This window comes from Phreatobacter sp. (genome assembly GCF_052440005.1).
GTDB lineage: Bacteria > Pseudomonadota > Alphaproteobacteria > Rhizobiales > Phreatobacteraceae > Phreatobacter.
In genome coordinates, this window is sequence record NZ_JBQVQL010000035.1 from 1 (window position 1) to 42,758 (window position 42,758).

Here is a 42,758-nt window from a genome sequence, read left to right on the forward strand (position 1 = left end):
GCTCGGCCTCGGGGAAGAGGCCGATGACGGGCTGGGGGGGAAGCGGCGCCGCCGGCACGGAGGCGGCGAAGCGCGGCTCGGCGCGCACGGCCGGGGCGGCCGCGCGCTCGGCGAAATAGCGCCGCTCCGCCTCGTCCTGCGAGCCGGCGACGATCACCGCGACCTCGCGCCAGCCGCGGCGGCGGAGCGTCCAGCGCTTGAGGTTGGTCGCCTCGAGGCCGATGAGCAGGCTGAGCGCCGTGGTGATCATGGTGCGCAGGAGAGGCGACAGGCCGAGGAGGGTGAGGGCGAGGACGGTGAGGCCCATCAGCACGAGATAGGCGAGCGTCACCAGCCAAAGGCGCTGCAGCGGGAACCAGGCCCAGGGAAACAGGAAGGCGAGCGGCGAGAAGGAATCGGGGACGAACTGGACCGCCTCGTCGTCGCCCCGCCCGGCGGGAGGCAGGTGCACGGTGTAGCTGGTCTGCCGCGCCATCAGAGCACCCCCTTGGTGGAGGGAATCTCGTTGGCGCGCCTCGGATCGATGGCGAAGGCAGCCCGCAGCGCCCGCGCCAGGCCCTTGAAGCAGCTCTCGGCGACGTGGTGGGCGTTGTCGCCGTAGAGCGTCTCGACATGCAGGGTGATGCCGGCGTTCATGGCGAAGGCCTGGAAGAACTCGCGCACCAGCTCGGTGTCGAAGGTGCCGATCTTGTGGCGCAGGAACTCGGTGCGGAAGACGAGGAAGGGCCGGCCGGAAACGTCCACCGCGACGCGGGTCAGCGTCTCGTCCATGGGCAGGTGGACGTCGGCATAGCGGGTGATGCCCTTCATGTCGCCGAGGGCCTGACGCACCGCCTGCCCCAGCGCGATGCCGACATCCTCCACCGTGTGGTGGTCGTCGATGTGCAGGTCGCCCTTCGCGCGGATGGAGATGTCCATCATCCCATGACGCGCGATCTGGTCGACCATGTGGTCGAAGAAGCCGACACCGGTCGAGACCTCGGCCCGGCCCGAGCCGTCGAGATCGACGGACACCGTGATGTCCGTTTCCTTGGTGGTGCGGGTGATCTGGCCCTTGCGCATGGCTTTCTCCGGCGGATGGCCGGACTTCTATCGCCCCGCACCCCTTTTGGAAAGGCGACGCGCGATATCCGCGTCCGGCATGGTGACTAGCCCGCGGGATCGGGCGCGTAGGGGGCGTCGGGATCGTATTTCCGCACGAAGGGCACGCCGTTGAAGGTGTGGGTGCAGCAGGCGCAGCCGGGCCGCATGTCCTCGTTGGCGAGGTTGGGCGCGACGCGCGCGAGGCGGTTGTCCTCGTCGACATAGAGGCCGCTGTAGTAGCTGCTCTCGCCGATGAGGACGAAGGGCTTGCGGTCGTCCCCGGTGCGGGCGACGAGCCAGAAGATCGGCTCAGGCCTGTCGAGGCGCGAGACAGCCTCGCTGTACACGGCGTCGAAGTCCTGCCCGACCTTCGACAGCAGGAAGCGGAACAGCGGCGTGTAGTCGAGGCCGCGCTGCTTGCCCCTCGCCATGGCGCCGCGGCCGGCGCGGTCGTCCTTCGCCCGCGAGTCGCGAAAATCGCCGCCGCGGTTGTGGCGGACGCCGTGGGCCGTGGTGTTGACGCGGCGGTAGAGGGGTTCCTTGCGGTGCATGGCCATGGGTCGACCCGGTCCGGCAGAAAGTTCAGAAGGGGCGGAAGCTTGCACCGGCGCGGCCGAAGCGCCAAGGGTGGCCGCCTTGCGCCGCGCCGCGTTCGGCCTACATCTCGTGCTTTCCGGAGGTCCCATGTCTTCGCAGAACGACGCCTTTCCCGGCTGGCACGCCACGACCATCTGCACCGTCCGCAAGGGCGGCAAGGTGGTGATCGGCGGCGACGGCCAGGTCAGCCTCGGCCAGACCGTCATCAAGGCGAATGCCCGCAAGGTGCGCCGTCTCGGCCGCGGCGACGTGATCAGCGGCTTTGCCGGCGCCACGGCCGACGCCTTCACCCTGTTCGAGCGGCTGGAGGCCAAGCTCGAGCAGTTTCCCGGCCAGCTTACCCGCGCTGCAGTGGAGCTTGCCAAGGACTGGCGCACCGACCGCTATCTCCGGCGGCTGGAGGCGATGATGATCGTCGCCGACAAGGACGTGTCTCTCATTTTGACCGGCACCGGCGACGTGCTGGAGCCCGAGAACGGCATCGCCGCCATCGGGTCTGGCGGCAACTACGCGCTCGCCGCCGCGCGGGCGCTGGCCGACACCGACCAGGACGCCGAGGCCATCGTGCGCAAGGCGATGACCATCGCCTCGGAGATCTGCGTCTACACCAATGGCAACCTGGTGATCGAGAGCATCGGCTGAGGCGGCGGCGTCCGGGGACGTGCCGCATTTCGGGCGGACCCGTTCATGACTTGCGACGCGCCGGCGGCTAAAGTCGCGCCATGACCATGACCTCCTCCCCCTTCCAGCGCATCTCACCCCTGACAGGCCCGGCCGCCCGCGACGGCGGGCCGGCGGGCGGATTTCCGTGGTGGCAGGCGCTGCCGCTGATCCTGCTGCTCCTCGCCGTCCAGGCGGGCGTGCTCTACGCCATGGGCCGGCTGCCGATCTGCGCCTGCGGGACCGTCAAGTTCTGGCACGGCATCGTCAACAGCGCGGAGAACTCGCAGCACCTGGCGGACTGGTACACGTTCAGCCACATCGTCCACGGGTTCCTGTTCTACTTCATCGCCTGGCTCGTCCTGCCGCGGAGTTCGATCTGGACGCGGCTGGTGCTCGCCGTCGTGGTGGAGGGCGCCTGGGAGATCGCCGAGAACACGCCGATGATCATCGAGCGCTACCGCGCCGCCACCATATCGCTCGGCTACAACGGCGACACCATCGTCAACTCGCTCGCCGACACGGCTGCGATGATCGTCGGCTTCCTCCTCGCCGCGCTGCTGCCGGCCTGGGCGACGCTCGGCCTCGCCATCGCGCTGGAGGTGGGCCTGGCGGCCGTCATCCGCGACAATCTCATCCTCAACATCATCATGCTGGTCCATCCGATCGAGGCGATCCGGATCTGGCAGCAGGGTGGCGGCTAGCGCCGGTCCTTGATCGGCGGGCGACAATCGCCATCTCTCCGCTCTTCCGATCCGCACCGATCCCAGGGTCCCGATGACCGACTTCTCTCCCCGCGAAATCGTTTCCGAACTCGACCGCCACATCATCGGCCAGAAGGACGCCAAGCGCGCCGTGGCCATCGCCCTGCGCAACCGCTGGCGGCGGCTGCAGCTCGACGAGAGCCTGCGCGAGGAGGTGCTGCCGAAGAACATCCTGATGATCGGCCCGACGGGCGTCGGCAAGACGGAGATCTCGCGCCGCCTCGCCAAGCTCGCCAACGCGCCCTTCCTCAAGGTGGAGGCCACCAAGTTCACCGAGGTCGGCTATGTCGGCCGCGACGTCGAGCAGATCGTCCGCGACCTCGTGGAGGTCGGCATCGGGCTCGTCCGCGAGGGCAAGCGCAAGGACGTCCAGGCCAAGGCGCATCTGGGCGCCGAGGAGCGCGTGCTCGACGCCCTCGTCGGCAAGACCGCCTCCCCCGCCACCCGCGAGAGCTTCCGCAAGAAGCTGCGCGACGGCGAGATGGACGACAAGGAGATCGACATCGAGGTGGCGGCGGGCAATCCGCAGGGCATGCCGATGATGGACATTCCCGGCATGCCGGGCGGCCAGATCGGCATCGCCAACCTCAACGACATGCTCGGCAAGATGATGGGCGGGCGCACCAAGCAGCGCCGCACCACCGTGAAGGAGGCCTACGAGCCGCTGGTGCAGGAGGAGGCGGACAAGCTGGTCGACCAGGACAACCTGGTGCAGGAGGCCATCCACCTCGTCGAGAACAACGGCATCGTCTTCCTCGACGAGATCGACAAGATCTGCGCCCGCGAAGGCGCGCGCGGCGGTGAGGTGTCGCGCGAGGGCGTGCAGCGCGACCTGCTGCCGCTGATCGAGGGTACGACGGTGGCGACCAAGCACGGGCCGGTGAAGTCCGACCACATCCTGTTCATCGCGTCCGGCGCGTTCCACGTGGCGAAGCCCTCGGACCTCCTGCCGGAGTTGCAGGGCCGCCTGCCGATCCGCGTCGAGCTCAAACCCCTGACGCGGGAGGACCTGCGTTCGATCCTCACCGAGACGGAGGCGAGCCTGACGCGGCAGTCGATCGCCATGATGAAGACGGAGGGCGTCGACCTCGTGCTCACCGACGACGCCGTCGACGCCATCGCCGATCTCGCTGTGGAGGTGAACGCCTCGGTTGAGAACATCGGCGCGCGGCGGCTGCAGACGATCATCGAGCGGGTGCTCGACGACATCTCCTTCACCGCCGCCGACCGGGCCGGCGAGACGGTGACGATCGACGGCGCCTATGTGCGCCAGACGGTGGGCGACCTCGCAAGGAACGCCGACCTCAGCCGCTTCATCCTCTGAGCGGCGGCCTCGCGCGCCTCAGAGCGCGAAGCCGTTCTCGGCGGCGAGCGCCTTGAGGTTCGCCTCGGGGCGGGCGCCCATGTGGCTGATGATCTCGGCGGCGCAGAGCGCGCCGAGGCGCAGCGAGGTCTCGTGCGGCATGCCGCGGGCGAGGCCCGACAGGAAGCCGGCGGCGAAGAGGTCGCCGGCGCCCGTCGTGTCCACCACCTTGTCGACCGGGAAGGCCGGGGCCGAGACGAGGGTTGTGCCCTCGACGGCGATGGCGCCCTGCTCGGAGCGGGTAACGACGGCGAGGGCGGCATCGGCGCGCAGCGCGTCGAGCGCCGTGGCGAAATCGGCGGTCTGGTAGAGCGACTTCAGCTCGCTCTCGTTGGCGAAGACGATGTCGACGGTCTTGCCCTTGATCAGGCCGAGGAACTCGTCGCGGTAGCGGTCGACGCAGAAGCTGTCGGACAGGGTGAGGGCGACCTTGCGGCCGGCGCCGTGGGCGATCTCCGAGGCCTTGACGAAGGCCTTCTTGGCCTCCGGCGGATCCCAGAGATAGCCCTCGAGATAGGTGATGCCGGAGGCGGCGATGGTTTCGGCGTCCACGTCGGCGGGCGACAGGTTCTGCGCCGCGCCGAGATAGGTGTTCATGGTGCGCTCGCCGTCCGGCGTCACCAGGATGAAGGACCGGGCGGTGGCCGGACCGTCCGTCGCATCGGCAGTCGGGAAATGGATACCGGCGGCCTTCATGCCGTGGCGGAACGAGGCGCCGAGCTTGTCGTCGCGCACCTTGCCGAGGAAGGCGGGCTTGAGGCCCAGCATGCCGATGCCCGCGATGGTGTTGGCGGCCGAGCCGCCGGACATCTCGATCGTCTGGGCCATGGCGGCGTAGATCGCCTCGGCGCGGGGCTCGTCGATGAGCATCATGCCGCCCTTGGGCACGCCGAGGCGGGCGAGCACGTCGTCCTCGGTGCGGGCGAGCACGTCGACGATGGCGTTGCCGATGCCGGCAACGTCGTAGCGGGACTGGGACATGGAGGCTCTCTCGGGCGGAAACGTTGGCGCCCTCTACACGCTGGGGCGTCGTCCGGCAACGGCGTGCCATTGACTTCTCGGCGAAGTTCGGTTGCTTCGAGGGGAAGAAAAAGACTGGCGCGGAGGACGTCCATGCAGATCGGCGTGGTGGGGCTCGGGCGGATGGGCGCGAACATCGCGCGCCGCCTGATGCGGGCGGGCCATGCCTGCGTGGTGCATGACGCCAGTGCGGCGACCACCGGGGCGCTGGCGTCCGAGGGGGCGACCGGCGCCGCCTCGCTGGCGGATATCGTCGCGGCGCTCGCCACCCCGCGCACCGTCTGGGTCATGCTGCCGGCGGGCGACGTCACCGAAACCGCGATCGCGGAACTGGCCGGTCTGCTCGCCCCCGGCGACACGGTGATCGACGGCGGCAACACCTTCTGGAAGGACGACATCCGCCGCGCCAAGGCACTCGCTGAGCGGGGCATCTCCTATCTCGACATCGGCACGTCGGGCGGCGTCTGGGGCCTCGAGCGCGGCTATTGCCTGATGATCGGCGGCGAGAAGGCCGTCGTGGACAGGCTCGATCCCATCTTCCGGGCGCTCGCCCCCGGCCGCGGCGACATCGCCGCGACGCGCCACCGCGAGGACCGCACCGGCACCGCCGAGGAGGGCTATCTCCACTGCGGACCGAACGGCGCCGGCCACTACGTCAAGATGATCCACAACGGCATCGAATACGGAATGATGCAGGCGTTCGCGGAAGGCTTCGATATCCTGCGCAACGCGTCCTCGCCGCGCCTTTCCGAAGACCTGCGCCTCGACCTCGACGTCGCCGACATCGCCGAGGTCTGGCGGCGCGGCTCGGTCGTCACCTCCTGGCTGCTCGACCTGACCGCCGAGGCGCTCGCCGCCGATCCGGCCCTTGCGCGCTATTCCGGCCATGTCGCGGACTCGGGCGAAGGGCGCTGGACGGTGGAGGCGGCCATCGAACAGGCGACGCCGGCGGAGGTGCTGACCTCGGCGCTCTACACGCGGTTCCGCTCGCGGCAGGACCACACCTTCGCGGAGAAGGTGCTCTCGGCCATGCGCGCCGGCTTCGGCGGCCACCAGGAGCCGAAGTGAGCACCGGGCGGGCGGCGGCCGCAGCCGCGCAGCAGGCGCTGCCGACGGCGCTCGTCGTCATGGGCGTCTCGGGCTCGGGAAAGTCGACGGTGGGCCTGGGGCTCGCCGAAGCGCTCGGCTGGGACTTCCGCGACGGCGACAGTTTCCACCCGCCCGCCAATGTCGCCAAGATGCGCTCCGGCGCGCCGTTGACCGATGAGGACCGCTGGCCCTGGCTCGACGCCATCGGCGCGCATGTGGCGGCGCTGGAAGCCGGTGGCGGCCATGTGGTCATCGCCTGCTCGGCGCTGAAGCGGGTCTATCGCGACCGTCTCAGGGCCTCCGGCGCCCGCCTGCGCTTCGTGCACCTCGACGGGTCCTTCGAACTGGTCGGCGCGCGGATGCGGGCGCGGCGGGACCATTTCATGCCGCCGAGCCTGCTCGAGAGCCAGTTCGCGACGCTCGAGCCGCCGGCTGCCGACGAGAACGCCCTGACCGTGCCGATCGAGGAGGATCCCGGCGCCATCGTCGCCGCGATCCTCGCCCGCCTCGCCACCTGAGATCAGCGCCGGCCGGGGAACTTCGCCCTGTTGCGCGCGAGGTCGGCGAGGGCGCCGGCCCTGACCGCCGCCATGTCGCATTCGCCGATGACGATGCCGTAGCCGCGCTCGGCGAGGGCGAGCGGGTCGCGGCCCGGTATCGGAATGGTGCCGAGCACCTTGCCGGCCTTGAGCGTCGCCTCCGCCGCGCGGTCGATGCTCGCCAGCACGTCCGGCTCGGTGAGGCGGCCGAGCTTGCCGAGAGAACCGGCGAGGTCGTTGGCACCGATGAACAGGCAGTCGGCGCCGGGCAATGCAGCCATGGCCGCGGCGTTCTGCGAGGCAAGGTCGCTCTCCACCTGGAGGGCGAGGAAGGTGTCCTCGTGGGCGGTGTCGATATAGTCCTCGTCGAAGCCGTAGAGGCCGGAGCGGGCGACGGAGGCCGAATAGCCGCGGCGGCCGCGCGGCGGATAGAGGCAGGAGGCGATGATGCCCTTCGCCTGGTCCACGGTGTCGATCATCGGCACCATGAGCGAATGGATGCCCGCGTCCAGCATCCGCTTGAACATGCCGAAGTCGTGGCTCGGCACGCGCACCATGGCATCGCCGCCGCCCGCCTCGACCGCGCGCACGCAGGCGAGCGTCTCAGCCATATCGATCGGCGTGTGCTCGGCGTCGATCAGCACGATGTCGTAGCCGGCCAGCGCATAGGTTTCGCAGACCGCGGGCGCGCCGGAGAACACCCAGGCGCCGAGGAGCCTCTCGCCCGCCAGGGCGCGGCGCTTGATGCGGTTGCGGGTCATGGGGTCGTCCTCCGGTGTGGCGGGTTTCTCTGCTCCGCCAGGATGGCTGCCGCCGCGTCGATGGCGGCAAGGTCGGGAATGCTGGTCTGGGCGCCGTGCCGGCCGCAGGCGAGGGAGCCGGCGGCGGCGGCGAACTCGAGCGCGGTCTCGAGGCCGCGGCGGCGGTCGAGGGCCGCGGCGAGCGCGCCGCAGAAGGTGTCGCCGGCCGCTGTCGTGTCGACCACGTCGACCGGATAAGCCGGCGATTCGTGACGGATGCCGTCGGCCCAGCAGATGGCGCCCTCCGCCCCGAGCGTGACGGCGACGGCGAGACCGTGGCGCTGCGAGATCGCGGCGGCGACGGCGTCGGGGTCGCTGCCTACGAGGTCGAGACCGGCGCCGAGCGCCAGCACCTCGTGTTCATTGACGACGACGACGTCCAGCAGCGCCGCGAGGTCCGGCGAGACGGGCCCGGCCGGCGCGCGGTTGAGCATGATCCTGAGGCCGCGATCGCGCGCCCAGCGGGCTGCGGCGACAATCTCGGCTTCGGGAACCTCCCACTGCATCAGCAGCGTGTCGCGGGGGCCGGGCGCGAGACTGTCGAGGGCGGCGGCGCGCGCAGCGGCATTGGCACCGGCGGCGACGACGATCTGGTTCTCGCCGCGCTCGTCGACAGCGATGAAGGCGACGCCGGTCGGCGCATCCACGGGCGCGACCCCGGCGAGGTCGACGCCAGCCTCCCCCAGCAGCGCGAGGGCGGGGCCCGCGAAGCCGTCACGGCCCACCGCCCCCACCATGGCGACCTCGGCCCCGGCGCGCCGCGCGGCCAGCGCCTGGTTCGCCCCCTTGCCGCCGGGAATGACCTCGTAGCCCGGTCCGGCGACGGTCTCGCCGGCGCGCGGCAGGACGGCGACGCGCGCGACCAGGTCGATGTTGATGGAGCCGAAGACGATGATCATGAGGCGCGGCGGAGAACGGGACGCAACGCTTGCGCGCCGGGCGGGGGAGGGTCAAGCCGGCGGGCGACAGGGCGGCCTTGCGCGCGACGGTGTTTTTCATCAGCGCTTTTGATTTGCCCTGGGCCGGCAACCGCCCCATGTGATCGGCCATGACCCCTCCCGCCGCCATCGCAGTGAAGGACCTGGTGAAGGACTACGGACCCGTCCGGGCCGTGGACGGGCTGAGCTTTGCCGTTGCGCCGGGATCGACCACTGCCCTGCTGGGCGGCAACGGGGCCGGCAAGTCGACCACCATCGGCATGATCATGGGGCTGGTGCTGCCGACGGCGGGAACCGTCACCGTGCTCGGCACCGACATGGTGCGGCGGCGCCACGACGTGCTGCACCGGATGAATTTCGAGAGCCCCTATGTGGACATGCCGCACCGCCTCACCGTCCGGCAGAACCTCAAGGTCTTCGGCATGCTCTACGGCGTCGAGGACCTGACCCGCCGGATTGCAACGCTCGCCGCCGACCTCGACCTCGACGCCCTGCTCGACCGGCCCTCGGGCAAGCTCTCGGCAGGGCAGAAGACCCGGGTGGCGCTGGCCAAGGCGCTGCTCAACGAGCCGGAGGTGATGCTGCTGGACGAGCCGACCGCCTCGCTCGACCCGGACACCGCCGACTGGATCCGCGGCCATCTGGAGCGCTATCGCGACCGCCGCGGCGCGGCGATCCTGCTCGCCTCCCACAACATGGGCGAGGTCGAGCGCCTGTGCGACCGCGTCATCATGCTCAAGCAGGGCCGCATCGAGGACGATGCGCCGCCCGCCGAACTCGTCCGCCGCTACGGGCGAAGCAGCCTCGAGGAGGTCTTCCTCGACGTGGCGCGGGGCCGCCGGGAGGCCGTGTCGTGACCCAGCGCACCCGCATCAAGATCTGCTGCATCTCCTCGCTCGCGGAGGCGGAGATGGCGATCGCCGCCGGCGCCGACGCGCTCGGCATGGTCGCGGCCGCGCCGCCCGGCTCCGGCCAGGTGGACGATGCGACGATCCGGGCAATCACCGCGGAGGTCCCGCCGCCCATCGCCACCTTCCTGCTCAGCTCGCACCTGACGGGCCTCGCCATCGCCGACCACCTGCGCCATTGCGGCGCCAGCACGATCCAGATCGTCGACCATATCGACCCCTCGGAGATCGCGGTCCTGGCGGTGGCGCTGCCGGCGGTGCGGCGCGTGCAGGTCATCCATGTCGAGGGCCCCTCGGCGCTGGAGCTGATCCCGCGCTACGAGCCCTATGTGCACGCCTTCCTGCTCGATTCCGGCAAGCCGGGCGGCACCATGCGCGAGCTCGGCGGCACCGGCCGCACCCACGACTGGGACGTCAGCCGCGCCTTCGTGAAGGCGACGCGCCGTCCGGTGTTCCTCGCCGGCGGCCTGACGCCGCTCAACGTCGGCGAGGCCATCGCGCGGGTGCGCCCGTTCGGCGTCGACCTCTGCTCGGGTGTGCGGACCGGGGGACGCCTGGACCCGGTGAAGCTGGACGCCTTCGTCGCGGCGGTGAGGGCCGCATGAGCTTTTCCCTCCGGCGCGTCGGCGCGCTCTGCCTGCGCTACCTCTATCTCCTGGCCTCGTCCTGGCCGCGGCTGCTCGAACTGATCTACTGGCCCGTCCTCAATCTGCTGACCTGGGGCTTCCTGCAAACCTATGCCATGAGCTCCGCCAACAACACGCTCTTCGTCGGCGGGGCGCTGGTGTCGGGCCTGCTGCTCTGGGAGGTTCTGTTCCGCGGCCAGATCGGCTTCTCGGTATCGTTCCTCGAGGAGGTCTGGTCGCGCAACCTCGGCAACCTGCTGATGAGTCCGCTGCGGCCGGCGGAGTTCGTCGCGGCGCTGATGGGGATGAGCCTTGCCCGCCTCGCGGTCGGCATGATCCCCGCGACGATCCTCGCCATCGCCTTCTTCGGCTTCGACCTCGCGCGGCTCGGCATCGGTTTCGCCGCCTTCTTCGCGCTCCTGGTCGTCACGGGCTGGGCGGTCGGGCTGGTCGTCTGCGGCCTGATCCTGCGCCACGGGCTCGGGGCCGAGAGCCTCGCCTGGACCATCATGTTCGTGTTCTGGCCGCTGTGCTGCGTCTACTATCCCTTGAGCGTGCTCCCGGCCTGGATGAAGCCGATCGCCCTCGCCCTGCCGCCGACCCACGTGTTCGAGGGCATGCGCGCGGTCCTCTCCGAGGGCGTCCTCAGGCTCGACCACCTGGCCGCCGCCGCCGCGCTGAACGTCCTGTGGATCGTGGCGGCGGCCTTCGCCTTCGCGGCGCTGCTGGACAAGGCCCGCGAGGCGGGCTCGCTGCTCTCCAGCGGCGAGTAAGGCCCCTTCGCCTTTCGTCTGATGTCACTGCAACAGCACGTTCACGCCGGGTTAACGGCTTGTGCCACAGGCTTCCGCTTGCACAATATGTCGCAGGTCCGCTACAAATTTCGGCAGTGCAGCAATCTGATTGGAACTTTGCGGGCTCGCGCGGCATTTCCGATGCCATGACCCCGACAGGTCGCCGGACCGGACAGAGGCGAACTGGACCAATCCTCCCGTCCCCGGAGGCCTTTGCGTGCTTTACCACTGGTATGAAGCCACCCACGCCATGCTGTCGCCCTATCGGGCCATGGCGGACGCCACCAAGCTGGCGCTGAACAACCCCGTCAATCCCTTCTCCCACATGCCCATGGCCCGCCAGATGGCGGCCGGCGCCGAGCTTTTCGAGCGGGCGACGCGGCGCTACGGCAAGCCGGGCTTCGACCTGCCGACCACGCTGGTCGGCGGCGAGCGCGTCGCCGTCACCGAGGCGACGGTCTGGCAGCGGCCCTTCTGCAACCTCGTCCACTTCCAGCGCGCCCTGCCCGCGCGCCACAAGCCGGACCCGAAGGTGCTGATCGTCGCGCCGATGTCCGGCCACTACGCCACGCTGCTGCGCGGCACGGTGGAGAGCTTCCTGCCGAACCACGAGGTGTTCATCACCGACTGGCTCGACGCGCGCATGGTGCCGCTGGCCGACGGCCGCTTCGACCTCGACGACTATGTCGACTACGTCATTTCCATGCTGCACTTCCTCGGCCCCGACACCCACGTGATGGCGGTCTGCCAGCCGGCGGTGCCGGTCTTCATGGCGGTGTCGCGCATGGAGGCCGAGGACGATCCCTACGTGCCGACGACCCTGACGCTGATGGGCGGGCCGATCGATACGCGCTCCAACCCCACCGCCGTCAACAAGCTCGCCGAGGAGCGCGGCACCGAGTGGTTCCGCCGGAACGTCATCACCACCGTGCCCTTCCCGCATCCGGGGATGATGCGGCCGGTCTATCCCGGCTTCCTGCAGATCAACGGCTTCATGTCGATGAACCTCGACCGCCACGTCGACGCCCATCGCGAACTGTTCCGCAACCTCGTGAAGGGCGACGGCGACGGCGCGCAGAAGCACCGCGAGTTCTACGACGAATATCTCGCCGTCATGGACCTCACCGCCGAGTTCTACCTGCAGACCATCGAGCGGGTCTTCGTCGAGCATCACCTGCCGCGCGGGATCATGATGCACCGCGACCGCCCGGTGGACCCCAAGGCGATCCGCCGCGTCGCGCTGCTCACCGTCGAGGGCGAGAAGGACGACATCACCGGCGGCGGCCAGACGCTGGCCGCCCACGGCCTGGCCACCTCGATTCCCGAGGACATGCGCCACCATCACCTGCAGCCGGCGGTGGGGCACTACGGCGTGTTCAACGGCTCGCGCTTCCGCGCCGACATCGCGCCGCGCGTCATGGACTTCATGCGCACTCACGCCTACCGCAAGACGCAGGCCGCCAAGCCGGCCGCGAAGGAGAAAGCCTCTTCCGCCTCCACGGTGCTCAAGATGATCCGCGGCGGCCGGGGCGAGGCGGCCAAGGGACACTGATCCACAGCGACCCGGCGGCAGCGTCGCCGGGTCACTGAATCCCGCTTGGCAGCAGGCGTCGCAGCGGCCCCGCCGGCGCTGGCCTGAGGCCCGCCGACTCGGATAAAGTCGTCGCCATGTCCATCATCCGCAGGCTGTTCCAGCGCGAGCCCGACCCGTCGGCGATCACCGTGTCGCACGAGGGCGTGCCCTATGCCGTGGAGTTGCGCCGGCTGCCGCAGGCGCGGCGCTTCACGCTGAGGGTGCGCGCCGCCACCCGGGACGCCGTGCTGTCCATGCCGGCGCGGGCGAAGCTGTCGGATGCCGTCGGCTTCGCGGAGCGGCACGGCGCCTGGATCGCCACGCGCCTGAACCGCATCCCAGAGGCTCTCGGCTTCTCCGAGGGCACGGTGCTGCCGTTGCGCGGCGTGCCGCATACGGTGGTGCACAGCCCGGGGCGGCGCGGCACCTGCTGGGTCGAGGACGGCGCCATCATGGTGGCCGGCGACGCGGCCTTCCTGTCGCGGCGCGTGCAGGACTTCCTCAAGCGCGAAGCACGCAAGGATCTCGAGGCGGCGACGCGGCTCTATGCCGAGAGGCTGGGGGTCAAGGTGACGCGCATCGGCATCCGCGACCAGGCGAGCCGCTGGGGCTCGGCCTCATCCTCGGGTGCCATCAACTATTCCTGGCGGCTGATCCTCGCCCCGCCCTTCGTGCTCGACTATCTCGCCGCCCACGAGGTGGCGCATCTGCGCGAGATGAACCACTCGCCGCGGTTCTGGCGCATCGTCCGCGACCTGTGCCCCGGCATGGAGGCGGCCAAGGCCTGGCTGCGCGCCAACGGCGCCAACCTGCACCGCTACGGTGCCGCCTAGACGATCTGCTTCTGCACGAAGACGAGGTCGAGCTTGCGGCCGAACTTCTCGCCGATGCCGGGCATGCGGCCGACCTCGATGAAGCCGGCGCGGCGGTGCAGCCGGAGCGATGCGGTGTTGCGGCCCTCGATGCCACCGATCATCACCTGCTTGCCGTCGGCCCGCGCCCGCCCCAGCAGGGCCCCGATGAGGAGGGAGCCGACGCCGGAGCCGCGGCGGTCGTCCCGCACATAGACCGAATGCTCCACCGCGTGCCGGTATCCGGACCAGGCGCGGAACTGCAGGTAGGAGCCGAAGCCGACCACCTCACCGCCGTCCTCGGCGACCAGGACGGGGCTGCCCGCGGCGCGGCGGTCTTGCAGCCAGGCGTGGCGGCTGGCGAGGTCGACCGGCTCGTCCGACCAGATGGCCGTGCTGGTGACGATGGCGTGATTGACGATGTCGAGGATGGCCGGCATGTCGGCCTCGCCAGCGTCGCGCACCGTGGCCGTCGAGACCGGCGTGCCGCGCGGCGGCGAAAGGTCCTTCATGTAATAGGTCGTGTCGCAGAGGCCGCCGTCCGGCAGCAGGGCGAAATCGGGAACGAAGCCGAAGCGCGACCAGCCGCCACGCTCATAGACGCGTTTCGCCTCCTCGCTCGCCGTGTCGAGGATGAGGAGCGTGCGGCCCCGCTTCAGCGATTCCTCCTCGATCCGCCGCAGCATGGAGCCGGCGATGCCCTGGCGGCGCCCGTCGGAATGGACGAGCATCTTCTTCACCTCGGCCCGGTGGGGCTGGTTCGGCGGCATGTCGAGGCCGAGCTGGGCTGTGCCGATGACGCGGTCGCCGAGGAAGGCGGCGACGAGCACCGTGTCGCCCGCGGCGACGCTGTCGGCGACCCTGGCGAAGAAGGCTTCCCCGTCCGCCTGGCCGAAGGGCTTCATGAAGCTGACGGAGGCGCCGTGGGTGACGCAGTCGACGAGCACCTCGGCGAGGGCGGGGATGTGGCGCCGGGCCGCCGCGGCGTCGAGTGTCTCGATCATGATCATCGGCGCAGACCCGCAGGCAGGGCGTGAGGCACCAGCACCACGCAGTAGCGCGCGGGCGCATCGGTGCGGTTCTCGAAGACGAGAGGCGTGTCGAGCCGCATGACCCGGCAGTCGCCGGGCCCGAGATCCGTCGTCAGACCGCCATAGGTGAGCGTGAGCGTGCCCTCAAAGACCCAGACGAACTGCTCGACGGGAATGACGACGATGTTGTCGTAGGCGACGCGCTTGCCGGGCGGCAGCATGACCTCGACGATGTCGGTGGCGGAGGCGTTGGGCGGGGCAACGTTGCGGCGGGTGTAGCCCGTCTCGGGGTCGGTGCGCACGGCCGTCGCCGCGGCGCGACGCACCGGGTCGGGCTGGGGCTGCGGCTTCTCGAAGAGCGCGCCGAGGGTGACGCCGAGGGCGGCGCCGAGCTTGACCAGCAGCACGGCGGTTGCGCTCGCCTCGGCCCGCTCGATACGCGAGATCATGGCGCGGGAGACGCCGGAGAGCGCGGCGAGCTGATCGAGGGTGAGGCCCTTGGCCGCCCTGAGTTCGCGGACGCGCTGGGCGACGATCTGGTCGAGCTGGTCCGTAGAATCGGCGGCACTATCCATGATTGGAGAGTATCATTCTCAGATAATGGAATCAACCGCGTCAACCGGCGAAGGCCGCGACGGCCTCCTCGAGCCGCGCGATATCCTCCTCCCGCGACAGGCGGTGATCGCCGTCCTTGACCAGCGTCACGACGACGTCGTCGCGGGCGATCTTCTCGGCGAGCAGCATGGCGTGGCGCCAGGGCACGTCGGGGTCCTCCATGCCCTGGAGGATGTGCACGGGGCAGCCGGTCTCCACCAGCCCGGTGAGAACCAGGTTCTGGCGGCCGTCCTCGATCAGGGCGCGGGTGATGGGATAGCCGCCCTCGTCATAGGCGGAGGGACGGACCCAGCGGCCCTCCGTCATGATGGTCTGCCGGATATCCTCGGAGAAGGCCAGCCACATCAGCGCTTCGGTGAAGTCCGGCGCGGGCGCGATCAGCACCATGGCGGTCGGCGGCGCCGCCATGACGCGGGCGACGAGAAGGGCGATCCAGCCGCCCATGGAGGAGCCGACCAGGATCGGCCGGGGGCCGGCGAGGGCTACGACGGCGGCCGCCTCCTCGGCCCAGCGGGAGATGGTTCCGTCCTCGAAACCACCGTCCGATTCCCCGTGGCCGGAATAGTCGAACCGCCAGAAGGCCCGGCCGGTGCGCGCCGCGAAGGCGGAGAGAGCCTCGGCCTTGGTGCCCTTCATGTCGGACTTGAAGCCGCCGAGCCAGACGATGGCGGGTCCGCGGCCCTCGATGCGGCGAAAGGCGATCCGCCGCGCCGAGGGGCCCGTTCCGACGGTCAGGTAGGAGGGATCGGGAAGGGTGGTCATGGGAGGCTGGCTCCGGCAAAAGGCGGTCGCGGGCGACCCTGCCTAGCCGCGGCTGTGGCATAAGGGCAAGGCCGGCGGCGAAAATGCGGCGAACCATTGACTTCCTCTGCAATTCTACCGATCTTCGCCACCCTCCGGATCATCAGGGATCGGCCTGCGTTCTTCTCCATCAGGAAACGCGGCCGCCCCCGGTCCGGCCCCGTCAACGTCTGAAGGAGACGCCCCCATTCGCAGACCCATGAGAGCCGCCGCCCCCGTCGAGCGTGACGGGCCGCGCATCAACGAGATGATCCGTGTCCGCGAAGTCCAGCTGATCGATGCCGAGGGCGAGAACCGCGGCGTGATCCAGACGCGCGATGCCGTCCAGATGGCCGTGGAGGCCGGGCTCGACCTCGTCGAGGTCGCCCCGAACGCCGTGCCCCCCGTCTGCAAGATCATGGACTACGGCAAGTTCAAGTTCCAGGAGCAGAAGAAGGCTGCCGAGGCCCGCCGCAATCAGAAGACGGTGGAGGTCAAGGAGATCAAGCTGCGCCCCGGTATCGACGACCACGACTACGATACCAAGATGAAGGCGATGAAGCGCTTCTTCGAGGAAGGCGACAAGGTGAAGGTGACCCTGCGCTTCCGCGGCCGCGAGATGGCGCACATGGACCTCGGCGTCAGGGTTCTGGACCGCGTCAAGGCCGATACTGTCAACATCGCCAAGGTCGAGCAGGAATCGCGGCTGGAAGGCCGCCAGATGATCATGGTGCTCGCGCCGAAATGAGGCTTGCCGCCTCGGGCGGGCCCCGGCATCGTCACCGACGCCTGCGATCCGTTCGCAGGCGTTTTCGTTTCCGGAGAGGCCGGGGCAGAGCCGCCCCGGGGAGAGAGCCATGAGCGCCACAGCAGACATCACCACCCTGAGGCGCGAGCTCGCCGCGGCGCTGCGCCTGGCTGCGCGCTTCGACCTCAACGAGGGCATCTGCAACCATTTCTCGGTGGTCGTTCCCGGCGCGGACGAGCGCTACCTCATCAATCCCTACGGCATCCACTGGGGCGAGATGCGGCCCGACGACCTGCTGCTGATCGACGGTGACGGGACGATCCACCAGGGCTGGGGCGAGGTGGAGGCGACCGCCCGCAACATCCACATCGCCGGACACCGCGCCAATCCGCGCCATCAGGCGATCCTCCACGTCCACATGCCCCACGCCACGGCGCTGACCATGGTGGAAGGCGGGCGACTGGAAATGGCGCACCAGACCGCGTGCCGCTTCCTCGACCGCACCGCCTACCAGGGCTTCGGCGGCGTGGCGCTGAACGCCGAGGAGGGGGAGCGCATCGCCCAGGCGCAGAAGGACAACCCGCATGCCGACGTGATCTTCCTGGAGCATCACGGCGTCACGATCGGCGGGCCGACGGTGGCGGTGGCCTTCGACGACCTCTACTACCTCGAGCGCGCCTGCCGACAGCAGGTGCTGGCCATGTCGACCGGCCTGCCCTTGAAGATCATCCCCGCCGAGCAGGCGAAGCAGACGGCCCGCGAATGGATGCAGGTCCTCGACTACCAGGCGACGAAGCACTTCCAGGCGCTGATGCGCATCAACGGTTTGTGAAACGGCGCGACCATCGGCCCGTGGCGACGTAGATTGGAACGATGCTAGAGACCCGCCCAAGCCCTTGATCGACGTCAAGGCCGCCGCGGGTGTGTTCCGGCACATTCGAATTCCCCCCGACCTGTCGCCGGGGCTCGCACGGATCGACGAGCCATGACCTACGCCCAGTTCTTCGAGAACGCCGTCTCCCGCCTGAAGGACGAACGCCGCTACCGGGTGTTCGCCGACCTGGAACGCAAGGTCGGCAAATTCCCGCAGGCCACGTGGCATTCCCCCGAGGGGCCGCGCGACGTCGTCATCTGGTGCTCCAACGACTATCTGGGCATGGGCCATCATCCCCGCGTGGTCGAGGCCATGGCCGAAACCGCCCGCACCATGGGCGCTGGGGCCGGCGGCACCCGCAACATCTCCGGCACCTCCCATCCCATCGTCGAGCTGGAGCGCGAACTCGCCGACCTGCACGGCAAGGAAGCAGCCCTCGTCTTCACCTCGGGCTACATCTCCAACCAGGCCGGCATCTCGACCATCGCCAAGCTGCTGCCCGACTGCCTGATCCTCTCCGACGCGCTGAACCACAATTCGATGATCGAGGGCGTGCGCCAGTCGGGTTGCGAGCGCGTCGTGTTCCGCCACAACGACCTCGCCCATCTCGAGGAGCTGCTGGTCGCCGCCGGCCCCGCGCGCAACAAGCTGATCGTCTTCGAGAGCGTCTATTCGATGGACGGCGACGTGGCGCCGATCGCGGCGATCTGCGACCTCGCCCAGCGTTATCGCGCCATGACCTATATCGACGAGGTCCATGCCGTCGGCATGTACGGGCCGCGCGGCGCCGGCGTCGCCGAGCGTGACGGGCAGATGGGGCGTCTCGACGTGATCGAGGGCACCCTCGGGAAGGCCTTCGGCGTCATGGGCGGCTACATCGCCGGCTCGGCCGCGGTGATCGACGCGGTGCGCTGCCATGCGGCGGGCTTCATCTTCACCACCGCCCTGCCGCCGGCCATCGCCGCCGCGGCAGCCGCCGCCATCCGCCACCTCAAGACCTCCTCCATCGAGCGCGACATGCAGCAGCGCCAGGCGGCGCGCGCCAAGCGCGTGCTGTCGCTCGCCGGGCTGCCGGTCATGACCTCCAGCACCCACATCGTGCCGGTGCTGGTGGGCGATGCGGAACGCTGCAAGGCGGCGAGCGACCGGCTGCTCGCCGAGCACGGCATCTACATCCAGCCGATCAACTACCCGACCGTGCCGAAGGGCACCGAGCGGCTCAGGATCACGCCCGGCCCCGCCCATACCGATGCGATGATCGACGATCTCGCTGGCGCGCTCATGCAGGTCTGGATGGATCTGGGATTGCCGCTGCAGCGCTACCAGGCCGCGGCCGAATAGGGGATCAGGCGGGAACGGCCTCGCCGGCGCGCATGCGCGCGAGCGGCAGGCGCGAGATCACCCGGTCGATCTCGGCGGGACGCATCAGGCGGAATCGAACCGGCGCCTTGTGCACGTCGGTGAGCGGCTTGCCGGCGGTGACGCGCCAGGCGTGGATCAGCATCTCGTAGGTCTCGGCGTCGACGCCCGCGATGTGGCAGATGGCGCCCAGCGCCTTCTCGTCGTCGCGCTCGAGAATCTTGCGGCCGGCGTCGCGGTCGCGGCCGATGCAGCGCATCAGGAGATCCATGGCGGGAACGATCTGCCGCTCCTCCGCGAGCGCCTGCAACTGTTCGAGAAGCTCCTCGCCGCTCGGCACGTCGCGCGAGGTGGCGGCGCCGAACTTCGTCGCAAGGTCGGCCGGGCAGTCGGGGCGCTGCGTCAGCATGGAGCGGACGGCGGGATCGCCGCCGTGGCGGGCGACGATCTCGGCGAAGCCTTCCGTCGTCAGGTGAGCTCCGGCGTTGCGCACCAGGGTGACCACGGTCGCCGCCTCGCCCATCTCGACGATGGCGCGGGCGAGGAGAGCGGAGACCTTCTGCCGCTTGGCGATGATCTGCATGTGCTCCTGACGCTCGGGGGCGCAGACCCGCAGCATGATGTCGTCGGGCAGGTCGGGCGCGTTGAGGATGGCCTCGGCGACGGCGATGACGTCGCAGGCGAGCGTGGTCGTGGCCTCCGGCAGGGAGCTGGCGCAGCGGGCGAGGCGCGGCGAGGCGCGCACCCGGCTCGGCATGGGCGCATCGCGCAGGGCCTCGGCGACGATATTGTCGAGGACGAGAGCCTTGCGCGACTCAGCGTCGAGCCGCTCGCGGGAGATTTCGTCGACGAGCTCTTCCACCAGCGCCCCGCGCAGCTTCGGCGCGAGGGCGCCGATCATGGAATTGATCGGCTTCAGGGCTTCGTCGAAAGGCGTCGTCATCCACCATGACCTTTGGAACGCGAGGATGACGCAGATGTCTTAATCAGCTCTGAACCGGTCCCGCCGCCTCAGGCCGGCGTGAAACCGAGGGCGCGCAACGCCTCGCCCGCCGCGGCGACGGCCTCCTCGAAACGGGCGACCACGTCCGGGCGCCGCGGGTCGCGGGCCACCGCGAAGTCGTAGTGCTCCTCCGCCAGCGGGATGAAGCCGAGGCCGAGGGGGCGGGCGGCCGGCGCGATGGTGACGCCCCAGTCGGCGCGGCCCTGCGCCACGGCGGCGACGATGGCGTTGTGGGAGCGCGGCTGGTTCCAGTAGCCCTGCGGCTTGCGGCCGGCGAGGAGCCCGTCCAGCAGCACGCGGGTGCCGGCGCCCGTGTTGCGGTTGACCATCAGGCAGTCGGGGTCGGCGAGGGCAGCGGCGAGCGCCGCCTCGGGCGTCGTGGCGTCCGTGAAGCGGGGATCGCCGGGGCGAAAGACGATGCCCTGCATGCGCCGCCAGCCGGGCACGAGGCGCATCCCCTCGGTGAGGAAGGGCGCGTTGTAGCGACCCGTGGCGGGGTCGAGCAGATGGATGGGAGCGACGTCGCATTCGCCCCGCTTCAGGGCGGAGAGACCGCCGAGGCTGCCAAGCGCCAGCGACCGGGCGGTGATGCCCCGGTCGGCGAGGACTTCGATGACGGCGTCGAGGCCGGTGCAATGGCTGCCCATGACGGCGAGGTCGGGCGGCACGATGTGCGGCGTGAACAGGGTGACGGTGGTCTCGCTGTCCGCCGGCAGCGCCTCGCTCAGGGCGTCGATGGCGAGGAAGCCGTCGGCCTGGCTGAAGGCCGTGACCGCGCCCGAGCCCTTGCCGACGGGGTGGGCGACGAGCCCTCCCGCGCCGTCGGACAGCGCGACCATGACGAATTCGGTGCGGCCGAGATCGGAGGGGATTCGCGCCGGAACGCGGGCGGTGACGCTGGTCTCGGCGCGTTCGGGCAGGCCCGCGAGGATGCGCAGCACCGGCGCCACGATGTCGTGGAAGGTGAACATGGCGGAGGTCGGGAAGCCCGGCAGGACCACCACCGGCCGACCGTCGCAGACGGCGAGGCAGAGCGGCTTGCCGGGTTTCAGCGCGACGCCGTGGGCGACGATACCCGGCGCGCCGAGCGCCCCGACGATGCGGTAGGTGAGGTCTCCCGCCCCCTTGGAGGTGCCGCCGGAGAGGATGACGGCGTCGCAGGTGGCATGGGCCTCGCGGATCGCCGCCTCCAGTGCGTCGGCGACGTCGGGAACGGCGCCGAAGCGGACGGCGACGCAGCCGTTCTCCTCCAGGGCCGCGGCCACGATGGGGCCGTTGGAATCGTAGATCGCGGCGGGCCTCAGCGGCTCGCCCGGCGCCACCAGTTCGTCGCCGGTGGAGATCACCGCGACCCGCGGCTTGCGCCAGACGCTCGCGGATGCCGCGCCGACGGCGGCCAGCATGCCGATCTCGCGCGCGCCGATGACGGTGCCGCGGCGCAGCAGGGTCTCGCCGCGGGCGATGTCGGAGCCTGCGAATGCGATGTTCTGGCCGGGACCCACCGCGCGCCGGATCGCGAGGTGTCCGTCCGCCTCCAGCGAGGTGTGCTCGATCATCACGACCGCATCCGCGCCGCGCGGCATGGGGCCGCCGGTGGCGATGGGGGTCGCCGTGACGGCAGTGACGGTGAGGCTGGGCGCGGTGCCGCAGGCGATGGTCTCGGCGTTGACGGCGAGCAGCACCGGCGCGCCCTCGGACGCGGCCGCGACGTCGGCGGCGCGCAGGGCGAAACCGTCGACCACCGAACGGTCGAAGGGCGGCGTGTCGACGGGAGCGGCGATGGTCTTGGCCAGAACCCGGCCGGCGAGCGCGTCCAGCGGCACCGTCTCGGCCCCCAGAGGCCGCGGCTGCAGCGCCGCGCGGAAGCGCGCGATGGCCTCGTCGCGAGACAGGACTTGCAGGAACTGGTCCTGCACGAGGGCGGCGTTGGCGGTCATCGCGGGTCGAAAGGCTCCTGAAGGGGAATGGCTGCGATCGGGGCGCCGGCGGCGGCGCCCTCGCTCTCGGGGCCGAGGATGGCGACGGCGTCCGCGGCGAGGATTGCCATGAGGGTCACCCGGCCGACGCCCAGCGGCTCCCAGCCCTCCGGGGTGTGGCGCAGGAGCGCGAGATCGGCAAGCCCCACCTGCGAGGCCATGTTGCGGGTGAGCGCGCGGGCAACAGTGGCGAGGCGCCGCCCCTGGAGAACCGCGACCACGGGGAAGACGAGGGCGAAGAGCGCGGCGACGAGGGCATCGGCGCGCGGCGCGAGCACGAGGGTCCGGCTGGTCCCGTCGACCAGGAGTGCCGCGTCGCCGCCGGGCTGGAGGGCGAGGCCCGGCCCTGCGACGACCGCCGCCGGGTCGCGCGCGAGGTGAAGCACGAGGTCAGCCGGCGCGGCATCCGTGACTGCGCAGCCCGCCCGCGCCAGTCGCGCCTTAAGCCAGGCGGCCTCGGCGCCGGCGGCATCGCCCATCAACGCGATCCGCGGCCGGCGGACCGTGAGCTCGGCGATGCCGGCGAGCTGCAGGGCGAGGACTGCCTCGGCGGTGATCGGCGCGCCTGCCGCAACGATGACCGCGCCGTCCGTGAGGTCGGTTCCCGGCAGCACCGCACCCTCGCCGGGATAGGCGGACTGGCCGATTTCGTGGAACGGTCCGGAGGTGGCCGCAGCATCCGCGGGCAGGACCGCATCGGCCCCCTCCGGCAGCACGTCGCCGCCGAGCACCACGGGCGGCGCCGACGGCAGCAGGGCCGGCGCATGGGGCGTCGCGCCGACGAGGTCAGCGCTGGCGACGGCGATGCCGCGGCGCAGGGCGAGGGGGCGGACGGGCAAGGCCCGCGGGGCATGCAGCGTCTCCGCCGCGACGAGCCCTGCCGCATCAGGCAGTGCGGCCGTTTCGGCCGCGACCGGACCGAGCCCGTCGAGAAGGCGGGCGAGGGCGCGGTCGAGGGGAATGAGGGCGGAGCCGGACGACATGAGCCTCATATGGGGCGCGGACCCGCCAAGTCACCGGTTGAGGCGCACGAGACCGGCCGGACCGACGTCGTAGCCCCCGAGCGCCTCGGCACGGCGGCCAAAGCCGGGATCGCGGAGGAAGCCGAAGAGCTTCTGCGCCGGCGGCTCGAAATAGGTCCGGCGGCGCAGGACGAGGTCGAAGCGCTCCCAGACCAGCGGCACGAAATCGAGGCCGTGGAGAGCCGCGACGGCCCGGGTGGCGATGCCGCAGTCGATCTCGCCTCCGCGGATGGCCAGCGCGAGGTCGGGACCGGTCGGATAGGGCTGCGGCGCCCGCCGGAGGGTCTCGACCGCCATGCCGGCGCGGGCCGCCACTGCCTCCAGCAGCAGCTGGGCACCGGCCCCCGCAGGCCTCAGCCCGATGCGTGCCTCGCCCCTCGCCACGTCGGCGAGCCCGCCGAGGCCGAGCGGGTTGCCGGCGGCGACGAGGAAGCCCTGCTCGCGGCGTGCGAAGCCGATGACGACCGCATCGTGCAGGCCGGCGCGCGCGGCGACACCGGCGATGTTGGCCGCCTCGTCGTCGCCCTCGCCGTGAAGGTGGATGGCGGCCGCCGCCACCTCGTTGCGTTCCAGGCGCTCGAGCCCGGTCTCGGAGCCTTCGGCGAGGAGCGCGAGACCCGCATTCGCCTGCCTGAGGCACCATTCGAGCAGGGGATCGTGGCTACCGCCGACAATGGGCGGGGCCAACTCGGCGACGAAGCCCTCGGGGCGCGACAGGCCCGCCGCCACCCACCGGTCGAGCGCCGCGCGCGGGAAGAGCCACTTGCCGCTGACCTTGGAGCAGGGGATCTGGCCGTTCGCCACCAGCTCGTAGAGCTTGCGCTCCTTGAGCCGGAGATAGGCGGCGGCCTCGTCGGTGGTGAGATAGACGGCCTCCTGCACCAAGCTGCTCCTGAGTGCGCCAATTCCGTGTTTGCCTCTGGGTAAGGCGGATCGCTACATAGTGCAACCATTTGATCGCCCGGACCTGCTCCTCGTGGACATCACCCAGTCCTTCGCCGCCGCCTTCGGCCTCATCCTCGGCGGCGACCCGGCCTTCCTCTCCATCGTCGGCCTGTCGCTGACGGTGACGCTGTCGGCCGTCAGCGTCGCCGCGCTGATCGGCCTGCCACTCGGGGCGCTGCTGGCGCTGGCGCGGTTTCCCGGTCGCGGCGCGGTCATCGTCCTGGTCAACGCGCTGATGGGCCTGCCGCCGGTGGTGGCCGGGCTGCTCGTGTTCCTGCTGCTGTCCCGGTCGGGGCCGCTCGGGCCGCTCGGCCTTCTCTTCACTCCCACCGCCATGGTGGTGGCCCAGGCGCTGCTGGTGTTGCCCATCGTCATCGCCATCACCCGCCAGCTGACCGAAGACCTCCACGCCGAGTATCGCGAGCACCTCGCCTCCATCGGCCTGACCGGCTTCAGGGCGATCCCGACCCTGCTCTGGGATGGCCGCTTCGCGCTCGCCACCGCCATCCTCGCCGGCTTCGGCCGCGCCAGCGCCGAGGTCGGCGCCGTCCTGATCGTCGGCGGCAACATCGCCGGCTACACCCGCACCATGACCACCGCCATCGCGCTGGAGACCTCCAAGGGTGACCTGCCGCTGGCGCTCGGCCTCGGCATCGTCCTGATCCTGCTGACGCTCGCCATCAACGCCGTCACCTACGGCGCGAGCCGCGTCGGCGCGCGCTTCGCAGGATGAGCGGTATGCGCGACACCCTGTCCGTCCTGCCGCTGACGGTGACCGACCTCGTCTTCGAGGCCGGCGGTCGACGGCTGGTCGACGGGATCGGCTTCGCCCTGCCGCGGGGCGGACTGACCGTGCTCATCGGGCCCAACGGGTCCGGCAAGTCGCTGACGCTGCGCCTCTGCCACGGCCTGCTGGCGCCGACCGCCGGCGCGGTGTCGTGGGCGGCGGAGCGGGGGACGATCGCGGGCGTCAAGCGTCACGCCATGGTTTTTCAGAAGCCGGTGATGCTGCGCCGCTCGGCCCGCGCCAACATGCTGCATGCGCTGGCCGCGGCCGGCGTCGCACGCAGCGAGCGGGGAGTGCGCTGCGACGCGGCGCTGGAGCGCTTCGGCCTCGCGCCGCTCGCCGAACGGCCGGCGCGACTGATGTCCGGCGGCGAGCAGCAGCGCCTCGCCATCGCCCGGGCCTGGTCGCTGCGCCCTGAGGTTCTCTTCCTCGACGAACCCACGTCGCAACTCGATCCCGGCGCCACCCGGCAGATTGAGGAGATGCTGGCGGCACTCCGCGGCGAGGGCATGACGCTGGTCATGGCCACTCACGACATGGGTCAGGCGCGCCGGCTCGCCGACCGCGTGCTGTTCCTGCATCGCGGGCGCCTCGTCGAGGACGCCGAGGCCCGCACCTTCTTCGCCGGCCCGGCAAGCCCCGAGGCCCGCGCCTTCATTGCCGGAGACCTGGTCTGGTGATCCGGCCCGACACCCCTGAGGAGACGACCATGCTGACCAAGAGACACCTGCTGGCCGCCACCACGGCCTTCCTCGCCCTCGGCGCCGCCGCCCTGGCGCAGGACTCGCGCCCTGCCGCCACGACCACCGCGCCGGCCCCGGCGGGCACCCGCTTCATCACCGTGGCCTCGACCACCTCGACGGTCGATTCCGGGCTGTTCAATCACCTCCTGCCGCTGTTCAAGGCGAAGACCGGCATCGAGGTGCGCGTCATCAGCCAGGGCACCGGGCAGGCGCTCGACACAGGCCGGCGGGGCGATGCGGACGTGGTCTTCGTCCATGCCCGCGGCGCCGAGGAGCGCTTCGTCGCCGAGGGTTTCGGCGGGCCGCGGCGCCCCGTCATGTACAACGACTTCGTCCTCATCGGGCCGAAGTCCGACCCCGCCGGCATCAAGGGCTCGCGCGACATCGCCGCCGCCCTCACCGCCATCCAGACGAAGGCGGCGCCCTTCGTCTCGCGCGGTGACCGTTCCGGCACCCACCAGGCCGAACTCGCCCTCTGGCAGGCGGCCCGCATCGACCTCGCCGCCACCCGCGGCACGTGGTACCGGGAGATCGGCCAGGGCATGGGCGCCGCGCTCAACACCGCCGGCGGCATGAACGCCTATGTGCTTTCCGACCGCGCGACCTGGCTGTCGTTCCGTAACCGCGCCGACCTCGACATCCTGGTGGAGGGCGACCGCCGCCTGTTCAACCAGTACGGCATCATGCTGGTGAACCCGCAGCGCCATCCGCACGTCAAGCAGGCAGACGGACAGGCCTTCATCGACTGGATCGTCGGGCCGGAGGGGCAGAAGGCCATCGCCGACTACAAGATCAACGGCCAGCAGCTCTTCTTCGCCAACGCCTCCGACACGGGAGCGTGAGATGCGGCGGATTCTGGCGGCGGGCCTGATGATGCTGGCCACGGGCAGCGCGAACGCGCAGGAACCGGTGCTGCTGCATGCAGCCGGGAGCCTGCGCGGCGCCCTGACCGAGGTGTCGGCCGCCTTCGAGGCGGCCGGCGGCCCCAAGGTGACGCAGGTCTACCGGCCCTCCGGGCTGATCCGCGACGCCATAGCGGGCGGTGAGCGGGCGGAGGTCTTCGCTTCCGCCAACATGACCCACCCGCAGGCGCTGGCGACCGCCGGCAAGGCGGGACCGGTGGTTCTCTTCGCCCGCAACGCGCTCTGCGCCTTCGTGCGACCCGGGCTCGAAGTGACGCCGACGAACCTGCTCGACCGCATGCTCGACCCGGCGGTGAAGCTCGGCACCTCCACGCCGCGCGCCGACCCTGCTGGCGACTATGCCTACCAGGTCTTCGCGCGCGCCGAGGCGGTGCGGCCCGGTGCGCGGACGGCGCTGGAGGCCAAGGCGCTGCAGCTCACCGGCGGGCCGTCGAGCGCGCCGGTGCCGGAGGGGCGCAACGCCTATGGCCACGTCATCGCCGCGGGCAAGGCCGACCTCTTCCTCGCCTACTGCACCAATGCCGGGCCCATCGGCCGCGAACAGCCGGGTATCCGCATGGTGGCGCTGCCGGACGCGCTGGCCGTTGGGGCGGACTATGGCCTGACGGTGGTGAGCGGCGCCTCGCCGGCGGCCTACCGGCTGGCCCTGTTCGTCCTGTCGCCGGCCGGGCAGCGGATTCTCGCCCGTCACGGCTTCGTGGCGCCGGGGATGCCCGCAGAATGACGCGACCATGGCACGGCGCCGCGGCGCCGTGCTATGCACCGGCCGACCTCGCAAGCTCCGGTGCCATGCCCGCAACGCCGCCCTTCATCGTTCCGAACCCTGCCGACCCCCGCCTCACCCAGCGGGTGACGGGCGTCAACGAACGCGGAGAGCCCATCGAGACGGCGGTGACGGTGGAGCGGCCGCTGACGCTCTATCTGAACGCCCAGGAGATCGTCACGATGATGACGATCGGCGACTACCCGGACTATCTGGCGATCGGCTACCTTTTGAACCAGAACATGCTGAAGCCCGACGACGTGGTCACCGAGGTCGAGTACGACGAGGACCTCGAAGTGGTGGTGGTGCGCACCGAGGCACACACCAATTTCGAGGCGAAGCTGAAGAAGCGGACCCAGACCTCCGGCTGCGCCCAGGGCACCGCCTTCGGCGACCTGATGGAGGCGCTGTCGGAGATCACGCTGCCGAAGGCGGAGTTCCGCACCTCCTGGCTCTACCGGCTGACCCACGCCATCAACACCATGCCCTCGCTCTACCTGGAGGCCGGCGCCATCCACGGCTGCGTGCTGTGCCGCGAGGACCAGCCGCTGGTCTATATGGAGGACGTCGGCCGCCACAACGCGGTGGACAAGATCGCCGGCTGGATGTTCCGCCACGGCGAGAGCGGCGCCGACAAGATCTTCTACACGACCGGGCGGCTGACCTCGGAAATGGTCATCAAGACGGTGCGCATGGGCATCCCCATCCTCGTCTCGCGGTCCGGCTTCACCGCCTGGGGCGTGGAGCTCGCGCGCCAGTGCGGCCTCACCCTCATCGGCCGGGCCAAGGGGAAGCGCTTCGTGGCGCTGGCCGGAGAGGACCGGATCGTCTTCGACCAGGACCTCGCCTATGTCGAGGAGGAGAGCGCCCGCCACCGGCGCAAGGGCGCGGAGGACTGACGCTTGGCCCATCCCGAAACCCTCGGCGTGCTGCTGGCAGGCGGCCTCGCCCGGCGCATGGGTGGCGGCGACAAGCCGCTGAAGACCCTCGGCGGGGTCACCCTGCTCGACCGCGCCGTCGCGCGCCTCGCGCCGCAATGCGACGGCCTGATCGTCAACGCCAATGGCGATCCCGCCCGCTTCGCCGGCCTCGGCCTGCCGGTGGTGGCGGACACGGTGGAGGGCTTCGCCGGGCCGCTCGCGGGCATTCTCGCGGCGCTGGAATGGATGGCGGTGCACCGGCCGCAGACGGCCTGGCTGCTGTCGATCCCGACCGATTCGCCCTTCCTCCCCATGGACCTCGTCTCCCGGCTCCATGAGGCGCGCGAGGCGGCGGGGACGGCGCTCGCCTGCGCCCGCTCGGGCGACCAGACCCATCCGGTCGTCGGCCTCTGGCCGGTCTCACTCGCCGCCGACCTCCGCCACGCCCTGGTGGTGGAGGACCTGCGCAAGATCGACCGCTGGACGGCGCGCCACGGCATCGCCGAGGCCGTCTGGCCGACCGCCCCCTACGATCCCTTTTTCAACGCCAACAGCCCTGAGGACCTCGCCGAGGCGGAGACCATCCTCGCCGGCTTTCCCGCCGCCTGAGCCTCAGCGCAGCAGGGCGTAGGAGAGGAAGGCGACGGTGTCGCCGGGCGCGACGCGCTCGATCGCCTCGGGAAGCTCGACGAGGCCGTCGGTCTCGGTGAGCGAGGTGATGACGCCGGCGCCGTCGCGCGGGTGCTTCACCGCCTCGACGGCCCCGTCCGGCGTGCGCCTGAGGGCCACCCGCACATATTCGCGCCGCCCGGCCTTCTTCTTGTAGGGAAAGGCGCAGCGCACGGGCAGCGCCAGCGGCCTCTCGGGCTTTGCCCCCGCAAGAACGGTCAGGAACGGCCTGACGACGTGGGCGAAGGTGACGAAGACCGCGACGGGATTGCCGGGGAGGCCGATGAAGGCGGCGGCCTCGCCGTCGCGGGCCGACGGGATCACGCCCATGGCGACGGGGCGGCCCGGCTTGATGGCGAGCCGCCAGAAGGTGAGGCTGCCGACCTGTTCCACCGCCGCCTTCACGTGGTCCTCCTCGCCGGTGGAGACGCCGCCGGAGGTGAGGATGAGGTCGTGGTGGGCCGCCGCATCGCGGAGGGCGGCGGAGATCGCCGCGCGGTCGTCGGGGAGGATGCCGAGATCGGTGACCGCCGCGCCGAGCCGGCGCAGCAGCGCCTGCAGCATGAAGCGGTTGGAATCGTAGAGCTGGGCGGGTCCGAGCGGCGCGCCGGGCGAGACGATCTCGTTGCCGGTGGAGAAGACGGCGACGCGGACGCGGCGGCGGACGACCACGCCGGTCACGCCGAGCGCGGCGGCGAGGGCGATGGTCTCAGGCGACATCAGGCGGCCGGCGGACAGCGCGAGGCTGCCGGCCGGCAGGTCTTCGCCCGCCGGGCGGCAATTGGCGCCGGCGGAGAGGCCGGGCGGCAGGATCACCGCCGCGCCGTCGAGGCGCACGTCCTCCTGCATGAAAACGGTGTCGCAGCCCTCCGGCATGGGCGCGCCGGTGAAGATGCGCACGGCCTCCGCGGCGCGGGCGGCGGCGGCCTCGGCGCCGGCGGGCACGCGCGAACCGACGGTGAGGCGCGTCTCCTCGCCCGGCATCAGGTCGGCGAACCGCACCGCATAGCCGTCCACCGCCGAGTTGAAGAAGGGCGGCAGGCTGACGGGGGCGGCGAAATCGGCGGCGAGGATGCGGCCGTCCGCCTCGAGGAGAGAGACCGTCTCGGTCTCGGCGACAGGGCGCAGGCCCTCGCCGACGCGGGCGAGAGCGTCCTCGACCGAGAGGAGCTGGCCGCCGAAGGCGAACTGGTCGGAGGAGAGCTGGGCCATGGGTTCAGGACGCCCGGGCCGACTTGCGCGGCTGGCGCGCGAGTTCGATCGGCGGGGATGCGTGCAGCCGCGCGACGACGTCGCCCACGGGCTCGGCAGCGGCGGCCAGGAGGGCGGCGGCGGCCTCGGCGTCATCGAGCCCGACGCGCGGGCCTGTCCAGCCCGGCGGCTCGGCGTCGCAGATCAGGCCGCCGACATGCGAGACGTCGGGAAAGAGCCAGGGTTTGCCGTTGGCGGCGCGATGGATCTCGATCTTGGGATGGGCCTCGCGCTTGAAGCCTTCGACGATGACCAGATCGACCGGGGAGAGCCGCGCCAGCAGGTCGGCGAGCCGCGGCTCCTCCTCGTCGCGCAGCTCGTGCATCAGCGCCCAGCGGCGCCCGGAGGCGACCAGCACCTCGCTGGCGCCGGCCTCGCGATGGGCGTAGGAATCCTTGCCCGGCTGGTCGATGTCGAAGGCGTGGTGGGCGTGCTTGACGGTGGAGACGGAGAGCCCCCGCCGGGTGAGAACGGGGATGACGCGCGCGAGCAGGGTCGTCTTGCCCGCCCCGCTCCAGCCGGCCAGTCCCACCACCTTCATCGCGCCTGCGCCTCCAAGACCGTTCGCCGGGACACTAGGGCGGCAGCCGCAGCGCCGCCAGCCCCTGAAACGACGACGCCCGGCCTTGCGGCCGGGCGCGCCAGAGGATGATGGGTCGTGAGGCCTACTCGGCCGGCTGGCCGGCGGCGTGGGGATGCACGGCGCCGCGCGCCAGCTTCTCCTCGACCCAGAGCGAATGGTGCTCCTTGGCCCAGTTCAGATCGACCTCGCCGGAGGTCATGGCGTCCGCCGCGCCCTCCATGCCGATCGAGCCGATGTAGATGTGGGCGATCATGGCGGCGATGAGCAGCACCGCGACGACGCCGTGGACGATGTTCCAGAACTGCATCGCCAGGACGCCGCCGGCCGAGGCCGGGAAGAGCATGTAGACGCCCGACACGGAGAGCATGCCGCCGCCGACGATCACCGACCAGAAGATGAGCTTCTGTCCGGCGTTGAACTTCTTGGCCGGGGGATGCTCGCCGCCGACGAGGCCGCCGCCCTTCTTGAACCAGACGATGTCGGTGCTGTCCGGGATGTTGTGGATCACCCAGGTGACGAACATGAAAACCAGGCCGAGCATGAAGGGCCAGGCGAGGTAGTTGTGGGCGTATTTGGCCCACTGCGACATGGCGGCGAAGGCGCCCTCGCCGAAGACCGGGGCGAGGATGAACTTGCCGAAGGTGACGTTCAGTCCCGACAGGGCGAGGATGATGAAGCAGCCGGCGGTCATCCAGTGGATGAAGCGCTCGAAGGTGGAGAAGCGCAGGATGGAGGCGCCGGAGCGGCCGGCCTCGATCATGATGCGGCCGCGCACCAGGTAGAAGACCGTGAGGGCCGCCAGCATGCCGAGGATGGCGATGGCGCCGATCCAGTGCATGGTGCCCTGGTGGAAGGTCCGCCACGCCTGGCCCTGCGGCTGGATCAGGTTGCCCGCGCCGGCGTCTGGGATGGTGATGCGGCCCGACAGCGTGGTGCCCTGGCCCGGGGTGCCGGCCTGCAGGGCCTGCAACAGCTGGCGCTCCTGGACGGACGAGGCCGTGGGATTGACGGAGGTCGGCTGCTGGGCAAAGGCCGGCGCAGCGACGAAGACGGCCATTGCAACGGCGAGGGCTGCAACGAGAGACCGAAGCGAGAAGCGCATCGGATGGTCCTCCCTGCGGACGGTCCGCTCACGGCGGCCGTCCGGAATTGACGAGGCGGAGAGGGCGGCGAGGCGAGCCCGCCGCCGCGACGGATCAGATGGCGATGGTTTCCTTGTAGGCCGTCTGCCAGCCCCAGGCGCCGGAGCCGTAGCCGCGCTTCAGCACGCGCTCCTTGTAGATGGTGGCGATCATGTCGCTGTCGCCGGCGAGGAGCGCCTTGGTGGAGCACATCTCGGCGCAGAGCGGCAGCTTGCCCTCGGCGAGGCGGTTGGCCCCGTAGGCGGCGTATTCGGCCGTCGAGCTGTCGGCGAGCGGGCCGCCGGCGCAGTAGGTGCACTTGTCCATCTTGCCGCGCGTGCCGAAATTGCCGACGCGCGGATACTGGGGCGCGCCGAAGGGGCAGGCGTAGAAGCAGTAGCCGCAGCCGATGCACAGCTCCTTGGAGTGCAGCACCACCGCGTCGGCCGTGGTGTAGAAGCAGTTCACCGGGCAGACCGCCGCGCAGGGCGCGTCGGTGCAGTGCATGCAGGCCATGGAGATGGAGCGCTCGCCAGGCTTGCCGTCGTTGAGGGTGACGACGCGCCGGCGGTTGATGCCCCAGGGCACGTCGTGCTCGTTCTTGCAGGCGGTGACGCAGGCGTTGCACTCGATGCAGCGATCAGCGTCGCAGAGGAATTTCATGCGGGCCATTGTTCGGTCCTCCCTCTCACGCCGCCTGGATCTGGCAGAGCGTGGCCTTGCCTTCGTGCATGCCCGTCACCGGGTCATAGCCGTAGGTGGTCACGGTGTTGACGCTCTCGCCGAGGACGATCGGGTCCGTCCCCTGCGGGTAGTTCTTGCGCTGGTCCTCGCCCTGGTACCAGCCACCGAAGTGGAACGGCATCCAGGCGACGCCCGGGCCGACACGCTCGGTGACGAGCGCCTTGACGCGGGCACGGCCACCCTCGGGGCCGGCGACCCAGACCCAGCCACCATCGGTGATGTTGCGCTGGCTGGCGTCGCGCGGGTTGATCTCGACGAACATGTCCTGCTGCAGCTCGGCGAGCCACTTGTTGGACCGCGTCTCCTCGCCGCCGCCTTCGTATTCCACGAGGCGGCCGGAGGTGAGGATGATCGGGAACTGGCGGGCGATGCCCTTGTCCACGGCGCCCTTCTGGTAGGTCGTGTGAAGGTTGGGCATGCGCAGGTTCCGCTCGTCGGCGCGGGCCGGGTACTTGGCCACGAGGTCGGGGCGGGGCGTGTAGATCGGCTCGCGATGGATCGGCACCGGATCCGGCAGGTTCCAGGCGATGGCGCGTGCCTTGCCGTTGCCGAAGGGCACGACGTTCTTCTCGAGGCAGACGCGCTGGATGCCGCCCGACAGGTCGGTGGCCCAGGAGACGGCACCGACGTTGGCGCCGCCCTGCCGCTCGATCTGCGCCTTCTCCTCCGCCGTCAGGTCGGCGTCCCAGCCGAGGCGCTGGAAGATGGCGTAGGTGAACTCGGGGTAGCCGTCCTGGATCGGTGAATCCAGGTTCCACGAGTTCTGCGCCAGCAGGGTCTCGCCGTTGCGCTCCAGGCCGAAGCGCGGACGGAAGGCACCGCCGCCATCCATCATGCGGACGTTGGTGTTGTAGAGGATGTGGGTGCCGGGGTGGCGCACCTCGGGCTTGCCCCAGCACGGCCAGGGCAGGCCGTAGAAGTCGCCGCCGATGTCGGCGAGTTCCTTCGGCGCGCGCAGGGTGACGATGTCGAACTTGTCCTGGTTCGCCATGTGCGCCTTGATGCGCTCCGGCGACTGGCCGGTATAGCCGGTGGACCAGCCGCCGCGGTTGATCTCGCGCAGCAGCGATTCGGCCTCCGGCTCGTCGCCGTACTTGCCCTTCACCATCTTGATGTTCTTGAACATCGCGTCGGCGAAACCGAGCTTCTGGGCGAACTTGTAGATGATCCAGTAGTCCGACGCCGATTCGAAGATCGGCTCGACGACCTTCTCGCCCCACTGCACCGAGCGGTTGGAGGCGGTGCGCGACCCGTCACACTCGAAGTTGGTGCAGGCGGGCAGCACGTAGGTGCCGTCGCGCCGGTTGCCGAGCGAGACGAAGTTGGTCGGATGCGGGTCGACCACGACGAGGAGGTCGAGCTTGCCGAGGCCCTCGACCGCGCCGGGAACACGCGGGATCGTGTTGCCGCCGTGGCCCATGACGAACATCGCCTTGATGTTGTCCTTCTGGTCGACCTGCTCGCCCGGCAGCAGCGTGGCGTCGAACCAGCGGGTGGAGGGGATGCCCGAGACCTCCATGTTCTGCTTGCCCGTGCGGGCGCCGCGGCCGGCCTTGGCCGGCACCTCGTCGAAGCGGGAGACGAAGTAGTCGTAGGGCACGTCCCAGACGCGGGCCCAGTGGCGCCACGCGCCCTCGACCAGGCCGTAGTAGAGCGGCAGGTTGCCGACGTCGAGGCCGAGATCGGTCGCACCCTGCACGTTGGTGTGGCCGCGGAAGATGTTGGCGCCGGTGCCGGGGGCGCCGACGTTACCGGTGAGCAGGAGCAGCGTGCAGTAGGCGCGCACGTTGGCCGTGCCGACCGTGTGCTGGGTGGCGCCCATGCACCAGATCAGCGTGGAAGGCTTCTCGGTGGCGAAGAGCTTGGCGACCCGCTCGAGCTGCGCGCCGGGAACGCCGGTGACGTCCTCGACGGTCTTGGGGTCCCACTTCTCCACTTCCTTGAGCGCCTCGGACATGCCGTAGACGCGCTTGGCGAGGAAGTCCTTGTCCTCCCAGCCGTTCTTGATGATGTGCCACATGATGCCCCAGATGACCGGAATGTCGGTGCCGGAGCGGATGCGGACATATTCGGTCGCATGGGCGGCGGTGCGCGTCATGCGGGGATCGATGACGATCATGTTGGCGCGGTTCATCTCCTTGCCGCTCAGCACGTGCTGAAGCGACACGGGATGGGCCTCGGCGGGGTTGCCGCCCATGATGATCATGGTCTTGGAGTTGCGGATGTCGTTGTAGGAGTTCGTCTGGGCGCCGTAGCCCCAGGTGTTGGCGACGCCGGCCACGGTGGTGGAGTGGCAGATGCGGGCCTGGTGGTCGACGTTGTTAGTGCCCCAGAAGGCGGCGAACTTGCGGAAGAGATAGGCCGCCTCGTTGGTGAACTTGGCCGAGCCGAGCATGTAGACGGAATCGGCGCCGGACTTGCCGCGGATCTCCATCATCTTGTCGCCGATCTCGTTGAACGCCTGGTCCCACGAGATGCGCTGCCACTGGCCGCCCGACAGCTTCATTGGATATTTCACGCGGCGCTCGCCGAAGACGAGCTCGCGGGAGGCCGCGCCCTTGGCGCAATGGGTGCCGCGGTTGATCGGGCTTTCCCAGGCCGGCTCCTGGCCGGTCCAGACGCCGTTCTGCACCTCGGCCTTGACGGTGCAGCCCACCGAGCAGTGGGTGCACATGTTCTTCTTCACCGTGATGGCGACGCCCGGCTGGGGCGCGGCGACGGCCTCGGCGCGGCGCACCGCGCCCAGCGTCAGCGAACCGACGGCGATGGCGCCTGCGGCGGTGAGGCCGGAGCGGGCGAGGAAGGTACGGCGATCCATCACACCGGAGGTCAGACCGCCGGCGAGACCGGCGAGACGGGTGCGGGCGGCGTCCTCGGACTTGCGCTTGATGAGCATGGGGGGCGCCTCTCAGTAGCGGTTGGTGCGGTAGAAGGCCTGGACGTGCGCGGAATTGGCCTGGTAGCGGGCCTTGGTGCGCTCATCGCGGCTCTCACGGGTGACGGCCTGGGCATCGGCCTGGTCGGCGCCGACCACGGCGGCCGCGGCGACAGCCGAGGCACCGGTCATCGCCTTGAGGAAGTCGCGGCGGGCCGGAGCGGCGGCGGTTCCCTGGTTCTTGGCTTGATCCGACATGGTCGTGTCCTCCATTCGTCCTTCGCGCCTCAGGCGTCGAAGGAGAAAGCCTCGTCTTCAATGGCGACGAACAGCCTGCCCACCGCGCCCACCGCGGCGTAGAAGGGCCTGCCCGTCATCGATTCCAGATCTGCGAAGAAGCGGCCCGCCCAAGGCTTCAGATGCGCCTCGAAGAAGGCCTTCTCCGTCTCGTAGCCCTCGCCGATCTCCCGCGCGGCGAGGTTCGCCATCACGTCGAAGAGCAGGGCGATATGGTCTTCCGGCTCACGCGACCCGTCCTCGCGGATGATGCCGAGGTCGACGAAGGACTGCCGCACGGCGGCGAGCGGCCGCTCGTGCAGAAAGCCGGTCAGATAGTAGGAGGCATAGGGCAGCAGCTCGCCGCGCCCGACGCCCACGAAGAGATCGAAGAACTCGCGGCCGACCTTCTCGACGTCGGTCTCGGCGGCGGCGCGCGCCAGGGCGAGATGGGCCATGCCGAGAGGCGAGACGTCGCCCTTGAGCTCGGCCACCTGGGCCAGGACCTCGGCGGTCGGCACGCGGAAGAGCAGGAGGGCGAGCAGCCCGTATTCGGCCGAGCGCAGGCGGTCCATCTCATCGACGCCGGCCTTGTCGCGCGCCGCCTCCATGGCGAGGGCGATGGAGGAACGGCTCTCGGGATAGAGGTCGGGACGCAGCACGTGGCGGCCGACGCCGGAGACCTTCTCCACGGCGATGACGCGCTCGGGAGGCACGCGGTTCCAGCTCGAAACGGAAGGCTGCGAAATGCCGAGCGCTCTCGCCAGGGCACCCACCCCGCCGACCGCCTTGATCGCTTCCTCTAGTACCCGTTCACGCACTGCTGCGACCGTTCCTCGGAGCCCTGCCGGCGCTGTACCGCACCTTGGCCATAGGCTGTCCATATTTGCCTTAGAATAGCTACAAGCTATGGGGGCTGCTGGCAAGCGGTCATAGGACCTTCCTAACCCGGCAGCGCGCCGCCATGGCGGCGACCGACAGGCCGCAAGTCCTTCGTTTCGCTTGCACTCTTGTGCGCCGCAGCAGGAGCCTGCGCGTCTTCCCCGCCAATTTCCTGTGCTTTTCCAGTCGTCTTTTCCGAAGCGCCGGATACCTCCGTCCGCACGATTGACGTTACAGGGAAGGATTGCTGCACCGCAGCATCGCCAGCAGCGTCCACCGACCCCGCTTGCGACACATTGTCGTGTCCGCTCGCGGGCGCCGCGGAACCCTCTTTCTGGTCCTTGCCGAGGACCCGGTCGAACATCTCGGCGACCTCACGGATAGCATCCTGGCCGGTTTCCATGGGCCCGAATCCCGGCGCGCCACCGGGCGTGTTGTAGTCGTAGGCGTAGTCGAGCGCCGGGCTGACGTAGTCGCGGATGGCCGGATCGAGCAGCCACATGCGCTGGAGCGCGGCGTTGCGGACGCCGGCCGGCACCCAGGGCTGCATGAAGGCCGACAGGCTCTGGCCGGGGACGAGATCCTCGACGCGCGGAAGCTGCGCCAAAAGGTCGTCGAGCGCCTTGCCCTCTGGCGCCGGCGCGGCGGCAGGTTCGGCCGCCGGCGGTGCCGCTTCGGGAGGCGGCGCCGGCTGGCGCTTCAGCCGCGACCAGCGGGAGAGGAAGCCCTTGTCGGCGTCGCTCACGGTCGCCTCCCGGGCTGGCGCGCGGGATGGCCGAGGCCGAAGTCCGGCTCGGCGTGCGGATCCTTGCGGTCGCGCTTGCGCTTGAAGAAGGGCTGGTCGACATGGTGCGCATCGACGAAGGCCTGCAGCTCCACCGCGATCTCGTGCGGCATGGGTACGGCCTCGACCTTGTCGGTGACCACGTCGACATAGGCCTCGCCCTCGTAGGGGTCGACGGTGGCGCCGGCCACCGACCAGCCGCCGTCATAGGCCTCGCGCAGCGCCACCCAGACCGCAGGGCGGCCGGAGACGAGGTTGTCGCGGTAGTGGGCCGTCTCGCCGGAATGGAGGGTGAGTTCGGCGGGGCCGAGATACCAGCGCTCGACGGGGCCCTCGGCGCCGATGAGCGTGCCGGGCGTGACCGCCGGCAGGCCGGGGAGCACCGCCTCGGGCAGCCACTCGAAATCGACCCAGGGATTGGTCAGCTTGCGCTTCACGGCGACGATGCCGACGGTCAGGTGCTGGACGGGCATGGGCGTCTCCTCAGGCCGCCTGCCGGCCGGCGAGCGGCAGGCCGACGATCAGGTTCTGCGGCTTGACGCGGAGGATCATGTCCTCGGTCAGCGCCATGATGAGATAGACCGGCTTGCCGCCGAGCTTCGGATCGACCGTGCGCGGGTCGGCGAAATCGAGGCGGAACAGGCCGCAGACCCGACTCTGGTCGGCAGGGTCAATCGCCTCGCCGCGCCAGAGCCTGTTGCCGATGGCGGTGGCCTCGGCATCGAGGCCGACGAACCAGCGCCAGTCCGCGTCCTCGATCCGCTCGATCGGCACGATGGTGGTCTCGACCCCCAGCATGTGGGCAATCCAGGTCTCCAGCGCCCGGCACAGGGCCTCGCGGGAGCGCGGGTCGCCGCCGAGGTTGAACACCATGGAGAAGGCGTCCGAGCGCGACCAGTAGGTGGGCGCGGTCTCGTCGGTCATCACCTCGAGGTCGCCCATCGCGTCGGTGCCCATCATGGCGGCCAGCGGCGAGGTCTGCAGCAGTGCCTGCCGGTCGGCCTCGAAGCTCTCGATCAGCTCCTGGTCGGCGAGGAGCAGCGCGCCGTCCTTGAGGGAGCCCTTTTGCGGACGGAAGAGGAGTTCGGCGGCGCGCAGGACGAAGGGGTCCTCGCAGCCGTCCAGCGCGTTGCGCAGAACGAGGTGGACGAGCTGGTTGAGGAACAGCGGCGGTACGCCCTTCGCACCCTGGCGGACGATGGAGAGATAGGCCGCCTCGATGCTGGGATGGGCGATGAGCCGGTCGCGGAAGCCGATCATGAAGCGCCAGTTCTCGCGGGCGTCCTCGTCGGCCAGCGCATCGATCATGGCGGCCGTCACCGGACGGCGGGGCGATGCCATCAGCTCGGCGTGGAGCGCGCGCTCGGCGGCGCAGGCCTCCGGCGGCGGCACGAGTTCGGGGCGGGCGAGATAGGCGAGGATCATCTCGTCGGTGACGGCAAGCCCGCCGCCCTCGACCCGGCGGGTCATGTGATGGCCGGAGGAGACCCAGAACTCGGTGACGGTGCGGGTTTCGGTGGTCATTTGCGGGCCGCCATCATGTCGATCAGGTCGACGCGCTCCTCGGGACCGTCGTCCACCTCCTCGTGGAAGGTGAAGGCGCGGGCCGTCGCATGGAGGCTGTCGGCGCCGGCGGCCTTCTCGCGCGCCGAGAGGGTGCGGAACTGCTCGCGGATCTCGCCGGCCTCGAGGGCGCGGTGCATGGCCACCAGCGTGCCCTCCGGATGGTCGGCGAGGGAGGCGGCGAAGGCGATCTCCTCGTCCGCCGCGGCACGGGCGGCGTCCATGTCCGGCGCGCCGAGCCGGTCCATCAGATGGCGGGCGAGGCTGTCGACGGCGGCGGCACGCTCCTCGGGCCGGATGGGCTGTGCGACGACGAGGGTCGAGAAGCCGAGGGATGAGACGCCGACGAAGCCGGAACGGAAGGCGGCGCGCTCCTTGCCGGCGAGGGCCGCGACGTCGCGGCCCCAGAACAGGAAGGAGCCGGTGACCGCCCACTCGCCGGGTTCGGCGGCGACGGGAAAGACGAAGGTGTCGGAGGGGTCGAGGCGGATGGTCCGGAGCATCATCACAGCTTCGGCCCTCCCGTGTCGCGGTCGAGCCAGGAGGCGGCCTTCAACCCGTCGAGGAAGCCGGTCTGACGCTCCATGTCGCCCACCGCCGGTCGGATAACGAGATCGCCGTCGGGCGTGAGCGAGAGCGTGTCGCCCGGACGGTCCTTGGCGACGCGCGCGAGATACTCGGCAAGGATGGGCGCAAAGCCCTGGTGCTGGACGATGTCGACGGCGCGCAGGAGGAAGCGGGCGAAGCTCTCCACCAGCATGGCCGGGCCGACGCCCTCGAAGCCCTCTTCGTCAAGGGCGGCGGCGGTCGGCGCCTGCCCCGGCTCCAGCAGGCCGGAGAAGGAGACGCGAACGCTCGCCGCAAAGACCAGCCAGTCGGGCACCTCGGTCTCGGCGCAGCGCTTCGGCCAGCCGAGGCGGCCGCCGCCGACGAGGCCGCCATCGAAGCGTATCGCGTCGGGAAAGGAGAAGGCGACGCTGCGCTCGGGCGGGCAGAGGGCGGCGATGGCGTCGGCGGCGGCGTTCATGCCCATGAAGAAGGCCTTGCGCGCCTCGGCCAGAGGCTGCTCGGGCTCGAGCACCACGGCGAATTCGGCAAGGTCGAAACGCCGCACCCAGACGAGCGTGCCCGCGCCCTCCTCCGCCGCCGTGCGGCAGGCATGGGCGAAGGCATCGCCCGATTCGCGCAGCGGAACGGCGCGGAAGCCGGGCGGCAGGTCGAGCGTCGAGGGGGCGCGGAGCGTGACGAGGGCCATGAAGTCCTTAGCTGCCGGGGGCGCGGCGACAGGCCGGTCTGGTTCTTTTGACTGCTTCCAATATATGAAGACCCCACGCGGCGGGAAGAGCCGCGGGTCGGAGAGCGCAATGACGGCAGGCACTACATTCCTCTGCTCCTGCGAGGAAACCATGCCGCTGCATGGGGAAGCGGTGGGAAAGGCGTGCCGGACGAAGGTCCGCACCGCCGACCAGCTGTGCCGCAAAGAGCTCGACTTCTTCAAGGCCGTCGTCGGACAGGGCGGCGACATCACCGTCGGCTGCACCCAGGAGGCGCCGCTCTTTTCCGAGGTCGCCCAGGATCTCGGCCACGCCGGGCGCCTGACCTTCGGCAATGTGCGCGAGCAGGCGGGCTGGTCGGTGGATGCGGCGAAGGCCGGCCCGAAGACCGCGGCGCTGCTGGCGGCGGCGGCCGTGGAGATGCCGCCGATCCAGGCCGTGACGCTGGAATCAAAGGGTGTCGCCCTCGTCTATGGCCGCGACGAGGTGGCGGTGGAGGTGGCGCGCCGGCTCTCGGCGAGCCTCGACGTCACCGTCCTGCTCACCCGGCCGGGTGAGGTAGCGCCGCAGCGCGAGACCGCCTTCCCCGTCGTGAAAGGAACGATCTCCACGGCGCAGGGCCATCTCGGCGCCTTTTCCCTGGTGGTGGACGACTATGCGCTGCCGGCGCCCTCGTCGCGGCGGAGCTACCTCTGGCAGGCGCCCCGCAACGGTGCCTCCTCGACGTCGGACCTCGTCATCGACCTCTCGGGCGGCGTGCCGCTGTTTCCCGCGCACGAGCTCAGGCCCGGTTACCTGCGCGCCGACCCGCGCGACGCCGCGGCGGTGGAGAAGCTGATCGGCGAGGCGTCCGGCCTCGTCGGGACCTTCGACAAGCCGCGCTTCGTCACCTTCACCGCCGATCTCTGCGCCCATTCCCGCAACAAGATCACCGGCTGCACCCGCTGCCTCGACCTTTGCCCGACCGGCGCCATAAGCCCGGACGGCGACCACGTCGCCATCGACCCCGCCATCTGCGCCGGCTGCGGCCAGTGCGCCGCCGCCTGCCCGACGGGCGCCGCGGCCTATGCGCTGCCGCCGGTGGACGCGATCCTCGGCCGCCTCAGGGCGCTGATGACGACCTACGCCGCGGCGGGGGGCACGGGCGCCGTGCTGTTGCTCCATGACGGCGACCACGGCCTGCCGCTGATCGACGCGCTGGCGCGCTTCGGCGCCGGCCTGCCGGCCCATGTGCTGCCGCTGCAGGTGAACGAGATCACCCAGGCGGGGCCCGAGCTCTTCGCAGCCGCCCTCGCCTATGGCGCGGCGGGCATCGCCGTCCTCGGCCGCGCCAAGCCGAAGCACGACCTGCTCGGACTGATGCGGACGCTGGAGACGACGCGCTCGGTGGTCGCGGCGCTCGGCTACGGCGCCGACGTCGTCAGGCTGGTCGAGACCGACGATCCGGACATGCTGGCGCAGGCACTCGCGGTCCCCTTCGCCGCGACGGCGTCGCCGAAGCCCTCCACCTTCCTGCCGATGGGCACCAAGCGCGGCCTGCTCGAGCTCTCCTTCCTCGAGCTGCACGACGCCGCCCCGGCGCCGGTGGACCGGATCCCGCTCGCGGCGGGCGCGCCCTTCGGCAAGGCCCATGTGGACGTGGCGGCCTGCACGCTGTGCCTCGCCTGCGTCTCCGCCTGCCCGACCGCCGCGCTGTCGGACAATCCCGACAAGCCGATGCTGCGCTTCACCGAGAGCCTCTGCGTCCAGTGCGGCCTGTGCGAACAGACCTGCCCGGAGGATGCCATCGACCTCGTGCCGCAGCTCGACTTCGTCGCCTGGCGCGAGCCGCGGCGGGTGGTGAAGGAGGAGGAGCCGTTCCACTGCACCGCCTGCGGCAAGGCCTTCGGGACCAAGTCGACCATCGAGCGGATCGCCGCCAAGCTCGAGGGGCACTGGATGTTCTCCGGCGCCAATGCGGCGCGGCGCGAGGCCCTGTTCATGTGCGAGGACTGCCGCGTCGAGCGTGTGGTCAACGAGGGCTTCGACCCCTACGCGGCGCAGGAACGCCCGCGCGTGCGCACGGCCGAGGACTATCTCGCCGAGGCGAAGGCCGGCAAGGACGGGCTCAACTGAGCTATTCCGCGCCGGTCGCTTTGGCGATGAAGTCGACGAGGGCCTTGAGGTCGTCGGGGTCGGTCACCTGCTGCTCGGGCATCTTGGTGCCCGGCGTGTAGGCGTTCGGCCCGATCTCGAAGAGGCGGGCGATCGTCTCCTTCGTCCAGACGATGTCCATGCCGCGCAGGGCCGGCGAAAAGTCGTAACCTGGAGCGGTGCCGATACGACGGCCGATGACGCCATGCAGCGTCGGGCCGGCGCGGTTGCCGTCGTCGGGGCCGAGCGTGTGGCAGGCCGAACAGGCGCGGAAGACCTCGGCGCCCGGGTGGTCGGCGAGGCTGGCGAGGCGGTCGGACGGGCGCGACATGACCACGGCGCCGAGATGCTCCCCGGTCGAGGCGAGCCAGCGCCGCACCAGACGGTCGCCGCCCCCCGTCATCAGTTCGTCGGTGCCGGGACGGAAGGCCAGCGACCAGACCGGCAAGCCGGGCCCCACCAGCACACGCTCGACGGCGCGGGTGGCCCGGTCGATGATGGCCACGGAC

General features: G+C 70.5%; 46 protein-coding genes and 1 pseudogene. 20 read left to right on the plus strand and 27 right to left on the minus strand.

Annotated elements, in window-relative coordinates; all coding sequences use genetic code 11:
* From ACT6XY_RS10495 to ACT6XY_RS10505, 3 genes are all read right to left on the minus strand, one after another.
* Window positions 1-475 (minus strand): DUF2628 domain-containing protein (locus ACT6XY_RS10495; protein WP_444748286.1); only part of this gene is annotated, 475 nt, incomplete at its 3' end.
* Window positions 475-1,062, minus strand: coding sequence for an imidazoleglycerol-phosphate dehydratase HisB (gene hisB, locus ACT6XY_RS10500; RefSeq protein ID WP_444748287.1), 588 nt, complete (start codon window positions 1,060-1,062; stop codon window positions 475-477). The genes hisB and ACT6XY_RS10495, both read right to left, overlap by 1 nt.
* Before the next feature lie 86 nt (window positions 1,063-1,148).
* The gene (locus ACT6XY_RS10505; RefSeq protein ID WP_444748288.1) at window positions 1,149-1,640 is read right to left on the minus strand and encodes a hypothetical protein; all 492 of its coding nucleotides are present in this window, start codon (window positions 1,638-1,640) and stop codon (window positions 1,149-1,151) included.
* Between the two features lie 127 nt (window positions 1,641-1,767).
* On the opposite strand from ACT6XY_RS10505, the gene hslV reads away from it, so the two are divergent.
* The 3 genes from hslV (at window position 1,768) to hslU (ending at window position 4,428) form a co-directional block, all read left to right on the plus strand.
* A complete protein-coding gene (gene hslV, locus ACT6XY_RS10510; RefSeq protein WP_106750396.1) occupies window positions 1,768-2,322 on the plus strand; it encodes an ATP-dependent protease subunit HslV in 555 nt (184 codons plus the stop codon).
* Between the two features lie 86 nt (window positions 2,323-2,408).
* The gene (locus tag ACT6XY_RS10515; RefSeq protein ID WP_444748328.1) at window positions 2,409-3,044 is read left to right on the plus strand and encodes a DUF2585 domain-containing protein; all 636 of its coding nucleotides are present in this window, start codon (window positions 2,409-2,411) and stop codon (window positions 3,042-3,044) included.
* A 73-nt stretch (window positions 3,045-3,117) separates the two neighbouring features.
* Window positions 3,118-4,428, plus strand: coding sequence for an ATP-dependent protease ATPase subunit HslU (gene hslU, locus ACT6XY_RS10520; RefSeq protein WP_444748289.1), 1,311 nt, complete (start codon window positions 3,118-3,120; stop codon window positions 4,426-4,428).
* An 18-nt stretch (window positions 4,429-4,446) separates the two neighbouring features.
* On the opposite strand, the gene ACT6XY_RS10525 is transcribed toward hslU, so the two are convergent.
* Window positions 4,447-5,448, minus strand: a complete 1,002-nt coding sequence (locus tag ACT6XY_RS10525; protein ID WP_444748290.1) for an adenosine kinase — start codon at window positions 5,446-5,448, stop codon at window positions 4,447-4,449.
* Between the two features lie 132 nt (window positions 5,449-5,580).
* On the opposite strand from ACT6XY_RS10525, the gene gnd reads away from it, so the two are divergent.
* Window positions 5,581-6,555, plus strand: coding sequence for a phosphogluconate dehydrogenase (NAD(+)-dependent, decarboxylating) (gene gnd / locus ACT6XY_RS10530; RefSeq protein WP_444748291.1), 975 nt, complete (start codon window positions 5,581-5,583; stop codon window positions 6,553-6,555).
* On the plus strand, window positions 6,552-7,094 hold the full coding sequence (locus tag ACT6XY_RS10535) for a gluconokinase (protein WP_444748292.1): 543 nt from the start codon (window positions 6,552-6,554) through the stop codon (window positions 7,092-7,094). The genes gnd and ACT6XY_RS10535 overlap by 4 nt, the downstream gene beginning before the upstream one ends.
* Window positions 7,095-7,096: 2 nt before the next feature.
* Here the strand turns inward: ACT6XY_RS10535 and ACT6XY_RS10540 are convergent, their stop codons facing one another.
* Together ACT6XY_RS10540 and ACT6XY_RS10545 are read right to left on the minus strand one after the other, a co-directional pair.
* Window positions 7,097-7,876: an HpcH/HpaI aldolase family protein gene (locus ACT6XY_RS10540; RefSeq protein ID WP_444748293.1), complete on the minus strand. Its 780-nt coding sequence runs from the start codon at window positions 7,874-7,876 to the stop codon at window positions 7,097-7,099.
* Window positions 7,873-8,814, minus strand: coding sequence for a ribokinase (locus tag ACT6XY_RS10545; protein WP_444748294.1), 942 nt, complete (start codon window positions 8,812-8,814; stop codon window positions 7,873-7,875). The genes ACT6XY_RS10540 and ACT6XY_RS10545 overlap by 4 nt, the downstream gene beginning before the upstream one ends.
* A gap of 149 nt (window positions 8,815-8,963) precedes the next feature.
* Between ACT6XY_RS10545 and ACT6XY_RS10550 the strand changes: the two genes are divergently transcribed.
* The 5 genes from ACT6XY_RS10550 (at window position 8,964) to ACT6XY_RS10570 (ending at window position 13,587) form a co-directional block, all read left to right on the plus strand.
* Window positions 8,964-9,710, plus strand: coding sequence for an ABC transporter ATP-binding protein (locus ACT6XY_RS10550; RefSeq protein ID WP_444748295.1), 747 nt, complete (start codon window positions 8,964-8,966; stop codon window positions 9,708-9,710).
* Window positions 9,707-10,366: a phosphoribosylanthranilate isomerase gene (locus tag ACT6XY_RS10555; protein WP_444748296.1), complete on the plus strand. Its 660-nt coding sequence runs from the start codon at window positions 9,707-9,709 to the stop codon at window positions 10,364-10,366. The genes ACT6XY_RS10550 and ACT6XY_RS10555 overlap by 4 nt, the downstream gene beginning before the upstream one ends.
* On the plus strand, window positions 10,363-11,160 hold the full coding sequence (locus ACT6XY_RS10560; protein ID WP_444748297.1) for an ABC transporter permease: 798 nt from the start codon (window positions 10,363-10,365) through the stop codon (window positions 11,158-11,160). Before ACT6XY_RS10555 ends, ACT6XY_RS10560 begins: the two co-directional genes overlap by 4 nt.
* Window positions 11,161-11,398: 238 nt before the next feature.
* Complete coding sequence (locus tag ACT6XY_RS10565) at window positions 11,399-12,733, plus strand: polyhydroxyalkanoate depolymerase (RefSeq protein ID WP_444748298.1); 1,335 nt, start codon at window positions 11,399-11,401, stop codon at window positions 12,731-12,733.
* Between the two features lie 116 nt (window positions 12,734-12,849).
* A complete protein-coding gene (locus ACT6XY_RS10570; protein WP_444748299.1) occupies window positions 12,850-13,587 on the plus strand; it encodes a M48 family metallopeptidase in 738 nt (245 codons plus the stop codon).
* Here ACT6XY_RS10570 and ACT6XY_RS10575 read toward each other — a convergent pair.
* The 4 genes and pseudogenes from ACT6XY_RS10575 to ACT6XY_RS10590 form a co-directional block, all read right to left on the minus strand.
* Complete coding sequence (locus ACT6XY_RS10575) at window positions 13,584-14,117, minus strand: GNAT family N-acetyltransferase (RefSeq protein WP_444748329.1); 534 nt, start codon at window positions 14,115-14,117, stop codon at window positions 13,584-13,586. The genes ACT6XY_RS10570 and ACT6XY_RS10575 overlap by 4 nt on opposite strands.
* Before the next feature lie 75 nt (window positions 14,118-14,192).
* A pseudogene (locus ACT6XY_RS10580) lies at window positions 14,193-14,615 on the minus strand (GNAT family N-acetyltransferase); the annotation flags it as partial.
* On the minus strand, window positions 14,612-15,211 hold the full coding sequence (locus tag ACT6XY_RS10585; protein WP_444748300.1) for a helix-turn-helix domain-containing protein: 600 nt from the start codon (window positions 15,209-15,211) through the stop codon (window positions 14,612-14,614). The pseudogene ACT6XY_RS10580 and the gene ACT6XY_RS10585, both read right to left, overlap by 4 nt.
* A gap of 40 nt (window positions 15,212-15,251) precedes the next feature.
* Window positions 15,252-16,013 (minus strand): alpha/beta hydrolase, encoded by a 762-nt coding sequence (locus tag ACT6XY_RS10590; RefSeq protein ID WP_444748301.1) that lies wholly within the window; start codon window positions 16,011-16,013, stop codon window positions 15,252-15,254.
* A 238-nt stretch (window positions 16,014-16,251) separates the two neighbouring features.
* Between ACT6XY_RS10590 and infC the strand changes: the two genes are divergently transcribed.
* The 3 genes from infC (at window position 16,252) to hemA (ending at window position 18,994) form a co-directional block, all read left to right on the plus strand.
* Window positions 16,252-16,779 carry a translation initiation factor IF-3 gene (gene infC / locus ACT6XY_RS10595; protein ID WP_444748302.1) on the plus strand — a complete coding sequence of 176 codons (528 nt, stop codon included), beginning with the start codon at window positions 16,252-16,254 and terminating at the stop codon, window positions 16,777-16,779.
* 109 nt (window positions 16,780-16,888) lie between these two features.
* Window positions 16,889-17,611 carry an aldolase gene (locus ACT6XY_RS10600; RefSeq protein WP_444748303.1) on the plus strand — a complete coding sequence of 241 codons (723 nt, stop codon included), beginning with the start codon at window positions 16,889-16,891 and terminating at the stop codon, window positions 17,609-17,611.
* Between the two features lie 153 nt (window positions 17,612-17,764).
* Window positions 17,765-18,994 (plus strand): 5-aminolevulinate synthase, encoded by a 1,230-nt coding sequence (hemA, locus tag ACT6XY_RS10605; RefSeq protein ID WP_444748304.1) that lies wholly within the window; start codon window positions 17,765-17,767, stop codon window positions 18,992-18,994.
* A 4-nt stretch (window positions 18,995-18,998) separates the two neighbouring features.
* Here hemA and ACT6XY_RS10610 read toward each other — a convergent pair whose 3' ends face one another.
* The 4 genes from ACT6XY_RS10610 to ACT6XY_RS10625 form a co-directional block, all read right to left on the minus strand.
* Window positions 18,999-19,955, minus strand: a complete 957-nt coding sequence (locus ACT6XY_RS10610) for a DUF2336 domain-containing protein (protein ID WP_444748305.1) — start codon at window positions 19,953-19,955, stop codon at window positions 18,999-19,001.
* A gap of 68 nt (window positions 19,956-20,023) precedes the next feature.
* Window positions 20,024-21,952 carry a molybdopterin biosynthesis protein gene (locus tag ACT6XY_RS10615; protein ID WP_444748306.1) on the minus strand — a complete coding sequence of 643 codons (1,929 nt, stop codon included), beginning with the start codon at window positions 21,950-21,952 and terminating at the stop codon, window positions 20,024-20,026.
* Window positions 21,949-22,974 carry a hypothetical protein gene (locus tag ACT6XY_RS10620; protein WP_444748307.1) on the minus strand — a complete coding sequence of 342 codons (1,026 nt, stop codon included), beginning with the start codon at window positions 22,972-22,974 and terminating at the stop codon, window positions 21,949-21,951. Before ACT6XY_RS10620 ends, ACT6XY_RS10615 begins: the two co-directional genes overlap by 4 nt.
* A 30-nt stretch (window positions 22,975-23,004) precedes the next feature.
* A complete protein-coding gene (locus ACT6XY_RS10625) occupies window positions 23,005-23,895 on the minus strand; it encodes a substrate-binding domain-containing protein (protein ID WP_444748308.1) in 891 nt (296 codons plus the stop codon).
* A gap of 61 nt (window positions 23,896-23,956) precedes the next feature.
* On the opposite strand from ACT6XY_RS10625, the gene ACT6XY_RS10630 reads away from it, so the two are divergent.
* The 6 genes from ACT6XY_RS10630 (at window position 23,957) to mobA (ending at window position 28,703) form a co-directional block, all read left to right on the plus strand.
* A complete protein-coding gene (locus ACT6XY_RS10630) occupies window positions 23,957-24,691 on the plus strand; it encodes an ABC transporter permease (protein WP_444748309.1) in 735 nt (244 codons plus the stop codon).
* A gap of 5 nt (window positions 24,692-24,696) precedes the next feature.
* A complete protein-coding gene (locus tag ACT6XY_RS10635; protein ID WP_444748310.1) occupies window positions 24,697-25,425 on the plus strand; it encodes an ATP-binding cassette domain-containing protein in 729 nt (242 codons plus the stop codon).
* 29 nt (window positions 25,426-25,454) lie between these two features.
* Entirely contained in the window at window positions 25,455-26,330 is an 876-nt protein-coding gene (locus tag ACT6XY_RS10640) for a substrate-binding domain-containing protein (RefSeq protein WP_444748311.1), read from the plus strand.
* A gap of 1 nt (window position 26,331) precedes the next feature.
* Window positions 26,332-27,135: a molybdate ABC transporter substrate-binding protein gene (locus ACT6XY_RS10645; RefSeq protein WP_444748312.1), complete on the plus strand. Its 804-nt coding sequence runs from the start codon at window positions 26,332-26,334 to the stop codon at window positions 27,133-27,135.
* Window positions 27,136-27,200: 65 nt separating this feature from the next.
* A complete protein-coding gene (locus ACT6XY_RS10650) occupies window positions 27,201-28,073 on the plus strand; it encodes a formate dehydrogenase accessory sulfurtransferase FdhD (RefSeq protein WP_444748330.1) in 873 nt (290 codons plus the stop codon).
* A gap of 3 nt (window positions 28,074-28,076) precedes the next feature.
* Window positions 28,077-28,703: a molybdenum cofactor guanylyltransferase MobA gene (mobA, locus tag ACT6XY_RS10655; protein ID WP_444748313.1), complete on the plus strand. Its 627-nt coding sequence runs from the start codon at window positions 28,077-28,079 to the stop codon at window positions 28,701-28,703.
* Between the two features lie 3 nt (window positions 28,704-28,706).
* Here mobA and ACT6XY_RS10660 read toward each other — a convergent pair whose 3' ends face one another.
* From ACT6XY_RS10660 to ACT6XY_RS10715, 12 genes are all read right to left on the minus strand, one after another.
* On the minus strand, window positions 28,707-29,975 hold the full coding sequence (locus tag ACT6XY_RS10660) for a molybdopterin molybdotransferase MoeA (protein WP_444748314.1): 1,269 nt from the start codon (window positions 29,973-29,975) through the stop codon (window positions 28,707-28,709).
* 4 nt (window positions 29,976-29,979) lie between these two features.
* On the minus strand, window positions 29,980-30,555 hold the full coding sequence (gene mobB, locus ACT6XY_RS10665; protein WP_444748315.1) for a molybdopterin-guanine dinucleotide biosynthesis protein B: 576 nt from the start codon (window positions 30,553-30,555) through the stop codon (window positions 29,980-29,982).
* Between the two features lie 124 nt (window positions 30,556-30,679).
* A complete protein-coding gene (locus ACT6XY_RS10670) occupies window positions 30,680-31,699 on the minus strand; it encodes a formate dehydrogenase subunit gamma (protein WP_444748316.1) in 1,020 nt (339 codons plus the stop codon).
* A 94-nt stretch (window positions 31,700-31,793) separates the two neighbouring features.
* The gene (fdh3B, locus tag ACT6XY_RS10675; protein ID WP_444748317.1) at window positions 31,794-32,390 is read right to left on the minus strand and encodes a formate dehydrogenase FDH3 subunit beta; all 597 of its coding nucleotides are present in this window, start codon (window positions 32,388-32,390) and stop codon (window positions 31,794-31,796) included.
* A gap of 16 nt (window positions 32,391-32,406) precedes the next feature.
* Window positions 32,407-35,358 (minus strand): formate dehydrogenase subunit alpha, encoded by a 2,952-nt coding sequence (locus ACT6XY_RS10680; protein WP_444748318.1) that lies wholly within the window; start codon window positions 35,356-35,358, stop codon window positions 32,407-32,409.
* A gap of 12 nt (window positions 35,359-35,370) precedes the next feature.
* Window positions 35,371-35,595, minus strand: a complete 225-nt coding sequence (locus tag ACT6XY_RS10685) for a twin-arginine translocation signal domain-containing protein (protein ID WP_444748319.1) — start codon at window positions 35,593-35,595, stop codon at window positions 35,371-35,373.
* A 29-nt stretch (window positions 35,596-35,624) separates the two neighbouring features.
* Window positions 35,625-36,434, minus strand: coding sequence for a Cro/CI family transcriptional regulator (locus ACT6XY_RS10690; protein WP_444748320.1), 810 nt, complete (start codon window positions 36,432-36,434; stop codon window positions 35,625-35,627).
* A gap of 122 nt (window positions 36,435-36,556) precedes the next feature.
* Window positions 36,557-37,240 carry a DUF3306 domain-containing protein gene (locus ACT6XY_RS10695; protein ID WP_444748321.1) on the minus strand — a complete coding sequence of 228 codons (684 nt, stop codon included), beginning with the start codon at window positions 37,238-37,240 and terminating at the stop codon, window positions 36,557-36,559.
* Window positions 37,237-37,752 (minus strand): DUF3305 domain-containing protein, encoded by a 516-nt coding sequence (locus ACT6XY_RS10700; protein WP_444748322.1) that lies wholly within the window; start codon window positions 37,750-37,752, stop codon window positions 37,237-37,239. The genes ACT6XY_RS10695 and ACT6XY_RS10700 overlap by 4 nt, the downstream gene beginning before the upstream one ends.
* 10 nt (window positions 37,753-37,762) lie before the next feature.
* Window positions 37,763-38,803: a DUF6352 family protein gene (locus ACT6XY_RS10705; RefSeq protein ID WP_444748323.1), complete on the minus strand. Its 1,041-nt coding sequence runs from the start codon at window positions 38,801-38,803 to the stop codon at window positions 37,763-37,765.
* Window positions 38,800-39,348 carry a DUF6505 family protein gene (locus ACT6XY_RS10710; RefSeq protein WP_444748324.1) on the minus strand — a complete coding sequence of 183 codons (549 nt, stop codon included), beginning with the start codon at window positions 39,346-39,348 and terminating at the stop codon, window positions 38,800-38,802. Before ACT6XY_RS10710 ends, ACT6XY_RS10705 begins: the two co-directional genes overlap by 4 nt.
* Complete coding sequence (locus tag ACT6XY_RS10715) at window positions 39,348-40,097, minus strand: biotin/lipoate--protein ligase family protein (protein ID WP_444748325.1); 750 nt, start codon at window positions 40,095-40,097, stop codon at window positions 39,348-39,350. Before ACT6XY_RS10715 ends, ACT6XY_RS10710 begins: the two co-directional genes overlap by 1 nt.
* Window positions 40,098-40,206: 109 nt before the next feature.
* Here ACT6XY_RS10715 and ACT6XY_RS10720 point away from each other — a divergent pair, with 109 nt between their 5' ends.
* Entirely contained in the window at window positions 40,207-42,231 is a 2,025-nt protein-coding gene (locus tag ACT6XY_RS10720) for a 4Fe-4S binding protein (RefSeq protein WP_444748326.1), read from the plus strand.
* 1 nt (window position 42,232) lies between these two features.
* Here the strand turns inward: ACT6XY_RS10720 and ACT6XY_RS10725 are convergent.
* Window positions 42,233-42,758: c-type cytochrome (locus ACT6XY_RS10725; RefSeq protein ID WP_444748327.1), on the minus strand; the 526-nt coding region annotated here is incomplete at its 5' end.

Bases quoted from the DNA above. Each gene is read 5' to 3' on its own strand.
- ACT6XY_RS10700 (WP_444748322.1), bottom strand. From the start codon at position 37,752: ATGCCCGTCCAGCACCTGACCGTCGGCATCGTCGCCGTGAAGCGCAAG.
- ACT6XY_RS10705 (WP_444748323.1), bottom strand. From the start codon at position 38,803: ATGACCACCGAAACCCGCACCGTCACCGAGTTCTGGGTCTCCTCCGGC.
- hslU (WP_444748289.1), top strand. From the start codon at position 3,118: ATGACCGACTTCTCTCCCCGCGAAATCGTTTCCGAACTCGACCGCCAC.
- ACT6XY_RS10680 (WP_444748318.1), bottom strand. From the start codon at position 35,358: ATGCTCATCAAGCGCAAGTCCGAGGACGCCGCCCGCACCCGTCTCGCC.
- ACT6XY_RS10670 (WP_444748316.1), bottom strand. From the start codon at position 31,699: ATGCGCTTCTCGCTTCGGTCTCTCGTTGCAGCCCTCGCCGTTGCAATG.
- hslV (WP_106750396.1), top strand. From the start codon at position 1,768: ATGTCTTCGCAGAACGACGCCTTTCCCGGCTGGCACGCCACGACCATC.
- ACT6XY_RS10645 (WP_444748312.1), top strand. From the start codon at position 26,332: ATGCGGCGGATTCTGGCGGCGGGCCTGATGATGCTGGCCACGGGCAGC.
- infC (WP_444748302.1), top strand. From the start codon at position 16,252: ATGAGAGCCGCCGCCCCCGTCGAGCGTGACGGGCCGCGCATCAACGAG.
- ACT6XY_RS10525 (WP_444748290.1), bottom strand. From the start codon at position 5,448: ATGTCCCAGTCCCGCTACGACGTTGCCGGCATCGGCAACGCCATCGTC.
- ACT6XY_RS10515 (WP_444748328.1), top strand. From the start codon at position 2,409: ATGACCTCCTCCCCCTTCCAGCGCATCTCACCCCTGACAGGCCCGGCC.
- ACT6XY_RS10720 (WP_444748326.1), top strand. From the start codon at position 40,207: ATGACGGCAGGCACTACATTCCTCTGCTCCTGCGAGGAAACCATGCCG.
- ACT6XY_RS10650 (WP_444748330.1), top strand. From the start codon at position 27,201: ATGCCCGCAACGCCGCCCTTCATCGTTCCGAACCCTGCCGACCCCCGC.
- ACT6XY_RS10685 (WP_444748319.1), bottom strand. From the start codon at position 35,595: ATGTCGGATCAAGCCAAGAACCAGGGAACCGCCGCCGCTCCGGCCCGC.
- mobB (WP_444748315.1), bottom strand. From the start codon at position 30,555: ATGAAGGTGGTGGGACTGGCCGGCTGGAGCGGGGCGGGCAAGACGACC.
- ACT6XY_RS10715 (WP_444748325.1), bottom strand. From the start codon at position 40,097: ATGGCCCTCGTCACGCTCCGCGCCCCCTCGACGCTCGACCTGCCGCCC.
- ACT6XY_RS10635 (WP_444748310.1), top strand. From the start codon at position 24,697: ATGCGCGACACCCTGTCCGTCCTGCCGCTGACGGTGACCGACCTCGTC.
- ACT6XY_RS10660 (WP_444748314.1), bottom strand. From the start codon at position 29,975: ATGGCCCAGCTCTCCTCCGACCAGTTCGCCTTCGGCGGCCAGCTCCTC.
- hisB (WP_444748287.1), bottom strand. From the start codon at position 1,062: ATGCGCAAGGGCCAGATCACCCGCACCACCAAGGAAACGGACATCACG.
- ACT6XY_RS10640 (WP_444748311.1), top strand. From the start codon at position 25,455: ATGCTGACCAAGAGACACCTGCTGGCCGCCACCACGGCCTTCCTCGCC.
- ACT6XY_RS10570 (WP_444748299.1), top strand. From the start codon at position 12,850: ATGTCCATCATCCGCAGGCTGTTCCAGCGCGAGCCCGACCCGTCGGCG.
- ACT6XY_RS10540 (WP_444748293.1), bottom strand. From the start codon at position 7,876: ATGACCCGCAACCGCATCAAGCGCCGCGCCCTGGCGGGCGAGAGGCTC.
- ACT6XY_RS10620 (WP_444748307.1), bottom strand. From the start codon at position 22,974: ATGTCGTCCGGCTCCGCCCTCATTCCCCTCGACCGCGCCCTCGCCCGC.
- hemA (WP_444748304.1), top strand. From the start codon at position 17,765: ATGACCTACGCCCAGTTCTTCGAGAACGCCGTCTCCCGCCTGAAGGAC.
- ACT6XY_RS10610 (WP_444748305.1), bottom strand. From the start codon at position 19,955: ATGACGACGCCTTTCGACGAAGCCCTGAAGCCGATCAATTCCATGATC.
- fdh3B (WP_444748317.1), bottom strand. From the start codon at position 32,390: ATGGCCCGCATGAAATTCCTCTGCGACGCTGATCGCTGCATCGAGTGC.
- ACT6XY_RS10505 (WP_444748288.1), bottom strand. From the start codon at position 1,640: ATGGCCATGCACCGCAAGGAACCCCTCTACCGCCGCGTCAACACCACG.
- ACT6XY_RS10590 (WP_444748301.1), bottom strand. From the start codon at position 16,013: ATGACCACCCTTCCCGATCCCTCCTACCTGACCGTCGGAACGGGCCCC.
- ACT6XY_RS10545 (WP_444748294.1), bottom strand. From the start codon at position 8,814: ATGATCATCGTCTTCGGCTCCATCAACATCGACCTGGTCGCGCGCGTC.
- ACT6XY_RS10710 (WP_444748324.1), bottom strand. From the start codon at position 39,348: ATGATGCTCCGGACCATCCGCCTCGACCCCTCCGACACCTTCGTCTTT.
- ACT6XY_RS10575 (WP_444748329.1), bottom strand. From the start codon at position 14,117: ATGAAGGACCTTTCGCCGCCGCGCGGCACGCCGGTCTCGACGGCCACG.
- ACT6XY_RS10615 (WP_444748306.1), bottom strand. From the start codon at position 21,952: ATGACCGCCAACGCCGCCCTCGTGCAGGACCAGTTCCTGCAAGTCCTG.
- ACT6XY_RS10560 (WP_444748297.1), top strand. From the start codon at position 10,363: ATGAGCTTTTCCCTCCGGCGCGTCGGCGCGCTCTGCCTGCGCTACCTC.
- gnd (WP_444748291.1), top strand. From the start codon at position 5,581: ATGCAGATCGGCGTGGTGGGGCTCGGGCGGATGGGCGCGAACATCGCG.
- ACT6XY_RS10550 (WP_444748295.1), top strand. From the start codon at position 8,964: ATGACCCCTCCCGCCGCCATCGCAGTGAAGGACCTGGTGAAGGACTAC.
- ACT6XY_RS10585 (WP_444748300.1), bottom strand. From the start codon at position 15,211: ATGGATAGTGCCGCCGATTCTACGGACCAGCTCGACCAGATCGTCGCC.
- ACT6XY_RS10600 (WP_444748303.1), top strand. From the start codon at position 16,889: ATGAGCGCCACAGCAGACATCACCACCCTGAGGCGCGAGCTCGCCGCG.